Raw genomic sequence first — 57,671 nt, 5'->3', positions numbered from 1 at the left:
GGATTTGGAGCTAATGCAGTAAACCCCTATATGATTTTTGCAATTTTAGAGCAGCAGGTAAGAACAGGTCAAATAAACCTGGATATTGATACAGCCAAGAAAAATTATATAAAATCAGTAAATAAAGGACTACTAAAGGTTTTGTCAAAGATGGGTAACTCTACACTTAGAAGTTACCGTGGCGCTCATATTTTTGAAGCCCTTGGCATATCCTCTTCAGTTTTAAACAGATACTTTAAAAGTGTCTCTTCTAAGATTGAGGGTATAGATATTGATGATATTGTAAATGAAGTTCTGCAGCCATTTAGTGAGGCATATAATGATGATAACTCAATGCCATTCAGTCTTAAGAATGAAGGCAGATATGCATATCGTGTTGATGGTGAATTTCATGCATGGAATCCTGAAACCATTGCAGGCCTACAAATAGCTACTAAAACAGAGAACTACACTCTATTTAAAGAGTATTGCGAGAAAGTCAATAATAAACCAAAACCTGTGTTTATAAGGGATCTGATAGATTACAAAAATGCCCCTATTGATATTAGTGAAGTGGAGCCTGTTGAGAGTATAATGAAAAGGTTCTGTACAGGAGCAATGTCATATGGCTCTATAAGCAAAGAGGCTCACGAAGCTCTGGCTATGGCAATGAATATTATTGGTGGCAGAAGTAATACCGGTGAAGGTGGAGAAGATCCTTCAAGATATAGGGTTTCAGATAATGGATTATCAAAAAGAAGTTCAATCAAACAGGTTGCTTCAGGACGATTTGGTGTTACAACCGAATACCTTGTTAATGCGGATGAATTGCAAATAAAAATTGCGCAGGGAGCAAAACCTGGTGAAGGAGGGCAACTACCAGGTTATAAGGTAGATGAAATAATTGCTAAAACAAGGCACTCAATCCCTGGGATATCTCTAATTTCACCACCCCCTCATCATGATATTTACTCAATAGAGGATCTTGCGCAACTTATTTTTGATCTCAAAAATGTGAATCCAAGAGCCACAGTAAGCGTTAAGCTGGTCTCTGAAACAGGTGTAGGCACAATCGCAGCCGGAGTTGCAAAAGCAAAAGCTGATCTGATTGTCATAAGTGGATCTGAAGGAGGAACAGGTGCAAGTCCTGCAAGCTCAATAAAACATGCGGGTATGCCACTGGAGATTGGACTGGCCGAAACACATCAAACGCTGGTTATAAACAATCTCAGAGGTAAGGTTAAATTGCAGACAGATGGTCAGCTGAAAACAGGAAGAGACATTGTAATTGCCTCTATGCTTGGAGCAGAGGAATTTGGATTTGCAACCAGCGCACTCATCGTTCTCGGTTGTGTTATGATGCGAAAATGTCACTTAAATACCTGCCCTGTTGGTATTGCTACACAAAATGCCGATTTGAGGAAACAGTTCAAAGGTCATCATGAACAATTGGTATGTTATTTCAGATTTCTGGCAGAAAATACTCGTGAAGAGTTAGCCAGACTTGGATTTAAATCTCTGGATGATATAATTGGACGCTCTGATTTATTAATCAGGAAACATTATGCAGACTCACCAAAAACTGATAAAGTTGACATTTCAAGAATTATTTATTTCCCTGAAGAGTCTAAAGTATATTCTATCAGAAATAAAGAGAAGCAACTGCATAAGATTGATGAGGTTCTCGATAAGCATTTAATTGCAGAAGCAATGCCTGCAATAGAGCTTAAACATCCTATTGGAATTAAGAAGAAAATAAAGAACACTGACAGGACTACAGGTGCTATGTTATCTGGAGAGATCGCTTTACGTTATGGCAATGATGGACTACCGGAACATACAATATCTGCATATTTTGAAGGTTCAGCAGGTCAGAGTTTTGGAGCATTCTTAGTAAAAGGTGTAACATTTTACCTCCATGGTGATACTAATGACTATATGGGCAAAGGTTTATCAGGTGGAAGAATCATTATTACACCTCCGAGAGGAAGCACATTCAACCCTGAAGAGAACATTATCTGTGGAAATACTACCCTCTATGGTGCTACATCCGGTGAGGTATTTATCAATGGAGTTGCAGGAGAACGATTCGCAGTAAGAAACTCAGGGGCTACAGCTGTAGTTGAGGGTGCAGGAGATCACTGCTGCGAATATATGACCGGTGGTATCGTAGTTGTATTAGGACAGACAGGTAGAAATTTTGCTGCAGGGATGAGTGGTGGCGTTGCCTATGTTTTGGATGAGAGTAATGACTTCGATTATTTCTGTAACATGGAAATGGTTGAATTATCATTAGTGGAAGACAATACTGACATAAACGAACTTAAAACACTTATCTATAAACATCAGCAGTATACAAACAGCAACCTTGCAAAGAAAATTATTTCTAATTGGGAACAGTATGTTTTAAAATTCAAGAAAGTAACTCCTATTGAATATAAGAAGGTACTCCAGGAAAAAAAGATCAGGGAATTAGATCGAAAAATTGCAGTTGTTGAACGAGATTATTAATAAATCTATCCTTATTGGATATAAAAATATATATGATGGGAAACCCTAAAGCGTTTATGACGATTCCACGTAAAGAGGCAGGTTATCGTCTGATAAGTGAGAGAATACATGATCACGGTGAAGTTGAGCAAATTCTAAACAGAGAAGATCGAAAACAGCAGGCTTCTCGTTGTATGGATTGTGGAATTCCTTTCTGCCACTGGGCATGTCCATTGGGAAATAAGATGCCTGAATGGCAAGAATATATTTCACGGGGTGATTGGAAGAGAGGTGTTGAGATTTTGCATGAAACTAATAATTTCCCTGAATTTACCGGTAGGGTTTGTCCCGCTCCATGTGAAAAATCGTGCGTCCTTTCTCTTCATGATGCACCAGTAACAATTCGTGAAAATGAAGCATCAGTTACTGAATTTGCTTTCATGGAAGGTATGATAAAACCACTTCCGCCTAAACGCAGAACAGGCAAAAGGGTTGCTGTAATTGGTTCAGGACCATCGGGACTTGCCGTTGCACAGCAGTTAAATCGTAAAGGTCACTCTGTGACTGTTTTTGAGAAAGACAACAGCGTTGGTGGATTACTTAGATATGGCATTCCTAATTTTAAGCTGAGCAAGCATATTATCGATCGAAGGATCAAGTTGATGATAGAAGAAGAAATTGAATTTATAACCAACACTGAAATTGGAAAAGATATTTCAGGAGAAGAGTTATTGAATAGCTTTGATGCTATATGTCTTGCTATCGGTTCAGGAAAACCGAGGGATATAAATCCGGAAGGACGCGATCTTCAGGGAATTCATTTTGCCATGGATTTTCTTTCACATGAGATTAAGTCGCAATCTGGTGAACTTAAGAGTGGTGAAGAAAAAATTACAGCCAAGGACAAGCATGTACTTGTTATAGGTGGAGGAGACACGGGTTCTGATTGCGTCGGCACATCAGTAAGACAGGGAGCAAAAAGTGTAACACAAATTGAAATTATGCCTAAACCTCCAGTTGGTAAAAATCCATCCACTCCATGGCCCTCACCCTATCCTCAAATTCTGAAGACCTCCTCATCACATGAAGAGGGGTGTACTCGAAGATGGCTACTAAATACAATATCCTTTATGGGTGAAGATGGTAAAGTCAAAGAGGCAATGGCAGAAGAGGTTATTTGGCAAAAAGGTGCTGATAATAAATTCTTAATGGTATCTTCAGGTAACAAAGAGATATTAAAAGCTGATTTGGTATTGCTTGCACTGGGATTTGTGCATCCGGTACATGAAGGGCTGCTAACACAACTTGGCATAAATTATGATATGCGGGGAAACGTTGCAGTAGACAAAAAACATAGTAGTAATGTTGAGAAAGTTTTTGCTACAGGTGATGCAATAATGGGAGCAAGTCTAGTTGTAAAAGCTATTGCTTCAGGCAGAAAAGTTGCAGAAGACATTCACCAATTATTATCTCAGCAATAGACACTACTAATAAACAACCAATTAACAATAAATATTTATGTGTGGAATAGTATGCTCTTTTAATATATATAAAGACGAAGAGATGATGAGATCTCAAATCGTTGAGATGTCTTCTAAACTTCGTCATAGGGGACCCGACTGCTCAGGTGTTTTTTCTTGTAAAAATGTGATAATGGCTCATGAAAGACTGGCTATTGTAGATCCTGAGTCGGGAAAACAACCACTGATTAGCAAGGACAAAAAGCTGGCACTTGCTGTAAATGGTGAAATCTATAATCATCTGGATATTCGAAAAAAATATGAGGGTGTATATGAATTTCAGACTTATTCTGATTGTGAAGTGATAATGGCGCTATATCAGGAGAAGGGTGTAGATTTTATGGAAGATCTGAATGGTATTTATGCATTTGCATTGTATGACACCGAAAAAGATGTTTTTATGATTGGGCGTGATCATATTGGCATTGTACCTCTCTATCAGGGATGGGATGATGAAGGAGTATATTATGTCGCCTCTGAACTAAAAGCCCTGGAAGGTTACTGCAGTAAAATTGAAGAGTTTCCTCCCGGTAGTTATTACTACAGCAAAGATGCGGAGATAACAAAATGGTATTCTCGAGATTGGATGTCCTATGAGAATGTAAAGGATAATATTACTGATATAGAGTTTTTAAAAGTATCTCTGGAAGAAGCTGTTAAAAGACAGCTAATGAGTGATGTGCCTTATGGGGCTCTGCTTTCGGGAGGTCTCGATTCTTCAATTATAACAGCAATTGCTGCTAAATTCTCTACACCTTTACACTCTTTTGCAATTGGCCTGGAGGGCTCTCCTGATCTTGCAGCAGCAAGAAAAGTAGCTAGGCACATTGGAACAGTTCATCACGAATTTCAATATACAATTCAGGAAGGAATTGATGCACTACGAAATGTAATTTATCATATCGAAACATATGATGTAACTACCGTAAGAGCAAGTACCCCAATGTTTATGATAGCTCGTTATATTAAGTCTTTGGGTATAAAAATGGTATTGTCAGGTGAAGGAGCTGATGAGGTGTTTGGTGGCTATCTATACTTTCACAAAGCACCAAATAGTGAAGAGTTTCACAATGAGACTGTTCGCAAACTAAGTAAACTGCATCAGTATGATTGCCTTAGGGCAAATAAATCACTTGCCTCATGGGGAGTTGAGGGTCGTGTACCATTTCTTGATAAGGAGTTTTTAGATATAGCAATGCGTATAAACCCAAAAGACAAGATGGCCGGAAACGGGAAAATTGAGAAATACATACTAAGAAAAGCGTTTGAAGATTATCTGCCAGAAGAGATTGCATGGCGCCAGAAAGAGCAGTTTTCAGATGGTGTTGGATATAGTTGGATTGATTCACTTTCACAATTAGCAGACAGATGCGTAACTGATGAACAGATGAATGAAGTAAATAAATGTTTTCCTATAAATCCTCCACTTTCTAAGGAGGAATATCTGTATCGTACTATTTATTCTGAACATTTTCCATCAGATAGTGCATCATTGTGCGTTCCTTCAGTTCCTTCTATTGCTTGTAGCACTCCTGTTGCATTAGCTTGGGATAAAGCTTTCAGAGAAAATGCCGACCCTTCAGGCAGGGCAGTGGCTACGGTACATCAGAATCCAAAAAGGGAGGGAGTCGATATAAATATACTAGTTTAATCAGCTATTGACGCAAATTGATTATTTTTGCATCGGAAAAATGAACTTCTGATTCCAAAAAACTATTCAATTATGTCAATATTACGTTTTAAAGCTGTTGAAGAGGCGTCTAAAAGAGAACCCGTTGAAGTTATAGGCCCTAAAAAATTACCTTCAGAGTATTTTGGTAAATATGTATTTAACAGAACACAAATGTCTAAATATCTCTCAAAAGAGACTATGAAGACTGTTCTGGAAGCTATCGACCAAGGAAAAACTCTCCATCGTGAAATTGCAGACCATGTGGCAGCCGGTATGAAGATGTGGGCTATGGAGATGGGTGCAACACACTATACTCACTGGTTTCAGCCACTGACTGAAGGGACAGCCGAAAAGCATGATTCATTTATAGATTATATAAATGGTCCAGATAGCGGAATAATTGAACGTTTTTCCGGAAAACTATTAGCTCAACAAGAGCCTGATGCTTCAAGTTTTCCAAGCGGTGGTATCAGAAACACTTTTGAAGCAAGAGGATATACTGCCTGGGATCCCTCTTCACCTGCTTTTATAATAGATGACACACTCTGTATTCCTACAGTGTTTATTTCTTATACAGGTGAAGCATTAGATTACAAGACACCATTACTCAAAGCACTTTCTGCGGTAGATAAAGCATCTGTTGAAGTATGCAAGCTTTTCTATCCTGATGTAAGAAAGGTATACTCATTCCTTGGATGGGAACAGGAGTATTTTCTGGTAGATCAGGCTTTATATGCTGCAAGACCCGATTTAAGTCTGACCGACCGCACACTTATGGGGCATGAAAGTGCAAAAAATCAGCAGCTCGAAGACCATTACTTTGGTGCAATACCTCCAAGGGTTACCTCTTTCATGCAGGAGGTTGAGTTTGAAGCATATAAATATGGAATTCCTCTTAAAACACGTCATAATGAGGTAGCACCAAATCAGTTTGAAATTGCTCCTATTTATGGTGAAACTAATCTTGCAGTAGATCAGAATCTCCTTATTATGTCACTTATGCATAAGATCGCTGCAAAGCATAAGTTTAAACTACTGTTGCATGAGAAACCATTTGCAGGAGTAAACGGATCGGGCAAGCACAATAACTGGTCACTCTGTACAGACACCGGTATAGGCCTATTCACACCAGGCAAGACAGCTAATGAAAACCTGCTGTTTGTCACCTTTCTTGTAAATACACTTTTAGCAGTATATAAGCATAATGGTTTGCTAAAAGCTTCGATTATGTCGGCAAATAATGCACACCGACTTGGCGCAAATGAAGCACCTCCAGCAATCATTTCTGTATTCCTTGGTAAGCAGATCTCAGCAGTTCTCGACAAAATAGAGTTTAGCTCAGAAGATGACGATATTACGGTAGACGAGCTAAAAAAGATGCAACTGGGGATAGCACATATACCTGAGGTATTAGTTGATAATACTGACAGAAACCGCACATCGCCATTTGCTTTCACAGGTAATCGTTTTGAGTTCAGAGCTGTAGGTTCATCAGCAAATTGCTCAGCAGCCATGATTGCCTTGAACTCTGTTGTTGCTGCTCAGTTAATCGATTTTAAAAAGGAGATCGATATAAAGATGCAGAAAGGAATGAAAAAGGAGCAGGCTATCTTTGATACGCTCCGCGCATTCATTAAAGAATCTAAACCTGTACGTTTCGAAGGAAATGGATATAGCGATGAGTGGAAACAGGAAGCAAAAAAACGTGGACTTGACTGCGAAACCAGTACACCTTTAATTTACGATGCATACATTTCAAAGGAGTCTGTTGAAATGTTCGAAAGTATAGGTGTATTAAATGAGAAAGAGCTTCATGCACGCAATGAGGTAAAATGGGAAACGTACACTAAAAAGATTCAGATCGAAGCTCGTGTTCTGGGCGATTTGTGCATGAATCATATAATACCTGTAGCGACTGAATATCAAACAGTTCTTCTTGACAATCTCTATAAAATGAGAATTGTTTTCGATAAAGAAAAAGCTGACAAGCTATCCAGAGAGGACGCTGCTCTTATTGAAGAAATTGCCGATCATGTTTCTGCAATCAAAACCAATGTGGATAATATGGTTGAAGCACGAAAAGCGGCAAATAAACTGGAAGATGCAAGAGAAAAGGCCATTGCCTACCATGACACTGTATTCATCTATTTCGATGTTATCAGATACCATGTAGATAAGCTAGAGCTTATTGTAGACAATCAGATGTGGACCCTGCCCAAATACAGAGAGCTGCTGTTTATCAGTTAAGAATAGACATACTCAAGATTATACATACTCATCACCGTAACGGAATTTTACGTCCGTTACGAAATGTTTTATACGTTGTTCTTCACTTTTCTTGCAAATGAGCAGAACATTGTCTGACTCTGCAACTATATAATCTTCAAGTCCCTGAAGTACAACAAGCTTATCTTCATTCATTGCTACAATATTATCGCTGCTTTCTATAAACAGTGTCTTGCAGTTAAGATTAGCATTGTTATTTTCATCACGTTCAGAAACCTCGTGAAGTGCTCCCCATGTTCCAAGGTCACTCCAACCGAAGTTTGATATGTTTACATATACATTATCAGCCTTTTCCATTATACCATAGTCAATAGACACATTTGCACAGAAAGGAAAACTAGCATCAATAAACTCTTTCTCTGCAGGTGTATTGAACAGCTCTTTACCCTCATTAAACTTCTGAATAATATCCGGTAAATGAATCCTGAAAGCATTCATAATGCTATCTACATTCCACAGAAAGATTCCTGAGTTCCATACAAATTCACCACTCTCCACAAATTTTGTTGCAAGATCTATATTCGGCTTTTCAGTAAAAGCTTTAACCTTGTGAATACCATCTTTCTCTACTTCATTTACCTGTATATAACCATACCCGGTTTCAGGTCTGCTGGGTGTAATCCCTAAAGTAAGCAACACCGGATTTTCATCTACAAACTCTAAGCCCTTTAACATATCAGCCACAAACTGATCCTCTTTCATAATAAGATGATCCGAGGGTGCCACTATTATATTAGCATTAGGATTAATAGCCTGTATTCTGTATGTAGCAAATGCAATTGCCGGTGCAGTGTTTCTTCTCATTGGTTCCAGCAGAAGCTGATTATCTTTAAGTTCCGGCAACTGTTTCTTTGTCATTTCAGCATAAGCATCATTAGTAACAATATAAATATTCTCAGCTGGAACAACCTTTTTAAAACGATCATAGGTCGATTGTAAAAGTGACCGTCCTGTTCCAAAGAAATCAAGAAATTGTTTAGGCTTATTTTCCTTGCTAAAAGGCCAGAAACGGCTGCCTACACCACCACTCATTATCACACAGTAGTTATTATTATTGTTCCCCATTACTAAGATTATATATGTTTATTAAATTGTATATTCATTCGGGTTATAAATCAACCATTTAACAAAACAGAGTTTACACAAATAACATTTTTAGTATCTTTTTGTTTTGTATAGATGACATTTCATCCTTAAAGATACAAAACAAAAATGAAAAATTAGCGCCTCAAATGTATTAATTAATGAAAATATTACTACTTTTGCATTCGCATTTGCCCAGATGGCGGAATTGGTAGACGCGTTGGTCTCAAACACCAATGGATGCAAGTCCTTGTCGGTTCGATCCCGACTCTGGGTACTAAAAACCCTGATTGTCTTTTGATAATCAGGGTTTATTCTTTTTAGACTATTACAAACCAATAATTTATATAATCATTTCCTTTCTATTTCCCGCAAACTATCCATCTTCTTTTTTGCAAGGAAACCATAAATATCCTCAAGGTGTTCAGTCACTTTTTGATTGCCAAATTCGTAAACTTTTTTAACCAGACCATTTAGAAAATCACGATCATGAGAAACCACAATAAGAGTTCCGTCAAAATCGATCAGTGCCTGTTTAAGAATATCTTTTGTCTTCAGGTCAAGATGATTGGTAGGTTCATCAAGAATTAGCAGATTCACCGGCTCCAATAATAACTTTATCATAGCAAGTCGTGTACGTTCACCACCTGATAAAACTCTCACTTTCTTGTCGATATCTTCCCGACCAAACATAAAAGCACCTAAAATGTCACGTATCTTGGTTCGAATATCACCCACTGCAATATCGTCAATAGTTTGAAATACAGTCAGCTCCTCATCCAAAAGCGATGCCTGATTTTGTGCAAAATATCCTATTTTCACATTATGCCCCAACTGTAAACTACCACCGAATCCAATTTCACCCATTATACATTTTACGAGTGTAGATTTTCCTTCTCCGTTACGACCTACGAAAGCTACTTTCTCACCTCTCTCGATTGTTAAATTTACTCCACTGAAAATCAGCTTTTCGTCGTAAGATTTACTTACATCTTCAGCTATTACAGGATAGCTGCCCGAACGTGGTGATGGTGGAAATCTCAGTTTAAGTGCCGAATTATCTATCTCGTCTACCTCTATTAGCTCTAGTTTTTCTAGCATTTTAACGCGTGACTGAACCTGCAAGGTTTTGGAGTATGTCCCTTTAAACCTCTCAATAAACTCTTTAGTTTCAGCAATCATTTTCTGCTGGTCGTCATACTGTTTTTGCTGCTGCTCACGTCGCTCTTTACGCAATTCAAGATATTGGGAATAAGAAGCTTTATAGTCGTATATGCGACCCATAGTCACTTCTATTGTTCGGTTAGTAATGTTATCCACGAATGCTCTGTCATGGGAAATTACCACCACCGCTTTAGCGCTATTTATAAGAAAGTTTTCGAACCACTCAACTGAGTCGATATCAAGATGATTGGTAGGTTCATCAAGAAGTATGAGATCCGGATCCTGAAGGAGAAGTTTTGCCAGCTCTATACGCATACGCCACCCACCACTGAATTCAGATGTCATTCGGTTAAAATCACTTCGGGAAAACCCCAAACCAATAAGCATCTTTTCCACTGCAGCATCATAATTGATCTCTTCTACACCATAAAACTTTTCACTTAAAGATGAGACACGCTCAATGAGCTGCATATACTCTTCTGAGTCATAATCAGTGCGAACGGTTAGCTCATGATTAATACGCTCAATCTCTTTCTCTAAATTCTGAACATGTGAGAAAGCACGTGAAGTCTCCTCAAACACGGTGCAGTCATCTTCTGTCATAAGGTGCTGAGGAAGATAGGCAATAGAAAAATCCTTAGGCATTGACACTCTACCTCTTGTCGGTTCTCTCACACCTGCCAGTATTTTTAGCAGTGTAGACTTTCCGGCTCCATTTTTACCCATTAAGGCAACCCTATCCTTTGGATTTATAGCAAAAGAAACATCTGAGAACAGGGTGGTTCCCCCGAACTCAACAGCTAACCCGTCAACCAATACCATATTTTATTTTTTAAGGCTACAAAGATACATTTTGAAAATGGTTTGTGAAAATAACAGTATAAACAAGGCTACTATTGCATTAAAAATAAATGAGTTGTACCTTTACTGAAAATTTATTTTAATCAGTAAAATAAAATTGACTAATTCAATTTTTTTCGTAACTTTGACCTTTTCAAACAAATTATTTATTATAGATGCCGATTAGTGATAGTGTGCTATTTTAAACAGACTACAATAAAAAGTTATCAAACAAAATATCATGGTTAAGAATCTATTCTTCAGAAGCGACAAAAGTCCTAAAAATGTACAGATTAAAAAAGACATTCTGACACACTTCATGTCTAATGGAAATGATACAATATCTGAGGTATCAAAAGTGCTGGATTTAAGTGTACCCACAATAACTAAATTCATTACAGAGTTAATGGACCAGGATTTGATAAAAGAGTTTGGCAAGGCACACACTCCTGGTGGAAGACATCCGATCGTATATGGTTTGAGTCCCGAGTCAGCCTACTTTGTGGGTGTGGATATAACACGTCACCACTTGAATATGGGATTAATGGATTTCACAGGAAATATGGTAGATATTCAAATGGGTATACCTTTCACTTACGACAATTCTATTGAGTCACTTGATCAACTTGGTAATCACATTCAAGATTTCATTGACAAAACTGGGGAGCGTAAACAGAAAATTTTTAATGTCAACGTAAATATCTCCGGTAGAGTAAATCCTGAATCAGGCTATAGTTACAGCAGTTTTTATTTTAATGAACGACCATTAAGCGAACTTCTTACCAAAAGATTAAATTTCAAAGTCGGTATTGATAACGACACCAGGGCAATGGCCTACGGTGAATATATGAATGGCATTGTTGAGGGAGAGCAGAATATTATTTTCATAAATATTTCCTGGGGACTTGGAATTGGTATCATAATTGATGGAAAACCATATTACGGGAAATCAGGTTTTTCAGGAGAGTTCGGACACTTCCCCACATTCGATAACGAGATTTTGTGCCACTGTGGCAAAAAAGGATGTCTGGAGACAGAAGCTTCGGGACTGGCTATGCACAGAATCATTCTTGAAAGAATTTCAAAGGGCGAAAGCACAATTTTAACCGATCAGGTAAAAGATATAAACAAACTCACTTTAACTGATATAATGAGAGCTACTGCTCTTGAAGATCCTCTATGTATAGAAATTATTGAGGATGTTGGTTACAAATTGGGAAAATATATTGCCGGATTAATAAATATTTTTAACCCCGATCTTGTAGTAATTGGCGGCCAGGTAGCTGAAGCAGAAGGATTTATAATGCTGCCAATAAAAAGCTCAATTAAAAAGCACTCTCTAAGTTTGGTAAATAAAGATTCAGAAATTGTAGCATCTAAACTAAAAAGTAAAGCCGGAGTTATTGGGGCATGTATGATAGCAAGAAGCAGATTATTCCTTGAGTAACTGTTAATTTATCACTTATTATCCTCAAATCATTACATATTATTGTTTTTTATCCTATTTTTGCTAGATATTAATTTAGTAAAATATGGAAAAAAGACATTTTGAAACATTGCAAATTCATGCAGGACAGGAACTTGATCCAGTGACTGGCGCGAGAGCAGTTCCTATCTATCAAACCACAGCTTATACTTTTAAAAGCGCTGAACATGGCGCTAATTTATTTGGATTAAAAGAGTTTGGAAACATCTATACAAGGTTGCAAAACCCCACAACAGATGTTTTCGAAAAAAGAATGGCAGCACTGGAAGGTGGTGTTGCTGCAGTGGCCACTTCATCAGGAATGTCGGCGCAGCTTCTGGCTATTCATAATCTGGCTTCAGTAGGAGACAACATTGTTTCTACTTCTTTTCTTTACGGTGGAACCTATAATCAGTTTAAGGTAGCTTTTGCCAGAATGGGTATTGAAGTTCGTTTTGCAGATGGTGATAATGCTGATAGCATAGCTTCACTTATAAACGAGAAAACTAAAGCGATCTACCTTGAAACAATCGGTAACCCCGAATATAATATTCCTGACTTCGAAGCAATTGCCGAAATTGCACGTAAAAATGATATCCCACTGATTGTTGATAATACTTTCGGTCAAGGGGGATACCTCTTCAACCCTATTGAATGGGGTGCAAGTGTTGTACTTCATTCAGCCACAAAATGGATAGGAGGACATGGTTCTTCAATGGGTGGAGTGATTATCGATGGTGGTAACTTTAACTGGGGCAACGGAAAATTCCCAATGTTTAGTGAACCTTCAGAAGGTTATCATGGATTGAATTTCTGGGATACATTCGGAAGTGATTCTCCATTTGGAAATATAGCATATGCAATCAGATGCAGAGTTGAAGGGTTAAGAGATCTGGGACCGGTAAACAGTCCTTTCAACACATTCCTGTTGCTTCAGGGACTTGAGACTCTCTCTCTACGTGCTGAACGTACTAATCAAAATGCTTTAGAACTTGCACAGTGGCTGGAGAAACATCCTAAAGTTGAGAAAGTAACTTATCCCGGTCTTGAGAGCAATAAATACAACTCTCTGGCTAAGAAATACTTGAAGAACAACGGTTTTGGGGGTGTATTATCATTTTATGTTAAAGGTAATGTTGATCAAACTGCTAAGGTGATTGATAATCTTGAGTTACTGAGCCACGTTGCAAATGTTGGTGATGCAAGAACATTGATTATTCATCCTGCAACTACTACTCACCAGCAACTATCAGAAGAGGCACAGATTGCAGCAGGAGTTTATCCTAATGCACTTCGCATCTCTTTGGGTCTGGAGCATATTGATGATATTAAAGCTGATATCGACGGTGCTTTAAAACATATTTAAAATGAGCTGATATCAGATATATTTAAGGTTAGTGATTAACGGGGGTGATTTCAACATTTTCTGAAACACCCTCGTTTTATTTTCACTCAATCCAGTACCTGTTTTATCAACTCTTCATCATCAAGAAGTGATTTAAGCTCCTGACGAAGATCTACATTACTTACTTCAAGATCTTCAATAAGCACACGTTGCCAAATCTCTTCTACCCATCTGTTTTGTTCAACACCAAACTCATCAATGGGTTGAAACCATCTTAAATACATGAAGTTGTCATGCGACAATTTGATTTGCAATGGATTGTCCTTACCTTCCTGACTTTTATTAAATGAATTGATAATTGACTCTGTGTATACATCCCCTTCAATTTTATAAGAACCATCTACAGTAATAATTGCACCGTTTTCGGTTGACATAAAATTTATAAATCTTCCATCAGACTGAACAATTTTAAACATACCGTGAGGAGTAATCTTGTAACCGGATTCATTACTATTATGAATAGCTTTTACCTCCCACAATCCAATTATACTTTCAGCATTTTTGTTAATTGCACTTCTCGAAGCACTACATCCAGTTGTTAAAACCAACAGACAAACACAAAAAACAGACCACACCGTTTTCATAATATTATATTTTAGAAGCACCGTTAAAAACTATATTTCACTCAAATACAAATGACAACCACTTGACTACAGCTAATTTTCCAAAATAAAAAAAAGAAAAGAACCCTTCAATGATATAACAAAAAGTATCTTTTTTTGTTGATTAATTTTATAGAATAATTAACCGTTTTAATCATTCAATTTGATGATAAACTTTGATTGTTTATTAATACATAACAGGTTGGATTTATTAAATTAACGAAAAAGTATCCTTAATCATTGGCTTTTAGTATGAAAACCTATATTTTTGTCCTCCGTTGGAATAGAATTTACTAGAAATGAAGATAGACTTTAAAGAACGTACTCCTCAACTTATTGCACTTATTGGTGTACTGTTAATTGTAACTGTTGTACTTATTGGTTTTCTTGTAACGCGAAACTCGCAAATGAAAGAGATGCAGGAACAGTTTGTTATCGATAAACAGGAACTGGAAGATGAATATGAGGCAATTTCTTTACAATATGAAGGCTTCAAATTTAGTGTACAAAATGACTCATTGCTATATCGACTACAAAATGAACAGGCTAAAGTACTGCGTTTACAGGAAGAGCTTAGAATGACAAAAGCCACTGACAGGGCTGAGATAAAAAGATTAACCGATGAACTCTCAACCTTACGCAGAATATTACGTTCTTATATCCAACAAATTGATTCACTTAACACTCTCAATAACGAGCTAAGGGCAGAAAATGAGCAGATAACTGATCGATACAACAGAACAAGCAGAACGCTCCAGCAGGTATCTCAGGAAAAAGAGCAGTTATCGGAAAAGGTATCTCTTGCCGCACAGTTAGTTGCAACAAATATTAATGCTAAAGCAGTAAACGACCGCGGAAGAGAACAATCCAGATTAAGTCGCAGCACTCAATTTGTAGTAAATTTTACTATTGCAAGAAATATAACCACAGAACCGGGTGAACGTACTGTATATGTAAGGATACTTACACCTGATGGTACTGTATTGTCTAAAAGTCCAAACGACAAATTCCCATATGAAAACAGTGAAATCCTTTACTCTATGAAACGAATTGTGGAGTATGGAGGAGAAGAGATTCCTGTAACCATGTACTGGGATATTGAAGAATTCCTAATGCCGGGAACATTTAAAGCAGATATTTTTGCTGACGGACACCACATAGGTTCACATAGCTTCTTAATGGAAGATTAAATTTTTTACTTAATGGACACAAACATTATTATTGTTTTTGCAATAATTATTGTTGCAATATTTTTCTTTATTTGGGGAAAGATACGCTCGGATATTGTAGCTTTATCCGTAGTAGTTATGCTTATAACAACAGGAATTCTGACTCCTGCAGAGGGTTTGTCGGGATTTTCCAATTCTGTTGTTATAATGATGATTGCGCTGTTTATTGTTGGAGGAGGGATATTTCAGACCGGTCTGGCAAAAATGATAAGTACCCGTATCCTTAAATTAGCAGGGGAAAGTGAATTAAGGCTGTTTATACTGGTAATGCTTGTGACCGGATCTATTGGTGGACTAATTAGCAATACAGGTACTGTCGCCGTGATGCTCCCCATAGTTATGAGTATGGCTTCTGAAGCAAAAACCAGTGCACGCAGATATCTCATGCCAATGGCATTTGCCAGCAGCCTGGGACTCTTAACACTGATCAGCACACCACCCAACTTAATTATTAATGATGCTTTAATGAGCGGTGGGTTCGAAAGTTTGTCTTTCTTTTCGTTCCTGCCTATCGGTCTCATTACACTCTCACTGGGTATTATGATCCTATGGCCATTGAGCAAGCTTTTAGTTTCGGGAAAAGACAGAGAAAAAGCATCATCATCAAAAGGTAAGTCACTTAATCAGTTAGTTTCTGAATATCAATTGGCCGACAACCTATACAGAGTCTCAATTGGTGAAAACTCCCCGTTTATTGGCAAATCGCTTCAGGAACTGAATATTACAAGTAAATATAATGTAAGCATACTCGAAATCAGAAGAGTTCAATCCAGGAAACGTTTTCATAAACCTGTAGATATGAAACTGGCCGGACCTGCAAGTACTTTTCAGGAGAATGATCTGCTATATGTATTTGGAAATATTAATGATATAATGACTTTTGTTGAAGATAACAATTTGACATTAGTAGATACACAGGAAACGGAAATGGGTAGAAATGCACTATCTGTTTCCAAGGCAGGAGGCATGGAATTTAGTAAAATAGGTATTGCAGAGGTTGTGTTGATGTCGAGCTCAAAACTTATTAATAAACGTGTAAAAGAATCTAATTTCCGTCAACTATACAATGTGAATATACTGGGACTTAGGCGAAAGAATGATTATATCATTCAGGATGTGAAAGATGTAAAATTGCATTCAGGTGACCTCCTACTGGTGCAGGGTAAATGGAAAGATATTGAGAAACTTACAGAAGAGACCTCTGATTGGGTGGTTGCCGGTCAGCCCATGGAGAATGCAATGAAAGTTCCCAGAAACCATAAAGCTCCAGTAGCTGCACTAATTATGGTGCTGATGGTTGTAGCAATGGTTCTTAATATCTTCCCCACTGTTGTATGTGCTTTGATGGCTGCTATTCTGATGATACTCCTTGGCTGCTTCAGAAATGTTGAAGCAGCATATAAATCAATAAACTGGGAAAGTACATTCTTGTTTGCAGGTATGTTCTCTTTAGGTGTTGCTATGGAAAAAACCGGTGCATCTTCATATATGGCTGACGGAATTGTGTCAGGTTTAAAAGAATTTGGTCCCACAGCTGTTTTAGCGGGTATTTATATAGCAACATCCATACTTACTTTTTTTATAAGCAATACAGCTACGGCTGTACTTTTTGCACCGATAGCATTTCAGGCGGCGATATCGATAGAAGCAAATCCCTACCCTTTCCTATTCTCTGTTGCTATTGCAGCAAGCATGTGCTTTGCAAGTCCTTTTTCCACTCCACCAAATGCTTTGGTGATGTCATCAGGTAGATATAGGTTTATTGATTATATTAAAGTAGGATTGCCATTACAGGTAATAATTGGTATTGTAATGATATTTATACTGCCAGTACTTTTTCCTTTTTAACACATAGTGAGCGTAGGGGAAACTGACTATCTCTACTCTATCAATTTTAGAAAATCCTCTTCATTGATGATTTTCACTCCCTGCTTTTGTGCTTTCTCAAGCTTTGCCGGACCCATATTATCGCCCGCAAGGATGTAGTCGGTATTTTTAGAAACAGAGCCACTATTCTTACCACCGTTCTGCAGAATCATAGCTTTATACTCATCCCTTGAATGAAGCTTGAAGGTACCGCTAATTACGATTGTCAGGCCCTTCAGTTTCTCCGTTTTGGCAGCCAGAACATCTTCACTTAATTCAAACTGTAGTCCATGCTCTTTAAGTCGCATTACAAACTGCATAAACTCAGGCTTAGAAAAATAATCGATCAAACTCTGTGCAATTCGGTTACCAATCTCCTCAACAGAAGTAAGCTCCTCAATAGTTGCTTTAATCAGCTTATCTATATTGGGAAATGCGCTGGCCAATTTCTGGGCAACTGTTTCACCAACATATCTAATTCCAAGAGCAAAAAGCACTCTCTCATATGGAACCGATTTTGATTTCTCTATGCTCTCTATTAGATTTCTGGCACTTGTTTCACCCCATCTTTCCAGGTTAACAAGATCTTCAAATTTCAGATTATAAAGATCAGAAGCATCTCTGATCAATCCTTTATCATAAAGCAGAGTTATAGTTTCTGGACCAATAGTGATATTCATTGCTCTACGAGTAACAAAATGCTCTATACGTCCCTTTATCTGTGTAGGACAACCCTCTGAGTTTGGACAATAATGTGCAGCCTCATCCTCATTTCTGACAAGTGTTGTACCACAGTCCGGACATTTTGTTGCAAAACGAACTTTGTCTCCTATCATGAAATTTTCCTTGCGAGCTTCCAAGTCTACTGCTGTTATTTTAGGGATTATCTCTCCTCCCTTTTCGACATACACCATGTCGCCGATGTGCAGATCGAGAGCTTTTATGGCATCTTCATTATAGAGCGATGCGCGTTTTACGGTTGTACCGGAAAGCAGTACTGGTTCAAGGTTTGCAACAGGTGTAACAGCACCAGTTCTGCCAACCTGATAAGTAACAGATTCTAGTCTGGATATCGCTTGCTCAGCATTAAATTTGTATGCAATTGCCCACCTGGGGAATTTGGATGTTGAACCCAGATTGCGCTGTTGAATTAATGAGTCAACTTTTATTACAATACCATCGGTAGTCACAGGCAGGTTCTTACGTTCCACATTCCAGTAATTGATAAAATCGAATATCTCATCAGGAGATTTGCATTTCCTCATAGTGTCTGAAACGTTCAGCCCCCAATTGCGGGCTAGTTTAAGATTCTCGAAATGACTGTCAGTCGGCAAATCTTCTCCTGTAATATTGTAAATGTATGACTCCAGTCTGCGAGAAGCAACCACCCTTGAATCTAGTAACTTGAGTGTTCCTGATGCAGCATTTCGTGGATTGGCAAAAAGTGGCTCCTCCTGCTCTTCACGCTCTTTGTTTATCTGTTCGAACGAACTCCAGGGCAATAAAATCTCACCACGAGCCTCCAGATAGTCTGGCAAATTATCTCCCTTTAGAATTAATGGTATATTTCTAATTGTTCTTACGTTATCTGTAACATCATCACCCATTCGCCCATCACCACGTGTGACAGCGCGTACGAGGCGACCTTTTTCGTATATCAGAGAGATTGAAGTTCCATCAAACTTTAATTCACAAACAATTTCAAACGGCTCATTCAATCCCTTTTTAACGCGGTTAAAAAAATCGGTCACCTCTCCCTCAGAATATGTATTCTGAAGAGAAAGCATAGGGTAACGGTGATTTACTTGTGGAAAATTGTTATTTATATCACTGCCAACTCTCACAGATGGTGAGTTTGGATCATGCAACTCGGGATGTTCAGCTTCAAGATCAATCAGCTCTTTCATCAGTTTATCAAATTCAAAGTCTGAAATAACCGGTTGTGACAGCACGTAATAATTGTAGTTATGCTCGTGCAGTTGTTTTCGAAGCAATTCAATTCTCTCTTTAACCTTTTCCATATATCTTTTATTGAAATATCTTTTACCTAAATATCCTCATCCATGGATAAACAGTTGCCTTACCGCTATTGTTTCTGAAATTGTCAATAGATGCCGACAGTGTAAGGCTTTGCTGAAAAAGTATGTTCCCCTCTGTTATATGCAGATTCCCATTCAGGCGAACTTTAACTCTTCCTGTTTCCATAAACCTGATGTAAAATTTACTCTGTAGATATGAGTCTCCCTGAAGAAACGGTGTACCCCAGTATAAATCTCCTCCATACCTGTCATAGAACCTCATCCTGTGATCTCCCAAATATAATGTATTTTCAGTTCCAATACCCCAAAACTCAAGGTTCGCTCTTGAAATAAAGCCAATAGGTTTATGAATTATATCTGTTTTTCTATCACGTTCTACTCCGGCAAAAACACCTGCTGACAACAGTCCCTTAAAGCTATTATCAGACTCATATTCTAAGCCTATTGATGCCATTCCCTGCATCTGTTCACTTACTCCATACTCAGGGTTTCGAGGATTGGTTCCCGCATAATGAAAAAGATAGGATTGGAAATCTCCGAAAAAAACACCTTTTGAAGCTTTACCTGAAAAGCCAATAAAAAAATTCTCTCTGTTTACTGGGGTAGCATATCCTGTCCAGTCCATCCACGCATTAAAATAACTCCTACCATTACCAATCTGCCAGAACAAACCCTGCATTAGTGGAGTAAAATAGCTTACAGAATCGCTGAAAAAGAAATCAGAATAGTTTGACAACACTTCTCTTCGGGGGAAAGAGCCGGCTCGAAAAGTAATTTTTGGTGTCTGATACTGATAGTAAAGTGTTAAATCCACTTTATCAATTGCCTTATGCATTCCCGGTATTTTCAATATATCTACTCCTGCAACAACTGTATGAGCAGAATCCCAAGTGATTCCAGCTGCAGGGGTTACCCAAATTCCGTTTAATGTCTGTGGATCGGTATAAGAAGATTTCTCATACTCTCTGTTATCAAAGAAATAATCCAATCCTAACTTCCAGATGTAGTTCTGGGCATGGAGAGAAACGACTGAACAAAGTGTTAACAATAAAAAAATATATCTCATATAACAGTCACTGTTTTAATTGCCTTTCATATCATCTTTTGAAATAGATGTAAAAATACAATTTTTCGATATACCTTAGGCTAGTTATTACATTATTACTCATAAATAGGTTGTATCGTCCTGATTTTTGTTTACAGTTAGTGTAAACCTATTTCAGGACTTGACAGTCGTACCAAACATGAACTTTATCCATACCATGTCCGTATCCTCTTCATATCCTCCTCATACTTTCTTCATATCCTCCTCATATTTTATTGAGGAGGGGCTGGATGATGTACCTTTAATGTAGGGCTGTTATATCTCTTTTTCTTTCCATTTCCCACTTCTGATATAAAAAAATGAGAGTGTCATGAGCATGAACCAATATACATGTTCGGTTGTCCACGCAGCAGCTACCGAGGCTCTTATATAAACAATTATGAACCACATATAGGCTACATAAAACAGAAGAGTTATCATTTCAAATTTAAGTGCTGTGCGAGTATTTCCGGTCCCGGATACCGAACTAAACAGGACAGTGCCTAAACTATAAATAGGCAGTGATGATATCATAACGTAAAGAGGTACAACTGTATCTGCGATCAAGGAAGGATTATCGGTGTAGATTTTTATCATTAATTTTGGGAAAGCAACAAGAATTGAAATGAAGATTATCATTACTCCCAGACTAATCATTGATAGCCGTTTAATAAGGTTTGGAACTTCATGATGTCTGCCGGCTCCAATTGTATTGCTTACCATAGTACTTGTACTTGAGCCTATAGCGTGCGATGGTATAGTGAAAATTGTATAGAAACTACGAACAATGTTTGTAACTGCAAGTGATCTCTCTCCCATATAATTTTCAATAAGCATGAAGAAAACAAACCAGGTGGAGATTGAGAAAAGATATTGTACCATCATGAAAATGGAAATATCCAATGTTTTTTTTATTACTGACCATTGCAATCTTATCTTAACAAATCCATATTTAACCAGATCTATTGTCTTCGTTGTATATATAATAAAAAACAGGGTTGATGCAAGTTCTGCTATTACTGAAGCTATTGCTGCCCCGGCAATGCCCATTTCGGGCATTCCTAAATTTCCAAAGATAAGACCATAATCAAATATGATGTTAACAACTGCCATCACAGCAGCATTTATTGTTAGTATTTTGGTACGTGCAATTCCAATATAAAATGCACGAAACATCAGATTGACAAACGCAAATATTAGTCCAAACAGACGCCATTCAAGATATTCTGTTACTGCACCGGAGACATCTGCTGACTGAAATAATTGGGGAATCCAGTTAACAGCACCATATCTTAAAATAGGAATCAGTACTATTGCCGGGATTAAAAGGAAAATAGAACCCTGTATAACTATATCACCAATTTTATTGTAGTTTTTCTCTCCGTTTCGCCTTCCAATAAGGATCTGACTACCCATGCTGAATCCAAAACCGAGAGTGTAAATTGCTATATAGATTACTCCGGCTAAAGCAGAAGCACCAAGCTCAACCTCTCCTACTCTTCCCAGAAAGGCAGTATCTACTACCTGAATCAGGTTCTGAGTCAAAAGACTGAGAAATATAGGAGCACTGATTTTAAAAATGTGTTTGTTGGTATACACGTTTATCAATTAAAAACCGCCAGTTACATCTGTAGCTGACGGTTGATATTATGCTTAAATTTATTTTTTAATCTGATTCGTTTTTCCGTCAAGATTTATTACGGTAGGAGTGAAACTCTTTGCCTCCTCAAATGGTATAGTGGCATAACTCATTATTATAATTATATCTCCCTTTTGAACTTTGCGTGCTGCCGCACCATTAAGACATACGATTCCTGATCCACGCTCTCCGCGAATAATATAGGTCTCAAATCGTTCACCGTTATTATTGTTAACTATTGCCACCTTCTCATGAATAAACATATTGGCTGCATCAATTAAGTCTTCGTCAATCGTTATGCTACCTTCATAATTCAGGTTGGCGTCTGTTACTGTTGCTCTATGTATTTTTGATTTTAAAATTTCTACCTGCATATTATTTATTTGTATCTGATATTATCTATTAATCTTACCTCTCCGCAAAACAGGGCAATACAGCCCACAATGTAATCGGAGTCACTCCATGATGTTACCGGCTGAAGATTATCTCCATCAACTATCTGAAAGTATTCTACCTTTAAACCGGAGACTTTGTTTATACTTTCTGAAACATAATTAATCAGTTCATAAGGTATAAACTTATCAATCATAAGCTTACTTTCATTTAACACTTTGTAAACCTCTGAGGCATTCTTCTTCTGTTCTTCTGAAAGACGTTGATTGCGGCTACTCATTGCTAATCCGCTGCTTTCACGCACAATAGGCATACCGATTATATTTACCGGCATCTGCAACTGCCTTACCATATCTTTTACGATTGCAAGTTGCTGGAAGTCTTTTTCTCCAAAATAAGCATTGTCCGGCTTTACAATGTCAAACAACTTGCTTACAATTTGGGCCACACCATTAAAATGGCCGGGTCTGAATTCTCCCTCCATTACTTTATCAAGCTGACCAAAATCAAATACTCGTTGATCTTCTTCAGGATACATCTCTTCAACAGAAGGTGAAAAAACATAATCAACCCCCAATCTTTCCAGTAATTCGTGGTCCTTTTCAGGGGTTCTGGGATAATGTTTCAAATCCTCTTTATTATTAAACTGTGTGGGATTCACAAACAAACTTACAATACTTATTTTATTGTCTGCTACACATCTCTCTACTAATGAGGCATGACCTTGATGCAAGGCACCCATAGTAGGTACTAAACCAATTGTTTCTCCCTTATGTCGATAACCCTGTAGTTGATTCTCTAGTTCGGATATTGTATCTATAATTTTCATCACCCGCAATTTAGAGTGCAAAGCAACAAAATAATTGGCACATATAGAAAATAATTTGCATTATTTCACTCTAAAGAATAGACGTAAATTCGGTTATTCGTCTCATTATGTGCATCTTACAACTTTTGCCCATTTTTATTTTGTATTTATGTGGATTTTTTTTATTATCTTTGTACTCAAATTAAGATAATTAGCTTCATGTCTCAGAAAAAAATTTTATACATTTCACAGGAAATCTACCCTTATGTAGATGAAACACCAATCTCGAATACTTCACGATTTTTACCCCAGGCCATTCAGGAGAAAGGCATGGAGATTCGTGCATTTATGCCTAAATATGGCAATATAAATGAACGCAGGAATCAACTTCATGAAGTTATACGACTTTCAGGAATGAACCTCATTATTGACGATTCAGACAACTCTTTGATTATCAAGGTTGCATCTATTCAGTCTGCACGTATGCAGGTCTATTTTATTGACAACGAGGATTATTTTCAGAATAGAGAAACACTGGTTGACAAGAATGGAGAGGAGTATGACGACAATGAGGAGAGAAGTATCTTCTTTGTGCGTGGAGTAATGGAAACTATCAAAAAGTTACGCTGGGTTCCGGATATTATTCATTGTCACGGATGGTTTAGCGGATTAGCACCTCTATATGTCAAGAAAGGGTATAAAGATGACCCATGCTTCAAAGATACAAAGATAGTATACTCTATTTATGATGAAACCTTTAAAAAGCCTTTCAGTAAGGAAGTAGCCCACAAGCTCCGGTTTGAAGGAATTGGCGATGCCGAAATTGAAAAGATAAAAAGCAGAGGAGTGATGGATTATCAAAATCTTATCAAGCTGGCCGTTGATTATTCAGATGGCGTTGTTCTTGGAAGTAAAGATATTGATCCGGAAATTACTAAGTATCTTGAAACTGAGAAGGTCGATTTTCTACCTTATCAGCCCGATTTTGAGAAGAGTGTTGATGAGATTGAGGCCTTCTATAACAAGATTGCTGATTGAGAATCCAACTCTTAACTAAAACTTATTTAGTTTCCCCTATACACAATTATATTTAAAAATTGAAAGAAAGCTATTTTCCGTTTTTAAATCACATTATTTTTTTGGATATTTGCGGCGTTGAAATAATATTTTGAAACTAATGAAGCTCAAAACAATATATAAGTTATTTACAATAACCTTTGTCGCAATACTCGCTTTCTCTTGTAACGACAATTTAGATCAAATAGGATTCTCCATTCAGCCTGATAAAGACAGACTGACTGTAGGTATTGACACTTTACAGTTGCAGGCACGTACTGTTCAGGTTGACTCAGTTTTTGGTAAAACTAATTACCCTGTACTTGGAGAATATGCGGATCCGGTATTCGGTTCTATTAAGTCTGAATATATAGCTGAGTTTTATCTTCCAAAAGGATTGGAATTCAAAGATGGGGCTGTGATAGACTCCGTGAGTGTGGAAATATCTTACACTTCTTTGATTGGAGACTCTATTGCTCCTATGTCGTTGTCTGTATATGAGGTTACGAAATCTCTGAAAGGAACCAATGACTTTACTCATATTGATCCGGAACAGTTTGCTGATATGACTGCTCCTCTTGGAGTGCAAAGCTTCACAGGAAAAAACTCTACATACAGGACTAAATCATATACAGCAGATGATTTCACTACTGTCACATATACAGAATATTTCATAAATGTTGATTTACCAAAGACTATAGGGGAAAGTTTTCTGGAAGAATATAATAAAGCTGGTCATGGTAAATTGTCAGACACTGATACTTTCAGGGAGTATTTCCCGGGACTATATTTTACCACCAGCTTTGGTAACAGTACTATTATAAGCGCTGATCTTACGTCACTGCTTGTACATTACCACTATCTGGATGAAAAAGGTTCTTCAACAAATCAGGATACTATCCGAACAGATGTATTCAAATTGAACAATACTCCTGAGGTTAGACAGATTAACCACATTAAGAGCAATAATGAAGAGCTGCTGGCTGATAACTCAGATGTCACCTATATAAAAAGCCCTGCAGGAGTAAACACCGAGATTGTATTCCCAATATCTCAGGTTCATGATAATCTGCAGTCGATGGCTCTAAATCTCGTAAACTTCACAGTTTATGCTTTACCAGATGAATCAGAAAAGGGTATGGTGAAATTGAGTCCGCCTGATTATCTTCTATTGATTAACAAAGACTCTTTAAATGGATTTTTTGAAAACAGGAAATTAAGAGATAATGTCACAAGCTTTCTTTCTGAAAAGTTTGATCCCTCTACCTACTCATACAAGTTTAACAATATATCGTCGATGATAAATTATTATAACCAGGAGTTTGATGGTGAACCTTATGATCTGACTTATTATCTTATTCCGGTTGATGCTACATATACCAATGTACAACAGGGCTATTCAACTCAGCAAGTGCTTACCAAGATTCAAAACCTGATGTGGCCTACTGCTACTATTTTGGATAAGAGAGCAGGAAGTCTGCAGTTGGAATTAATATTCAGTAAGCTTTAAATAAATTATTGGATATCTATAAATTAGCAATCAGATAGCTAAAGATCAAGAATCAGAAAGCTTCAATCAGAATTGCAAAGTATTAGTTTTCGGTAGTTAGTTTCCGTCTATCAGTATTACATTAATTAATTGTCAGAAAAGTAACCCCTGTTCATTGCCGGCTCTTTTTCTACCCAAGTGCTGGTAAGCAAGTTCAGTAACTTCTCTTCCACGCGGTGTACGTTTTATAAAACCCTCTTTAATCAGATAGGGTTCATACACCTCCTCTATGGTACCGGGATCATCACCAACAGCTGTTGCTATTGTAGTAATACCAACAGGACCTCCTTTAAATTTATCAATGATTGTAAGAAGTATCTTATTATCTATCTCATCCAGACCATACTTATCAATATTAAGAGCCTCTAAAGCATAAGTTGAAATAGATTTGTCTATAGACCCGTTACCTTTTACCTGTGCAAAGTCACGTACTCGTCGTAATAAAGCATTGGCAATTCGTGGTGTACCTCTACTTCTTGATGCAATTTCTTCAGCAGCATTTATCTCACATTTGATCTTGAGAATATCTGCAGACCTGAGTACAATACCGGTGAGTGTAGCAGAATCATAATATTCAAGGTGCATATTGATACCGAATCTAGCTCTTAAAGGACTTGTAAGCAAACCGCTTCTTGTAGTGGCACCCACCAATGTAAATGGGTTGAGATCAATTTGTATTGAGCGTGCACTTGGTCCTTTATCTATTAATATATCAATTCGGTAATCCTCCATTGCACTATACAGATACTCTTCAACAACAGGTGATAAGCGATGTATTTCATCAATAAAAAGTACATCGTTCTCTTCAAGAGAGGTTAATATCCCGGCAAGATCACCGGGTTTATCAAGCACAGGCCCTGATGAAATCTTAAAGCCAACACCCAACTCGTTAGCAATTATATTTGCAAGTGTAGTTTTTCCAAGTCCGGGAGGTCCATGAAGCAATACATGATCAAGAGACTCACCGCGCATGCGTGCGGCACTAACAAATATTTCCAGATTTTCAACAATCTTATTCTGCCCTTTGAATCCTGTGAAGGTCAAAGGACGTAAGGTCATTTCAAAGTCACTATCTGTCTCCTGAAAATTACTTCTGCTATGTATATCGAAATTATCTCCCATTCTATTTATTAATACAAAAATAGTTATTTATTACGGTTTTTGGAAATAGCATTAACGTTTCGTTTTAATCCTGCAAACTTCGTCCTTTTTACAGCTGAACCTCTAAAAAGATGTTGATACTCTTTCTCATTCATACCTATCAGTTTAGTTAAATCAAGTTCCATAAACTCTTCCGATGGCATAAACTCATCTGTGTTGTGAGGAGTTGACATTCTGTTCCATGGACACACTTTCTGACAAATATCACAACCAAAGACATAGTTTTTCAGTTTGGGAGCAACTTCCGCAGATATTTCACCTCTGTTCTCGATAGTTTGATATGAAATACACTTATTGGCATTTACCAGAAAAGGTTTTTCTATAGCTCCTGTAGGACATGCATCAATACAACGAGTACAACTTCCACAATTTTCAGGAATAGGTGAATCATAATCCAGTTCAATATCAATAATCAGCTCACCCAGAAAGAAAAAAGAACCTTTCCCGGGGATTATCAACAAAGTATTCTTACCTACAAATCCTATACCTGCCTGTGCAGCCCAAAATCTTTCCAAAACAGGAGCTGAGTCTGAAAAATATCTACCTGTAACATCAGTATATGTCTGTTTTATAAACTCAAATAGTAGCTTGAGCTTATCCTTTACAACATCATGATAATCTTTCCCATAGGCATAATAGGCAAATTGAGGAGCATAAGTGGGCTGTTTTTGGTGAGGGTAATAATTTAGTGCAACAGAAATAATAGATTTTGCACCATCTACAAGCAACCTTGGATCAAGCCTCTTTTCTATATTCCGCTCCATATAACTCATGGTTGCATGATGATTTCCAGCTAACCATTTCATATATCGTTCTTCTTCACCGGTATCAGTAGCACGGCAAATACCGCATGCATCAAATCCCAGTCTCAAAGCCTCTTTTTTTATCTCTTCTGAAAAAGTCATAGTTTATTAAATATATTCCGGGCCAATTGGTCTTCTAAAATTAACTCCATGACACCTATATCAAAAATACAAAGATATGTTTGATTTGACACTGTATAAAATGCATTTAATTGAATTCCCAATTACTTTCAACATACCAGTTCTGGAAAAATTGACTACTTTTGCATGAGTAATTTGCAATATATAACCTCTCATGACGGAATCTTCACTTAAGAGTAAAACTATTCTGTCCCTTTTCTGGAGTTTTATTGATAAGTTTGGACAGCAGCTCCTAAATTTTGTGAGTATGCTGATCCTGATGAATATTATCAGTGCAAGAGAATATGGGATGATTGGTTCACTTGCAATATTTATAGCTTTTTCCTCAATACTTATAGATAGTGGTTTCGGGAGGGCTTTGCTTAACAGGCACAACCTCACAGATACTGATTACTCAACAGTTTTTATTTTTAATATAACACTGGGTATTTTATTGTATCTGATATTATTTATCACTGCACCATTTCTGGGAAATCTTTTCAATACTCCTGAAATAACAGTTGTAGCAAGAGTACTATTTATCTCAATAATATTAAATGCTTTAGGACTAATTCACCAAACTTTGCTAACAAAAAAAGCAGATTTCAAAGGACTGTCCAAAATTAATCTGTTTGCATTGCTCATTGCTGATATTGTTGCGGTAATTATGGCTATTTACAACTATGGAGTTTGGGCTTTGGTAGCGCAGACACTAATATATACACTTCTACGTACTATCTTCCTTTGGTTATACTCAAGCTGGCGTCCAAAAACAAGTTTTAGCAAGAAAAGTCTAACAGCATTCTTCTCCTTCAGTAGTAAACTACTTGCATCGAACTCGATCTCCACACTTGCTAATAATATTTACCCCAGCTTAATTGCAATGTTTTATCCAATGAATCACGTAGCATATTTTAATCAGGCAAAAAAATATCAGGATATCCCCTTTCTTACCATGTCAAATACTTTTCGCTCTGTAGCAATGCTTATACTATCCGAGGTAAACAGAGACAGTGAGAGGATGAAAAGAGTAATGAGCAAAATGATGAAATCCATCTCTTTTATCACATTTCCGGTAGGAATGATAATGATTATTACAGCAGAGTCACTGTTTTTCCTGTTCTTTAAAGAGAAGTGGCTCGAAGCAGTTCCTTATTTCAGAGTACTAACGCTGGCTGGAATGCTTTCACCATTTGTGTTTATTTTCAACGAATTGTTTATTGCTAAGGAGAAATCAGCTTATTTCCTTGGAGTAGAAATCATTAAGACTTTTATTTTAATTATTCTGATAATATTGCTACTCCCTCATGGATTAATGGCTCTGGCAAGTAGCTGGGTGATCTATATTATTATTACATTACTTATTTCGGCTACTTTATCCGGGAGACTTATAAGCTATAGTTCTATACAATTTTTAAAAGATATGCTTCCATACATGGTAGTTGCATTAATCTGCTCAGGAATATCCTATCTGGTTACAAATGGTATACAAAGCAGTGTACTTTACATTATCACAAATGCCATAATTACAGGGGGGTTATATATACTTTTATGTAGAATAATAAAGCTCGAAATGTCAGAGGAGGTTGAAAACTGGTTCTCTAACCTAAAAAAGAAAAGAAAATGAAGGACTCATTACTATTCATACGCTTTGCTGCTCAATTTGCGATCGAAAACAGAACATTATCTCATATCAAACAGTACAGGAGATGGCATAGAGATAAGAAATCGGGTGAAAGCACTTTAAGTCTGGGTTTACCATGGATTACCTATGATGCTATAAAGTTCCTTGAAAAGATATGCAATAAAAGTATGAGAGTTTTTGAATGGGGTTCAGGAGGATCAACAATATTTTTTGCTATCAGATGCAAAGAGGTGATATCAGTTGAGCACGATATATACTGGTTGAATTCACTTCAAAAGAAGATTAAGGAGCTCAAGCTTAATAATGCTTCACTAATAGGAATTGAGGGTAAACCGGTTGATTATTTCAATAAGTTAGATCCGGAAAATCCTGATGATTTTGCTTCAAAAGAAAAAAATTCATCAGGACTTTCATATGAGGATTATGTCAGGTCAATAGATAGTTACGAAAAAGGATATTTCGATATAATTGTTGTTGATGGGCGAGCAAGAAATTCATGCATAAAAAGAGCCATTCCCCACATTAAAGCAGGAGGTTATCTGATAGTTGACAACAGCGACCGTAAATATTACCTGTCACCATTTCCCAACCTCAATAACCCTGCTGAGTGGGAAAAGAAAGAGTTCACCGGACCAGTATTTTTCCAACACGCTTTTGGAAAGACCACTATTTTTAAAAAACTGATCAATTCGCAAAGATAAAGTCCAGTTGCCTGCGTTCTAGATTTGCTTTTGCAACTTTGATTGTAACAGGTTGCCCGAGTCTGTATTCTCTTCTGGTACGACGCCCTACCAGCCTGTAATTCTTTTCATCCAGTTCATAGAAATCATCGTCCAGCTCCCTGATCGGAATCATTCCCTCACATTTATTTTCGTTGATCTCAACATATATCCCCCACTCCGTAACTCCTGATACTACTCCATCATAAACCTTACCGAGCTTGTCGGACATAAACTCTACCTGCTTATATTTTATTGAATCACGTTCAGCATTTGCTGCAACCTGTTCCATATCAGAACAATGTTTACTTTGAGCCTCAAGTGTATTCTGATCTGCACTCTTACCACCATTTAGGTATCTCTCAAGTAATCTATGAACAAGCATATCAGGATACCTTCGTATAGGAGAAGTGAAATGTGTGTAATAGTCAAATGCCAGACCATAATGTCCTACATTCTTTGTAGAGTAGATAGCCTTTGACATTGTTCGAATTGCAATAGTTTCCACAAGATTCTCTTCAGGGCGTCCCTGCACTTTATCAAGTACGGAGTTCAGACTTTTTGCAACTTCTGTTTTTGTTCCTGATGTTTTCATCTTATGACCAAAGCGTAGAATAAAAGCATTAAACGTATCCAGCTTCTCAGGGTCAGGAACATCATGTACCCTGTAAACAAATGCCTTGGCTTTTTTATCTTTAGGTACCTTGCCTATAACTTCTGCAACAGTTTTGTTTGCAAGAAGCATCAGCTCCTCAATCAGGTGATTTGCCTCTTTAGACTCCTTGAAGAATACTCCAAGAGGTTTACCCTTTTCATCAAGATTAAATTTAACCTCATATCTCTCGAAATTTATTGCCCCATTGGCAAATCTTCTATCACGCAACTGCTTTGCGAGATCATTAAGCTTGAGTATTTCTGTTGCAAAAGCACCTTTACCTGTTTCAATAACTGTTTGTGCTTCCTCATATGTAAGTCGGCTATCTGATTTTATTACAGTTCTTGCTATTCTTGACTTTTTAACCTCAGCCTTATCGTTCATATTGAATATGACAGAGAAACATAATTTCTCCTCATTTGGTCTGAGAGAACACAAACCGTTGCTTAACCTCTCTGGCAGCATTGGAATTGTACGATCAACAAGATAGACTGAGGTTGCTCTTTTCTCAGCTTCTACATCAACAAGATCGCCCGGTTTTACATAATGAGTTACATCAGCAATATGCACCCCAACCTCCCAGAGATTTGGAGCCAACTGCCTGAAGGAGATAGCATCATCAAAATCCTTTGCATCTTTAGGGTCGATAGTTATAGTAAACACATCCCTGAAGTCTTCTCTTCTGGATATCTCATTCCTATCAATTTTATCCGAAATTGTGTCAGCATATTTTTCAATATTTTCAGGATACTTATATGGAAGATCATATTGAGCTAAAATAGCATGCATCTCTGTATCATTCTGCCCAGGTACACCCAAAATATCTATGACCTTACCAACAGGATTATTAGCTTTCTCCGGCCATTCAACAATTTCTACTACCACCTTATCCCCATTCTTTGCACCTCTGAGCTCTTCTTTAGGGATAAATATATCGTTAGAGAGATACTTGCTATCCATTACAAGAAAAGCAAAATGTCTCTGCACCTCCAGAACACCTACAAATCTGCTCTGAGCACGTTCAAGAATCTCAATCACTGCACCTTCGGTATCGGCACGTTTTCTTTTTGCAAGAAGCTGTATACGAACCCGGTCACCATTCATCGCATGCTTGCTGTTTCGCTCAGGGATATATATAATATTACCATCGTCGTCCGGAACAAAGAAATTCTTTCCGTTGCTTCTCCTTTCAAACCGTCCATCAAGGATCAATCCTCTGTTATTTATTCTATACCTGCCTCTTGATGATTCAAGAATAATATCATCATCACGCAGTTTATCAAGCACCTTAATAAGTACTCTCCTACCATCCTCTCCTTTAACATTTAAAGCTGCAGCAATTTGCTTATAGTTAAATTGTTTATCTTTATTCTCTGTCAGGAAGTCAGTAATTAATACGGTTAAATCTTTTTTTCTCGGTTTTGATAAAGGTTCCTGCGAGGCTGCTTTTTTACTCATAATTCTTTTTGATTTAGATTCCAATTGATACTAAAACAATCCAAACACTGTTTTAGTTATGCAAAGTAATAAAAAATTCGCAATAACACTACTTTTAAATCATTAGGTAATTGCTATTTTTGCAATAGTTAAGATGAAACAGATGATCAAAAAAAAGGTACTTATAACCGGAGCCAGCGGTTTTATCGGAAGCACGGCAGTTGACAAAGCAATTGAACTGGGATATGATACCTGGGCAGGCATTAGAAGCAGCAGTAGTCGAAAGTATTTGACAGACAGTCGCATTCAGTTTGCCTTCCTTGATTGCTCAAATAAAAACAGTCTCAAGAATCAGTTAACAGATCTGGCTGAAAAGCATGGAAAGTTCGATTATATTATTCACATTGCAGGTTTAACAAAAGCTATCCGTAAATCAGATTTCGATAATGTCAACTACATACAGACACGCAATTTAGCAGAATCCCTGATAGAAATTGATGCTGTTCCGGAGGCCTTTGTATTGATGAGTTCTTTGAGTGTAATGGGTTCAGGAGATGAGTTTGGCTACACCCCTTTAAAAAACGATCATATACCAAACCCTACCACAGCATATGGAAAAAGTAAACTGAAAGCAGAAAACTTTCTAAAGGGACTCAAAGACTTTCCCTATCTGATTATCAGGCCAACAGGTGTATACGGACCTAGAGACAAAGACTATTATATTCTTATGAAGGCTGTTAAAAGCGGTCTGGATATTGGTGCTGGATTTAAAAAACAGATACTAACATTTATCTACAGTGAAGACTTGGTTGATGTGATCTTCAAACTATTGGAAAAAGGTATTGTCAGAAAAGAATATATTGTAGCTGATGGCGATATATATACTGATACAGAGTTTAATAAAATTGTGCAGGATGCTCTGAATAAGAAGTATGTTATACGATTTAAAATCCCTCTTTTTCTTGTAAAACCGGCTGCAGTGATAAGTGAAAAAGCAGCTTCACTTTTAGGAAAGGCATCCACTTTCAACAGTGACAAATATCGTATAATGAAGCAACGCAACTGGGCATGTGACATAACCCCTCTGAAAGAGGATATCAATTTCAAACCCAAATACAGGTTGAAACAGGGTGTTGAAAAAACCGTGCAATGGTATAAAGAGCAAGGTTGGCTCTAATTTTCTTCAATTTTATACATTAATAGTGTAAGTCGGCCAATTTTTGTATTTTTGCTACTCAAAAGTATTGAAACAAATGAAAATAGCACTTATAGGATATGGTAAGATGGGGCGTGAAATTGAGAAAATAGCCCTGCAAAGAGGACATGAGATAGTTTGTACAATAGATATAAATGAAGAGGATAAATTTCAAACCGATTCATTCAGGAGTGCTGATGTTGCAATTGAATTTACTTCACCAAAAAGTGCACTTAGCAACTATAGAAATGCATTTGCAGCAGATGTTCCGGTAGTTTCAGGAACAACAGGCTGGCTTGAGCATTTAGATGAGATAATAAAAGAGTGTGAGGTAAACGGAAAAACCTTTTTCTACGCTTCAAATTTTAGTCTCGGTGTAAACCTCTTTTTTGCGCTTAACAACTACCTGGCTAAGCTGATGAACAGGTTTACCGACTATGATGTAAGCATGGAAGAGACACATCATATACATAAACTGGATGCTCCCAGTGGGACTGCAATAACTCTTGCTGAAGACATTATTTCAAATATTGACAGGAAAAGCGGTTGGATATTAGATGATAACAACACAACTGACTCCACCGGCCACGACCTGAAAATCAAATCATTCCGCGAAGGTGAGGTGCCTGGTATTCACACCGTGATCTATGAATCAGAAGCAGATATCATTAAAATAACACATGATGCTAAAAGTCGCAAGGGATTTGCCCTTGGGGCAGTTCTTGCCGCTGAATTCACAAAAGGTAAGAAAGGTTTTCTTGGCATGAAAGACATGCTTGGTAATCTTTAATCATAAGACAAATAATATAGAATATGACTCTAAAAGAACGTTTTGGACAAGCCTCGGGCAGACAATGGCTATGGTTTGTAGTATGGACAATACTCACCATTTTATTCTCATTCTGGTCGCAATCACCATGGGTATTACTGTTCATACTGCTTTTTCTTGATATATATATTTCCAAATTCATTCCCTGGGGATTCTGGAAGAATTCAAAAAATGATCTTTTCCGTAAAACTATGGAATGGGTTGACGCAATTGTATTTGCATTAATAGCTGTATATTTTATCAATACATTCTTTTTCCAGAATTATCAAATACCGACATCCTCTCTTGAGAAGTCACTCTTGGTTGGGGACTTTCTGGCTGTAAGCAAACTGAGTTACGGTCCCCGTGCCCCAATTACACCTCTTTCATTTCCGCTTGCACAGCACACAATGCCTGTAACCGGCGGTAAGTCATACATCGAGAAGCCACAGTGGAAATACAACAGACTTAAAGGATTTGGTAAAGTTAAAAGAAATGACATAGTTGTATTCAATTTCCCCGTGGGAGATACAGTTGCATTGAATCAGCAGGGAATTGATTTCTACCTGTTATCAAAACTCCATCCAAATGGCAGTGAAGGTGTTCGTGCAGATAAACGTACTTATGGAGATATAGTCTATCGTCCTGTCGACAGAAGAGAAAACTATGTAAAAAGATGTATTGGGCTACCGGGTGAAACAATAGAATTAAAAAATGACTCTGTCTTCATCGATGGCAATTACATTCCAAACCCCAGACTGTCACAGCATAACTATATGATACATACAGATGGAACTATAATATCTTCTGATGTATTTAGTAAACTGGGAATAAATATTGCCGACTACAACACTCAAAACAGTTACGGACAGATTGTATCCCGTTCTCAAGACCTTGCTGATGTTGACAGCCTTAGTATGTCAATATTCAATCTGAAACCTCGAAATGGTAACAATGGCAGAGTCTATTTCGGTATACCACTAACAAACGATATGATAGAGGAGTTAGAGTCGAAGCCTTTTGTATGGGAAATAATAAAAGAGAGGGAACTGCCGGGAACAAGCTACTATTTCCCACTCGACTATAATACACAGTGGACAAGAGATAATTACGGTCCTCTCTGGATACCCAAAAAAGGTGAAACAATCACTTTCGACAGTAATTTGGATTATAAGGTTGCAACATACGAAAGATGTATAAAGAATTATGAGGGCAACGACTTTGCTTATCGTGATGGTAAGGTTTTCATCAATGGTGAGGAGTCAGACTCCTATACTTTTAAATATGACTACTATTTCATGATGGGTGACAACAGACATAATTCTGCCGACTCACGCTCATGGGGATTTGTACCAGAGGATCATATTGTAGGTCAGCCCCAGCTAATCTGGCTGTCTCTTGAAAAAGACAGAGCATGGTTTAAAGGTAAAATACGCTGGAACAGGCTGTTCCGCAGTGCTAAAGTTTCAGCATGACATCTTCGGATTCCTCTTCTGTAACCCTGTTATCGTCTCTCTATCTTGCGCCAATAGAGTATTACTATGCTCTTAACAGGTGCAACAAGGCTATTATTGAGATTAACGACAACTATCAGAAACAGTCATATCGCAACAGATGTATTATTGCAGGGGCAAATGGTCCACTTCCTCTTAGTATTCCAATAGAGAAGCCCAAGAGCACCAAATCATTGATGAAGGATATTCGAATTGCCGAGCATGGCAACTGGCGTCACCTCCATTGGAATGCCATTACTTCGGCTTACAACTCGACTCCTTTTTTTCAATATTATGAGGATGACTTTAGACCGTTTTATGAAAAAAAGATTACTTTTCTTCATGACTTTAACGAACAGCTGCGAACATTGATCTGCAGGCTGACAGGGATAGAGACAGAGATAACCTACACAGAAACCTATATAACTGAAATATCAGAAAGTTTAGTTGATCTGCGTGAGACTATTCACCCTAAACGCCCTTCTGAATTTATAACCAGGCCATATTACCAGGTCTTCTCAGACAAGCTTGGATTTCAGAACAATTTGAGCATATTAGATCTTCTTTTCAACATGGGAAATGAGTCCACATTCTATCTGTGACAATATTTTGATATTGAGAATTTATCTATTTTGCATATCTTTGCACATTCAACGACATCCATAATAATGAATCAAAAAGTAAGAGTAAGGTTTGCACCCAGTCCAACAGGACCGCTGCATATTGGTGGTGTTCGCACTGCATTATATAATTATCTTTATACAAAACAAAAAGGTGGTGATTTTATTCTTCGTATCGAGGATACCGACTCAGCAAGGTTTGTACCCGGTGCAGAAGAGTATATACAGGAGACTTTCGACTGGCTGGGACTGACTTTTGATGAGAGTCCTTCCAAAGGCGGCGAATATGGTCCATACAGACAATCTGAACGCAAAGAGATTTATAAGAAATATGTAAATCAGCTTCTTGACAAAGGTGCAGCGTATATTGCATTTGATACTCCGGAGGAGCTGGACTCAAAAAGATCTGAAATATCTAACTTCCAATATGATGCATCTACCAGAAATTTAATGAGAAATTCTCTGACACTTTCTGAAGAAGAAACAGATGCCCTTATATCAGCCGGAACACAGTATGTTGTAAGAATAAAGATTGAACCGGGAATAGATATAACCGTAAATGATATGATAAGAGGAAAAGTTGTTATAAACTCCTCTGTGCTTGATGATAAGGTGATTTATAAATCTGCAGATGAACTTCCTACCTATCACCTTGCTAATGTGGTTGATGATCACCTTATGAAAATCACTCATGTAATAAGGGGTGAAGAGTGGTTACCATCAGCACCTTTGCATGTTTGGCTCTATCAAAGCTTAGAATGGGAAGATACTATGCCCTCTTTTGCTCATCTGCCTCTGCTTCTAAAACCTGACGGCAAAGGAAAACTAAGCAAGAGAGATGGTGACAGATTAGGGTTCCCTGTATTCCCACTTGAGTGGAAAGATCCGCAGACTTCGGAAATCTCATCAGGTTATCGCGAAAAAGGTTATCTACATGAAGCAATCATAAACTTTCTTGCATTCCTTGGTTGGAACCCCGGTACAGAGCAGGAGATATTCTCACTTGAAGAGCTGGTTGAAGCATTTTCTTTTGAGAGATGCAGTAAGAGTGGTGCAAAATTTGATATTGAGAAGGCAAAGTGGTATAATCACCAATATATAGCAAGAATGCCGGATGAAGAGCTGGCCAAACTCTTTGTACCGTTACTGACTGAGAAAGGTATATCCTCTACAACGGAAAAAATATCAAAAGTGGTTTCACTTGTAAAGGACAGAGCAACCTTTGTCAGTGACCTGTGGGAACAATCCTCTTTCTTCTTCCTTGCTCCCGAAACATACGATGAAAAAACCGTTCGTAAACGCTGGAAAAAGGAAACACCCGAACATATGCAGCAGTTGATAGACCTCAACATGCAGATGGTAGACTTCAGTGCACATAATCAGGAAAAAGTCGTTATGGAGTGGATTAAAACCAATGAACTTCACACAGGTAATATTATGAATGCATACCGACTAGCTATCGTAGGTGAAGGAAAAGGTCCACATATGTTCGACATTACCGAATTAATTGGAAAAGAAGAGACAAACAAGAGACTCCTAACTGCTATAAAAAGAATAGAGATTCAGGAAAATGTATAACCTGGGAATTTACTTCATGTCGCTATTTATACGCCTTGTTTCTCCGTTCAAGAGGAAAGCAAGGCTGATGATAGATGGACATAAGAGTGTATTTAATCTGCTTGAGAAAGAGATTGACAAAAAAGCAAAATATATATGGTTTCATGTTGCTTCACTAGGCGAGTTCGAACAGGCCCGCCCTCTTATTGAAGAGATAAAAAACAGCAAACCGGAATATAAAATACTACTTACATTTTTCTCTCCTTCGGGATATGAAGTAAGGTATAACTACCCTCTTGCCGACATAGTAACATATCTCCCATTTGATACAAAAAAGAATGCCAGAAGGTTTCTTGAGCTTACAAATCCTCATATGGTAATCTTCATAAAATATGAGTTCTGGTACAACTATATTAATGAAATTTATCAAAGGAGAATCCCTGTATATCTGGTATCCGCTATTTTTCGAAAAAATCAATCCTTTTTCAAAAAATTGCGATCACCATACAGAAATATGCTCTCTTTATACACGCACTTTTTTGTACAGGATGATGAATCACACAAATTACTCCAAAAACATGGGATAAAAAATGTAACTGTAGCGGGCGATACAAGGATAGACAGGGTAATTGAGATTCAGAAACAGACAGTAAACCTGCCTATAGTAGAGAAATTTATTGATAAAGGCTCAATTATTTTTATAGCAGGAAGCTCATGGCCTGCTGATGAAGATATTTTTATAAATTACTTTAACAGTCACCCAAACCTAAAACTCATCATTGCACCACACGAAATAGATGAGTCACATCTTACTGAAATAGAAAAGAAGCTTAGTCGCCCCTCACAAAGATACTCCGGTTTAACTGACACTGATACAGTGAATGCCGATTGTATGATCATTGACTGCTTTGGCCTGCTTGCTTCAGTATACCGTTACGCAGATATAGGATACATAGGCGGAGGATTTGGTGATGGCATACACAATCTTCCTGAAGCTGCTGTTTATGGTATTCCTGTAATTTTCGGGCCCAATTTTATAAAATTCAGAGAAGCTCACGACCTGATCGCAACCGGAGGTGGATTTACAATAAAAAACAGAGATGAATTTAATAAATTGATGGAGTCGTTTATCAACGAGCCCGAATTGAGAGAAAAAGCCGGTAAAGAGGCTAAAAATTATATCTTTAGCAATTCAGGTGCAACAAATACTATTTTAAATCATATCTTTTGATATATTTGTTATTTTTATATTCTATACCGATCAATTATAATTAAGTTGTGGAATTGCATAAGATGTATAACTGCTTATAAACAGTTATTATAAGCAAAATAAATAATAAAACAATTTCATTATAAAGTTGTTCTATTAACAAATCAGGAGGTTAACATAGTGAATATGAACTCTACACCCCAGAAGACATCTAAAAAGAAAGTCAGAATAAAAACCAGAGTATTCGTACCATTGGTTTTTGTAATTGCTATACTCATAATAACATATATATTCCCTCGTCAGGGAAGCTTCAACTATACATTTACTGAGGGCAGGCCATGGCAGTATGGCTTACTGACTGCACCTTTCGATTTTCCGATATATAAACCAGCTGATCAGTTAAAGATTGAGCAAGACAGCATACTGCAATTTTACGAACCCTATTTTGTAATCAACGAGAGCGTAAAAGTTAATGCACTTGCCAATTTTGATGCTGACGTGAATTTAGACAAACGCCTTTCAGAGCTTCCTCCCGAATATAAAATATATATTCGCAAAAGACTGAACGAGATCTACGATAATGGAATTATGCGCTCTGAGGATTACGACCGTATTACAGCATCCAGAACTGGAGCCCTGAGATTAAAAAAAGGAAATGTAGCTGAGTCGAGGAGCGCCAGTACTTTTTTCACAATACGCTCTGCCTATGAGAGTGTGCTTAATGAAACACCCGAGGGTATTTATGACAACATACTGAAAGCGGCCAATATAAATGAATATATTCAGGAGAATATAATCTACGATGCAGAAACATCCGAAAAAGCCAGAGAGGAGTTTGTTCAGCAGGTTGACATCAGCAGAGGTATGGTACAGCAGGGACAGAGGATTATTGATCAGGGGGAAATTGTAGACTCACGTACATTTAATATTCTCTCTTCATTAAGGCAGGTTTCAGAAGAAAGAAGCGGAGGTGCCGCCAAGGGCACATGGAGAGTAATAGGTCAGTTTATTCTTGTACTTTTCATGTTTCTATCTTTCTATATGTATCTGCTCTACTTCAGACCATCTGAGTACAGAAACAGGAAACATGTTGTTTTTATGCTATTGCTGATATTTATATTTGTAGCACTAACAGCATTGACTGTACGATTTGATCTTTTCAGTGTATATATTATACCATATACAATATTAACTATACTTATACGCACATTCATTGATTCCCGAACTGCACTTTTTGCAAGTTTAGTTACTATCATACTTAGTGCATTGATGGTACCCTACTCTTTTGAATTTGTTGTTCTTGAGATATCGGCTACAATGGTTTCTATATTTATGCTGAAGGAGCTGTCTGAGCGTTCTCAGCTAATAAGAAGCTCATTCTTCATACTATTTACGTACAGTGCTGTATATGTAGGACTAATCATGTACAACGAGGGTAATGTTACCGATCTGGAATGGGTTATGTTTATCTATTTCCTGATTAATTTCATATTTATAATGTTCTCCTATTCGTTGGTTTACCTGGTAGAAAAATCCTTCGGTTTTATTTCAGGAGTAACTCTCGTGGAGCTCTCAAATATAAACAAACCACTACTCAAAGAGCTTTCAGAAAAAGCACCCGGAACTTTCCAGCACTCGTTGCAGGTTTCAAACCTTGGTATGGCTGCAGCTGCAAAACTGGGTGCCAATGCATCTTTAATCAGAACAGGAGCATTGTATCATGATATTGGAAAGATGGTCAATCCTGCTTTCTTCACAGAAAACCAGACACCAGGTATGAATCCGCATGCAGGATTACCATTTGAAGAAAGTGCACGTATTATCATTAATCATGTAAAAGATGGTGTGAAGATTGCACAGAAATATAATATGCCTCAGCAGATTATTGATTTTATCGAGACGCACCATGGTACCAGCATGCCAAAATATTTTTACATATCCTGGAAAAATGCAAACCCGGGCAAAGAGGTTAATGAAGCATCATTCCGCTATCCCGGTCCAAATCCATTTACAAAAGAAACAGCTATTATGATGATGGCTGATGCAGTTGAAGCCTCATCAAGAAGTCTGCCTGAATATACCGAAAAGACTTTACGCGAGCTGGTAGATAAAATTATAGACTCACAGGTAAATGAGGGATATCTCAAGTTAGCTCCTATCACTTTCAGAGATATTCAGACAGTTAAGAATGTGTTTGTTGACAAGTTAATGACTATCTATCACTCAAGGATTGCATACCCTGAGCTTAAAGTTCCTGAGAACTAATCAACTTACTCCCATTCTATTGTTGCAGGTGGTTTTGAAGAGATATCAAAAACTACTCTGTTAACCCCTTGCACCTTATTAATTATTTCATTGGATACTTTTGCAAGAAACTCGTAAGGCAGTCGTGACCAGTCGGCAGTCATAGCATCAGTAGAAGTAACCGAACGCAGAGCAATAGTATTCTCATAAGTGCGCTCGTCACCCATAACGCCTACTGACTGCACCGGCAGTAAAATAGCACCTGCCTGCCACACTTTATCGTATAACCCATATTCACGAAGTCCGGAGATAAAGATATCATCAGCCTCCTGAGCAATTCTAACCTTTTCTGGTGTAATTGCACCAAGTATTCTGATACCCAATCCAGGTCCCGGGAACGGGTGACGATGAATAAGTCCTGGTCGCATACCCAACTCCAAACCAATCTTACGTACCTCATCCTTAAACAGCAACTTAAGTGGTTCACAAAGTTTCAGATTCATCTTTTCCGGGAGACCACCAACGTTATGGTGACTTTTAATTGTAACCCCTGTTATTGAAAGAGATTCGATAATATCAGGATAAATTGTTCCCTGTGCAAGCCATTTTATATCTTTAAGCTTATGTGCTTCCCTTTCGAAAACATCAATAAACCCTTTCCCTATGATCTTCCTCTTCTCTTCCGGATCAGTAACACCTTCCAGCTCTTTATAGAAATGCTGTTTAGCATCAACACCAATAACGTTTAATCCAAGATGCTCATAATCATCAAGAACAGTCTCAAATTCATTTTTGCGTAAAAGCCCATGGTCAACAAAAACACAGGTAAGGTTTTTACCAATAGCTCTGTTCAATAATACTGCAGTGACAGAAGAGTCAACACCACCAGAAAGTGCAAGTATTACCTTATCGTCACCAAGCTCCTCTTTCAGCTCCCTTACAGTTGATTCAATAAAAGAAGCCGGAGTCCAGTCCCTCTTCATACCGCAAATATCAAGGAAATTACTTAGTAAAGCAGTTCCCTGTTCAGTATGATACACTTCAGGATGAAACTGCACACCCCATGTTTTTTCTCCGTTAATCTTGTAAGCTGCCCACTTTACATCTTCAGTTGATGCAGTAAGAGTGAAGTTTTCAGGAGCATTTACGATTGTATCACCGTGAGACATCCATACTTCACTGTTTTGTGATAGGTTCGCGAATAGAGGATCATTACTTTCGAAAATATTCAGGTGTGCACGACCATATTCACGACTATCGGGCTGAGAAACCTCACCTCCTGATTCACTAACCATTAACTGCGCTCCGTAGCAGATTCCCAGTACTGGATATTTGCCTCTGATATCTTTAAGATCTATCTTAAAAGCATCGTGATCATTAACTGAGAATGGACTGCCGGAAAGGATTACACCCTTTACGGTTTCATCTTCAAAAGGGAATTTATTATATGGTACAATCTCGCAATATGTACTTAAATCTCTCACTCTTCTTCCAATAAGCTGTGTAGTCTGTGATCCGAAATCAAGGATTATTATTTTCTCGTGCATAATTATAGTTTGGAGGTTTGAAAGTGCAAAGATACGAAAAGTATGAAACTGATTGATTTGAAATAAAAAGAATCTGCTTTATAAGATAATTAATTGCCCTTAAAGCAGTCTCACATTGCATTATAATTCTTCATATCATTATATTACAAGTTCCTTTTGTAAAAGAAGATCATAAGAGGGAAGTAAGAGCAATATAAGAGCAATAAAAGAATTAACCCACTCTGTGATACTCTAACATATGAAATGCAGAATCATTATAAACAGTAATTTTATTATTGCTTAGAGTTTTTTCTTATCTTTGAATTCATATAATGAGCAACATGAAATTGAAATATACAGTTTTTACAATCTTATTGGTCATTTTGTTCCAATCACTGCATTCTCAAACAATTGATGATGCCAAAAGCTGGTATCTCGATGGCCGTTATGCAGATGCACTGCCTCTGTTAAGATCCGAGTATAATGAAAATCCAAAGGACGCTCCACTAAATCAGTGGCTGGGTGTCAGTCTGTATAAAACCGGTCGCCTTGTTGAAGCTGAACAATACCTTAAATATGCATCAGAAAAAAAGATACCCGAAGCATATCTGGCACTTGGTGAATTGTATTCAAAATTGTATCGCTTTGATGAAGCAGAAAAGGAGTTCGACAAATATCAGCGTGCAAACCGCAGAAATAACGAAGCGCTTAAAAAACTTGAGCAGGCTCGTGAAGATGCCGACAGGCTTAAGAGGTATGTAAGCCGCACTGAAGATGTACAGATAATTGACAGTATAGTTGTTCCCAAGGCTGAGTTTTTATCTGCTTACAATCTAAGCAGCTCATCGGGATCTTTGCTGATGGCCGACGATTTCTTCGAAGGACAGCAAAATGGAGGAAAGACACTCTACATGAATGAGAGAAAGGAAAAGATTTACTACTCAAAAGGAGGAAATGGATCTAATTCCAATCTTTATACAATGGAGAAACTACTTGATTCATTTGGCAATGAAAAGTCGTTGCCGGAGTCGATTAATGATTCAGGCAATCAGGATTATCCTTTTGTGATGAGTGATGGACTTACGATTTATTTTGCTTCTACAGGTCATAACTCTTATGGTGGTTATGATATCTATGCTACAAGATATAATCTCAACACAGACACATACCTGACGCCTAATCAGCTCAATATGCCTTTTAACTCTCCTTTCAATGATTACCTGCTGGTAATTGATGAAGAGAAGGGTGTGGGATGGTTTGCTTCGGACAGATATCAGTCAGAAGACTCTGTATGTATATATACCTATATTCCAAATGAGAGGGTTACTCTTTTGGAAAACGATGATATCTCTTATATGGCAAAACGTGCAATAATTTCATCAATAGCCGACAGCTGGAGAGAAGGAATAGATTACAGCTCTGTAATTGCACTGGCAAAAGAGGTTTCTGTATCAGATGAGGGAGTGAAGGGGGACTTTGAATTTGTAATTAATGACAGGATTACATATTATACTCTCTCTGATTTTAAAAGCAGTAATGCCCGATCTATATTTTCCCAGGCACTTGGATTAAGTAAACAGCTTGAAGAATTAAAAGCTGATTTGAGCAGTAAACGCGATCAGTTTGCCAACAGCAGCTCTACAGATAGTAACCTGAGAGCAGCAATATTAAATCTTGAAAAGCAGGCTGATGATCTCTATAAAGAGATAGAGAGACTAAAAATTCAGGCAAGGAACGATGAAATACGTAATAATTTTAACTAAATAAACCTGACATGACACTTCACATCATTGTTGTTATCTCTGTGATTGTACTGGGGATACTTTTCATGCTAATTGAAATATTCCTTCTGCCTGGCATAAGTATTGCCGGAATTGCAGGTGTTATTTTTATTATAGGAGGCATATTTTACTCTTATATGTTTATAGGAAGTACTGCCGGTAATATTTCACTTGCCAGTTCTGCTATTGCTCTTGGAGCTTCTTTTGCATGGCTGTTAAAATCCAAATCACTTCGTAGGATATCTCTGGAAACCAATATTGAAGATACTGTTGACAACAGTAACCTGCTTAAAATTTCGGTAGGAGACACCGGTGCTGCAATTTCCAGATTAAATCCAATCGGAAAGGTTTTGGTTAACGATGTTGAGATTGAAGGAAAATCTTTCGACGGTGAGTATATCGAAGAAGATACAGAAATAGAGGTTGTAAAAGTAGAGACTTACAACGTTCTGGTAAAAAGGAAACAATAATATTCACTCCAAAATTTATATCATTATGGAATTTTCTATACCAATAATCATTACCATAGCGGTAATTATCATCTTTTTGATGATATTCTTTCACTATGTGCCTTTCTTCCTATGGATAAACGCACTTTCTGCAGGAGTACGCATATCTCTTGTACAATTGTTCCTGATGCGTCTTCGCCGGGTTCCGCCTCATACGATAGTATATGCGATGATTGAGGCTCATAAGGCAGGATTAAAAAGTGTCACTCGTGACAATTTAGAAGCTCACTACCTTGCCGGGGGGCATGTCGAGAAAGTTGTGCATGCATTAGTTTCAGCATCCAAGGCAAATATCGATCTTACATTTCAGATGGCCACAGCCATAGACCTTGCAGGGCGTGATGTACTAGAAGCGGTAAGGATGTCTGTAAATCCAAAAGTTATTGATACACCTCCAGTATCGGCTGTTGCTATTGACGGTATTCAGCTGATAGCCAAAGCACGTGTTACTGTTCGCGCCAATATTAAACAGCTTGTTGGTGGTGCTGGTGAGGAGACTATTCTTGCCCGTGTTGGTGAAGGTATCGTTTCATCAATCGGTTCAGCAGTTTCACATAAATCGGTATTAGAGAACCCCGACTCAATATCCAAGCTGGTTCTGAAGAAAGGTCTCGATGCCGGTACAGCTTTTGAAATTCTTTCAATTGATATTGCTGATATTGATATAGGCAAAAATATAGGTGCTGTTCTGCAAATGGATCAGGCCCAGGCTGACAAAAATATTGCACAGGCACGTGCTGAAGAACGTCGTGCAATGGCAATAGCTCTTGAACAGGAGATGAAAGCAAAAGCACAGGAGGCACGTGCAAAAGTTATTGAAGCAGAAGCAGAGGTTCCTATTGCAATGGCTGAGGCATTCCGAAATGGTAATCTTGGCATTATGGATTATTACCGGATGGAAAACATTCAGGCAGATACAGAGATGAGGGATTCTATTGCGAAGCCTCAAAGTGGAAGTGGAAATAAAAAATAATAGAGATATGAGAATAATACCTGAATCGGAGTTAATTATAAACTCCGATGGAAGTGCTTTTCACCTGCACATTACACCAGATCAGCTATCTGACAAGATCGTAATGATGGGAGACCCTGATCGTGTTACTATGACAGCATCATTTTTTGACACGATTGAATGCGACGTGCAGAGTCGCGAATTTCACACTGTTACCGGTACTTATAAAGGAAAGCGTATTACTGCTCTTTCACATGGTATTGGAACAGATAACATTGATATAGTGGTTACCGAACTGGATGCTCTTGCAAATATTGATTTCAAGACAAGAACAGTTAAGGATGAGTTCAAACAACTTACCATGGTTCGTATTGGAACTTCCGGAGGCATGCAGCCACATTGCCCGGTAGGCTCTTACGTTGTTTCAGAAAAATCAATCGGGTTTGATGGGTTAATTCACTTCTATGATAACTCTAAAAATATAAGGGAACAGGAGTTTGAAGAGGCTTTCCAGAAACATGTAAAATGGTCGCCTTTCCATTGCCTCCCCTATGTTGTGAGTGCTGATGAAGAGCTGGTTGACAGAATAGGATTTGATATGATCCGCGGTGTTACAATCTCTGCCACAGGGTTTTATGGCCCTCAGGGAAGATATGTAAGGCTGCCATTAGCAGATCCTGATTTAAATTCAAAAATTGAATCATTCCGTTTTAATGATTACTCAATAACCAACTATGAGATGGAAAGTTCGGCAATAGCAGGACTCTCCAAACTAATGGGTCATAAAGCTATGACTGTTTGCACAATTATCGCTAATCGTGTAGCTCTGGACTCTAATACTGACTATAAAGGTTCAATGGAGGATCTTATACGTACGGTCTTGGATAGGATTTAAATTACAATAAAAAATAGTACCGATAAAAATTTATAAAATCGAAGTATGAAAAAATTTTTAACACTGTTGCTTTTAGTTACCTCAATGGTCACTTTAGCACAACAAAACCCCACTCTGCCTGTAGATCCAAACGTACGTACAGGTAAGCTGGAAAACGGATTGACCTATTATGTCCGTCACAACGGACAGCCTGAGAACAGAGCAGACTTCTATATTGCTCAGAAAGTAGGATCTATGCAGGAGGAAGATAATCAGGCAGGATTAGCTCATTTTCTTGAGCATATGGCATTTAACGGAACTGAAAACTTTCCCGGCAAATCGATGCTTAACTACCTGCAGGACAATGGAATCAAATTTGGCACCAATATCAATGCATACACCTCATTTGATGAGACGGTCTACTTTTTAACTGACATACCAACCACAAACAGGAATCTTATGGATTCTGCATTACTGGTATTGCATGACTGGGCAAATGCCATCGCACTTGAGGAGGAAGAGCTGGAAAGTGAGCGTGGTGTAATTCGTGAAGAGTGGCGTACACGTGGCGGTGCGCAGCAGCGTTTATGGGATCAGCTGCTTCCTGAAATGTTCCCGGGCAGTAAGTATGCTAAAAGAATGCCTATAGGCAGTATTGATGTTATTAATAATTTTAAGCCTGAAGAGATCAGAGCTTACTATCACAAATGGTACAGACCAGACCTTCAGGGTATAATTGTTGTAGGTGACTTCGATGTTGATGAGATGGAAAAGAAGATAATTGATCTGTTCTCACCTATAAAACTTGATGAAGAGGTTGCTGAAAGAGAATATTATCCTGTTCCTGATAATAAGGAACCAATTTTTGCACTGGCTACAGACAATGAGGCTCGCAATACAAGTATCATGATGTTCTATAAGCATGATCCGATGCCGGATGAACTAAAAAATACCCAGGCAGGATATCTTACTCAGTACATTATGAATGCTGCTGCATCTATGATGAATCAGCGTTTCTCTGAGATCTTACAAAAACCGGATGCACCATTTACTTCTGCTTATGCATATGATGGAGATTTCTTTGTAGCAAAAACAAAAGATGCATGGACTGTTGTTGCTGGCAGCTCGGAAGACAAGATAAAAGAGGCATTAGCTGCAATGATTCGTGAAACAGAAAGAGCAAGGCAGCATGGATTTACAGCTGCTGAGTATGACATTGCAAGAACTAACATACTTAAAAGCGTTGAGGATTCTTACAATAACAGGGACAAACAAAGAAATTCAAGATACTCGGAAGAATATGTAATGGCTTTTGTTGACGGAGAACCAATACCTGGTATTGAGTTTGAATACCAGTTTTTACAGGCAGTAGCTCCAAATATTCCTGTTGAAGCTATCAACATGACAATAAAGCAGCTTATTAGTGATGATAATATTGTAGTTGCAATTACAGGACCAAAGAAAGAGGGACTAGTATATCCAACCAAGGAGGAACTTAACAGTGTATTGACTTCAGTTAAGGCTGAGACAATAGAAGCATATGTTGGAGATGTTATTGATGAACCTCTTGTATCAAATATTCCTGAGCCAGGCAAAATAGTCTCAACTGAAAAAGATGAAGAGCTGGGTGCAACTGTTTGGACACTGGAAAATGGTATAAAGGTTATCCTGAAAAATACAGATTTCAAGAACGACGAAATACTGCTAACTGGAACCAGTGCTGGTGGATATTCTCACTTTGCCGAAAAAGATCCTGTAAATAGTAAAGTACTGAGTGCCGTTTCAACACTTGGAGGCGTGGGCAATTTTAGTGCTACCGACTTGCCAAAAGTTCTTGCCGGTAAAACAGCTTCTGCACGTCCATCTGTTAGTCTAACCACTCAGGATTTCAACGGATCTTCTTCTATTAAGGATTTTGAGACTATGATCCAGTTGGTATATCTATATTTTACCAGTCCACGCAAAGATCAGGATGCATATCAGTCATACATCCAGCGCATGGAAACACAGCTGAGAAATCAGGAAGCGGAACCAATGGTTGCATTCAGTGACTCAATTAACGCTGCTATATATGGTAATAACCCACTTGTACAAAGAATTAAGACAGAGGATCTTCAGAAACTGGACTATGATCGTATGATGGAAATGTACAAACAGTTGTTCAGTAATCCGGGTAGTTTTACATTTACACTTGTTGGAAATATTAATGAGGATGAGGTAAGACCTGTTATTGAACGTTATCTGGCCTCATTACCTGCCAAATCAGAAAAAGCTGATTTTGTTAAAGTACCTATGAATTTCGTAGAGGGTAATTCTGAGAATATTTTCCGTCGTGAAATGCTTAACCCGAAAGCTTCTGTTTTTAATAGTATTACAGGTAACTTAAAAAGAGACATGCAGAATCAGATCCTGATGAGTATGTTTGATCAGATCCTGGATATTGTATATACTGAGAAAATCAGAGAAGAAGAGGGTGGCACATATGGTGTTTATTCTGGAGGCTCTATATCAAGATATCCTGAAGGCCAATCAATGCTCCAAATCACATTTGACACAGACCCTGATACTGATAGAATGAGACATCTGAATAAGATAGTTCTGGATGAACTGGAGAATATTGCAACAAACGGTCCACGTGAATCAGATTTCTCAAAGGTTAAAGAGTATATGAACAAGAGTTACAACGAAAACCTGAAGGAAAACAGATACTGGCTGAATATTCTAGACAACAAATATTTCTACGGAGAAGATATGCATACCAAGTATCTGGATACACTTAACAGTATTACCAGAACTGATATTCAGAACTTTGTAGCTAATTTCCTTAAACAGGGGAATGTAAAGACAATAGTAATGCTGCCTAACTCAGATCTGTAATTCTGAGTATAGTAACATAAAACAAAAAACCGGGATGTAATCAATTGATTGCACTCCGGTTTTTTATTCTAACAATAATAAAGAATAGATATCTTTAATTTTCTGTGGAAGCAGGTTTATGTTTATATTTAAATAGAATACCAAATAGTATTGTTACAACAAGAGCATATAATGCAAAGATTAACCATACACTTTGCCAGTTGCCTATCATCAATGATTTTGTTTGTCCGTTTACCACTACATCCTGCCATGAAGTAAACTGATTTACCACCCACTGAGCACCCAATGTTCCTATTGTGGCACCTATACCATTTGTCATAAGCATAAACATACCTTGAGCACTTGCACGAATATTGTGAGGTGTCTCCTTATCTACAAATAGTGAACCTGATACATTAAAGAAGTCAAATGCCACACCATATACCAGCATAGATAGAATCAGCAGCCACAATCCACTACCAGGGTTTCCTAAGCCAAACAGACCAAAGCGAAGCACCCAGGCAAACATAGCAATAAGGATAACTTTCTTTATTCCGAATCTGCTTAGAAAGAAGGGTATCAGCAGAATGCATATTGCTTCAGATATTTGTGACAGTGAAATAAGAATATTTGAGTGCTGAACACCAAATGTATCGGAATAGATCGGGTTAGCCTCAAAACTGGCTATAAAAGGATTTGCAAACCCATTTGTAATCTGAAGTGAGACTCCAAGCAGCATCGAGAAAATAAAGAAGAGTGCCATTCTTCTCTGTTTAAACAGCTTGAAAGCATCCAGTCCCAGTCGCTGAGCCAATGTTTTATCCTGAGTATCGGTAGTAACAGGACAGTTAGGAAGAGTGAAGGCGTAGAGACCTAAAACGATTCCTAGTACTGCACTTACAATAAATTGCATCGATGATGTCTGATACCCTAATATATCCACTAACCACATACTGCAGATAAAACCTACAGTCCCGAATACTCTTATTGGTGGAAATGCTTTTACAGTATCAAAACCGGCTCTTTCCAGGATAGTATAGGCAACTGAATTGGATAAAGCTAAGGTTGGCATATAAAATGCCACACTAAGTGTGTAGAGAGTAAAGAAGTAGCCAAATTCCACACCGGTTCCGCTGTTTAAACCATAAAGACCTGCAGAAATCATGAAGATAGCAGCCAGGATATGACAAATACCCAGTAATTTCTGAGCAGGAACCCACCTGTCGGCAATTATACCAATAAGTGCAGGCATAAATATAGATACTATCCCCTGAACCGAATAAAATATTCCAATGTGAGACCCCATTCCCGCCGGGCCCAGATAACGAGACATAGAAGTCAGATACGCTCCCCAGACAGCAAACTGGAGAAAATTCATTACAATTAGTCGTGTTTTCAGTGACATACAATAAATTTAATGATTAAAGAAATAGCTAACCCCTGTTTAGCCAGGGTGCAGGGTTTATTTTAGTTGTTTTTTGCCATAATTGGAAATGCATTCTTGATACACCGGTATCAGGATCTGTAAAAATTCGTCCTAATGATTGTCCGGCTTTCACTTTATCACCTTGTTTCACATAAAGATCATATATGTTAGCATAAAAAGTATAATAATCACCATGACGCACAATCACACATGTGTTTGAACCTGGGAAAGAGAACACCTTTGATACCTCTCCATCAAAAACAGCTCTAATATCAGCACCTCTCTCAGCCTGAATGTCAACACCATTACTATTTGTTGTGACATTCCATTCACTATGACGTTTTGTGCCAAAATTACCTACAATTGTAGATGCTCCGGTAACCGGCATAGGTAGTTTACCCTTATTTGCAGCGAAATCTTTTGAAAGGTTGAAAGTCTCAGCTGACACTCTGCTTGCATTGGGATCGATTCGAGGAGAGGTGCCTGTTCCGGGAGATGCAGTTTCAGTTTTGGCAGATGACTCAGAACTTTTAGGAGTTTTTGTATCTGCTGCAGGCTTGGCTGCCTGTTTTTTTGCTTCTGCTAATCGCCTTGCCTCCTCTTCACGCTCCTGACGGGCTACTTCTTCAGCTATCAATTTCTCAATTTGAGAGTTCAACTGATCAGCTTGTCGCTGTTTTTGCTGAAGTGCTTGTCTCAACTCTCTCTCCTTTCCTCTGGCTTGAGTAATTTCTGACTGTCTAATTTTCTCCTCACTCTCCAGTTTCTTACTCTCTTCCTGCAATGCAAGCAGCGATTTCTCCTTTTCTGCTTTTGCTTTTATCAATGCATCCTTTTTTTGTGCAATCTGAGCATTTTGTTTCTTAATCTCTTCTGCTTGTGATCTTTGCCATTTGGAGTATTCTCTTAGATATTGTAATCTTCTTAATGATTCCCCAATTGACTTACCTGAAAGTACAAAAAGTAGTTTATTTTGTTTGTGCTTATGATTAAGCATTCCTTTTATAGCAGTGGCATAATCCTCCTGTTTCTTTTTCAGTTCTCTGTTTAGTCTCTCTATTTCAGATTCGAGACGTTGTTCTTCCTTTTGTAAAGCCTCTATCTCACTTCTTTGTACATTTATCAGCTCTCTGCGAGATGCAATCTGTTTATTTATAAGATTAATACGATCCAGTATGGTTGTAGTTTGCTTCTTAACATCCAGATATAGTTTATTGGTGTTTTTAATTTCCTCCTGGATAGCCTTCTGCTGTCTTTGAAGGTTTTCTATCTGTTGTGTCTGAGAAAACAGTAATAGTGTAAACGAATAAAATAGTGAAATTAGTAGTAACTTTTTCATTATTCCGACGCTATGATTTTAAGAATTTCATCCAAAGAGGTTTTGCTGTAACTTTCAGGTACCTGAGATGTAATTTGAACCGGTACATTTGTCACAATCTCAGAAAAAAGAAATTCAGCATCAATCTTCCTTGATTTAGAGGTAATAACTGCATTCATCTTGTGTGGAAATGAATTATTCCCCAATATAGCAAAATTATCGTATGCCCACTGCAGAGATTGCTGTTTTTTATATTGCATTAGATGTGTAAATGTTATTCTGTCATTCCCATTTACTGTAAAGGAATATTCAATATCAGATTCAGGATCTTTAGAGGTTAAATAATAGTTTAGATCTGAAGTTTGAGTTATGTTAAACTTACGATAATCTGAATCCTCAACACTGCTTTTACCTGAAACAAATGGTGAGTTGGTAAGTATTGACTGCAATGTATAGAAATCAAAGCCTACTGGATATTTTTCTTTTAATGAGATGAGAGACTCTTTAACATAACGTTTGTTCATCCTGTCAAGGATAAGAATATTATTGGGATCGATATACAAACGCACTACCTCAACACCGAATAATGGTTGAACTGATATCAGTATTGCACTATCTTTAATCATCCTGAGATTAGCCCTGGAGCTTACAGATCTTGTGCCACTGGTTAAGCTCATATTCAATCTTGAAGAAAAGGTGTTGAAGTCGAATGTATTAGTATTTATATCACTAAATAACTGGTTATTCTCTTTATCCTCAACCGGCTTAGTTGAATATATAATTCTCTGTTTTGGCTTACAGGCTGTTACAGCAATCATTACCAGAAAAGAGAAAATAATTATATTTTTATAATTGACCCATATCATTGTTCTACAAATTAAAAAAGAAATTTACAATTTTCCTCTTCTTATTTTTCTTTTTAGTGTTTTTGAATCACCTCCAAGTTCTCTTGCTTTTTTCCATTGAACTACAGCCTTTTCTTGTTCACCGTTCATAAACAAGACATCGCCGTAATGCTCATAAACTTCGGCAGATGGCTCATCGCTATATTCAATAGCTTTTTCGATATATATCTTCGCCATTATGTATGAGCCCTGTTCAAATAATATCCAGCCATATGTATCAAGATAAGTTGGATTGAGTGGTTCTAACTTGACAGTAATACCGCTCATCTGCTCTGCCTTATCGAGATCTCTCTTTTCCAGAGACAAATAATAACTGTAATTGTTTAATACCGGAAGATTCTGTGGATTCAGTTTTAAGGCTTTTTCATAACTGTCAAAAGCAACCTGTTTATTTTTCAGGAAGTAGTTAAGATCTCCTATCTGTCCATAAAAGTCGGACTCAAGCACAGGGTTATTAAAGTTGGCACTATCTAAACCTGTCTCAAATACTCTTAACGCTTCTTTGTAATTTCCTTGTTGAAAGTTTACAGCACCCAGATAGTAATAGAACTGAGGTTCACCCGGCAGATATTTTAAAGCTTTTGTTGTCACCTCTTTTACTTTATCGAAATCCTCCTCTGGTAGTGCTGCACGTATAACCTGCTCATATCCTGCAGGGTTTTCAGGGTTTTGATTTATAAAGATCTCGAATTGCTCAATTGCACTTTTTTTATCACCCTGCAGATATAAAACATTCCCATAAATCAAGTTTATCTGAGTATTATTGGGATGTTGTTCAAAAAGGGATTCAAATAGAGGATTTGCCTCTTTTATATCCTGTTTGTTCTGTTGTAGTATGCTTAAATATCTTGTTAGAAGCTGGATTTTTGTATCCGCCTCCATAGATGAACTTGTTATAGCCTTTTGTATCTCAGATTGTGCAGCATCTCTGTCGTTTGTCTTTTCATAATAATTTACGAAGGATAATATCAAAGCCGGGTAATCAGGATCTATTAATTTTGCCTGATCATAATAATTCAAAGCATTGTCTACCTGGTTATCATCCATGTACAGATCTCCCATCAATATAAGATATCTTATATCATCAGGATTTTTGTTTATTATCTGCTCTATCTCCTGAAAAGCCTTTTCCTTGTTATCCAGCATTGAATAAAGGCGAAATTTGTTTAGTGCCAGAGACTCTGAAACACCTACACTTTTCTCCAGTTCATCCAACTGACTTATTGCTTTTTCGAGTTCTCCATTATCTGCATATGCATTGGCCATTTCGAAAAGAAGTTCAGGTTTATCAGGATACAGTTTAATAAGACCTTCATAGATATCTACAACCTCCTGTTTAAGTCCAAGTTCCTTGCTCAGACCGGCAAGCATCATGTTATAATAGTAGTTTGTCTTATCATAACTTACTGCTTTTTTATAGAATTCGAGGGCTTTATCTTTCTCTTGAAGTACATTGTAAAATGTGCCTAACTCAATTAAAACATTTGCGTTGGTAGAATCTAGAGAATAACAGTGATGAAAAAGGTCTATTGCCTCATCATACTTACCCTGAGCTTTTGAATTCAATGCTTCGTAGAAATAATAATCAAACTTTCTCTTATCATCATTGAATGGTAAATCATCATTACTTTGCTGAGCAAGGGAATCAAGAGAAAATAGCAGTGCCCCTATGAAGTTTATTGAGAAGAAGAGATATAATTTAATTTGAGAATTTATATAAGTCATACTTAGTTATTTATTTTTTCCCCGTATGTCCAAAACCTCCGTCACCTCTCTCGGTCTCATCAAGCTCATCAACTTCAACCCACTCAACTCGTTCATGTTTGGCAACTATCATTTGGCATATCCTCTCGCCATCGTTTATTGTAAAATCCTCATTTGAAAGATTAGCCAAAATGACTTTAATCTCTCCTCGGTAATCTGCATCTATTGTGCCCGGGGCATTTACAATGCTTATACCATGCTTAATTGCAAGTCCACTTCGTGGCCGTATCTGTGCTTCATATCCATTTGGCAGCTGAATATAAATACCTGTTGGTATAAGTGATCTTTCTAAAGGTTTCAATACAACAGGATTTTCCAGGTTTGCTCTCAAATCCATACCGGCAGAGTGAATTGTTGCATAATCGGGTAAAGAGTGTCGAGACCTGTTTACTATTTTAATTTCCATTTTGTTATTTCTATTGTTCATGTATTATTGCGTGACTACTGTTATGCACGTTTTAAAAGTGAAGTCGATATATTATTAACCTGCGAATTTATAAAATTCTGAGGAATTAGCTTGCAAATTGATAAACTTTAAGCCATTGCTATTCAAAAGAAATGATAAATAATATATCTTTGTACCTATGAGTAGACATGATGATCTTTTGGCTAGATTACGCCAAACGCTGGACGAACAGGGAATTGATTCGTTTCATATATTAGAGGATCTTGTGCCTATTGAGGAACAGATGGAGTATTTCCGCTACTTTGATAAGCTGCGGAGAGAAAATAATACATTTAACAGAGATGAAGAGGTCTCTATTCTTTTCTCTCCAGACGAGAGTATAGAACGTAAAAAAAAGAGTCTTACACTTCTTGCATCGATTCCTGATGTTGGTGCATACCGTTCAATTGAAACATATCACAGCAGTCCGTTAGACCCTGACTTATCTCACTGGTCATCCATGGCTTTAGTCAGCAGCAGAATTATTTTAAGTTCGGATCTATCCGGACAACAGCAAGTTTACATCTCATCGGGACTTGGAGGACAGGATAAGCGACTACGATTCTTCTCTCTTTTCACCACCCACAACAGAGAAAATTTAACTGACTTGCAGAAAGAGATCGTTGAAAGAGAGTTCACTTTTCAATTAAAAAAGGCAGAAGTTGAGATCGAAAAATTAGAGATTAAGGAAAATTACTTTACCATTCTTATACTTTTTCCATTTGACAAAGATGTGAAATCAATTCTTAATTCTGCAGTAGAAGAATGTAATCAATATGGAGATTTTCTTGATACAAAGTTTCTTTTCACTAATGTTAAAATATTGAGTGAGACAGAAATAGACGGTTTGTTGAAGAAAAAATAATGTATTAATATAATTATAATGATAGTTGCTTATAAAAAATTTATTTCAACTATTCAGTTTGTTCTTTTATTGTCATTTTCTCCCCTGTATACTCAGAATATACCATTTACTCCACCAGTATATAACTATACAACTAACAACTACAGGGCAGGGAACCAGAATTGGTCAGTAGCGCAAGACAAACAAGGTGTTGTTTATTTTGGGAACAATAATGGTTTGTTAAGTTTTGATGGTACAAACTGGTTTCTCCATTCACTACCTAATAACCTTTCTGTTAAATCAATATTTATAGATAGCGTCAAATCACCTGAAAGAATTTATGTAGGCTCATTTGAAGAATTTGGGTATTTCGAAAAAGATGAAACAGAAACTCTGATTTATCACTCATTAAAAGAGAAAGTAAAAGACTATAACTTTCATAATGATGAGATTTGGTCTATCCACCTTTTAGATAACTCTGTATATTTCCAGTCTTTCTCTAAAATATTTGTATACAATGGTAATGATATTGAAGTATTAGATCCATATCCCGCTGTATTATATTTCTTTCCAATCGATAATATTACATATGCTCAGTTAATTAATTCAGGACTTGCTGTATTTAATGGAAACAA

42 protein-coding genes, 1 tRNA gene and 1 pseudogene (1 of these 44 running past the window's edge) are annotated in these 57,671 nt (G+C 37.5%); 27 read left to right on the top strand and 17 right to left on the bottom strand.

Features of this window, described 5'->3' with window-relative positions:
* From gltB to PHO43_RS02100, 4 genes are all read left to right on the top strand, one after another.
* Positions 1 to 2,490, top strand: partial view of a glutamate synthase large subunit gene (gene gltB, locus PHO43_RS02115; RefSeq protein WP_288009837.1) — the 3' portion only. The gene continues 2,043 nt to the left of window position 1, outside the view; only the last 2,490 of its 4,533 coding nucleotides appear in the window; the start codon falls outside the window, past its left edge; the stop codon is at positions 2,488 to 2,490.
* Between the two features lie 35 nt (positions 2,491 to 2,525).
* Positions 2,526 to 3,950 (top strand): glutamate synthase subunit beta, encoded by a 1,425-nt coding sequence (locus PHO43_RS02110; protein ID WP_288011168.1) that lies wholly within the window; start codon positions 2,526 to 2,528, stop codon positions 3,948 to 3,950.
* Between the two features lie 37 nt (positions 3,951 to 3,987).
* Positions 3,988 to 5,640 carry an asparagine synthase B gene (asnB, locus tag PHO43_RS02105; RefSeq protein ID WP_288011124.1) on the top strand — a complete coding sequence of 551 codons (1,653 nt, stop codon included), beginning with the start codon at positions 3,988 to 3,990 and terminating at the stop codon, positions 5,638 to 5,640.
* Between the two features lie 72 nt (positions 5,641 to 5,712).
* Positions 5,713 to 7,908: a glutamine synthetase III family protein gene (locus PHO43_RS02100; RefSeq protein ID WP_045090265.1), complete on the top strand. Its 2,196-nt coding sequence runs from the start codon at positions 5,713 to 5,715 to the stop codon at positions 7,906 to 7,908.
* Between the two features lie 18 nt (positions 7,909 to 7,926).
* Here PHO43_RS02100 and PHO43_RS02095 read toward each other — a convergent pair whose 3' ends face one another.
* Positions 7,927 to 9,012 (bottom strand): mannose-1-phosphate guanylyltransferase, encoded by a 1,086-nt coding sequence (locus PHO43_RS02095; RefSeq protein WP_288011122.1) that lies wholly within the window; start codon positions 9,010 to 9,012, stop codon positions 7,927 to 7,929.
* A gap of 211 nt (positions 9,013 to 9,223) precedes the next feature.
* Between PHO43_RS02095 and PHO43_RS02090 the strand changes: the two genes are divergently transcribed.
* Positions 9,224 to 9,307, top strand: a tRNA-Leu gene (locus PHO43_RS02090).
* 74 nt (positions 9,308 to 9,381) lie between these two features.
* Here the strand turns inward: PHO43_RS02090 and PHO43_RS02085 are convergent.
* Complete coding sequence (locus PHO43_RS02085; protein ID WP_288010223.1) at positions 9,382 to 11,016, bottom strand: ABC-F family ATP-binding cassette domain-containing protein; 1,635 nt, start codon at positions 11,014 to 11,016, stop codon at positions 9,382 to 9,384.
* A gap of 259 nt (positions 11,017 to 11,275) precedes the next feature.
* On the opposite strand from PHO43_RS02085, the gene PHO43_RS02080 reads away from it, so the two are divergent.
* Together PHO43_RS02080 and PHO43_RS02075 are read left to right on the top strand one after the other, a co-directional pair.
* The gene (locus PHO43_RS02080; protein ID WP_053825897.1) at positions 11,276 to 12,481 is read left to right on the top strand and encodes an ROK family transcriptional regulator; all 1,206 of its coding nucleotides are present in this window, start codon (positions 11,276 to 11,278) and stop codon (positions 12,479 to 12,481) included.
* A gap of 85 nt (positions 12,482 to 12,566) precedes the next feature.
* Entirely contained in the window at positions 12,567 to 13,865 is a 1,299-nt protein-coding gene (locus tag PHO43_RS02075) for an O-acetylhomoserine aminocarboxypropyltransferase/cysteine synthase family protein (RefSeq protein WP_045090269.1), read from the top strand.
* 86 nt (positions 13,866 to 13,951) lie between these two features.
* On the opposite strand, the gene PHO43_RS02070 is transcribed toward PHO43_RS02075, so the two are convergent.
* Positions 13,952 to 14,488, bottom strand: coding sequence for a DUF4488 domain-containing protein (locus PHO43_RS02070; RefSeq protein ID WP_053825895.1), 537 nt, complete (start codon positions 14,486 to 14,488; stop codon positions 13,952 to 13,954).
* A 317-nt stretch (positions 14,489 to 14,805) separates the two neighbouring features.
* Between PHO43_RS02070 and PHO43_RS02065 the strand changes: the two genes are divergently transcribed.
* On the top strand, positions 14,806 to 15,696 hold the full coding sequence (locus PHO43_RS02065; RefSeq protein WP_045090271.1) for a DUF8429 coiled-coil domain-containing protein: 891 nt from the start codon (positions 14,806 to 14,808) through the stop codon (positions 15,694 to 15,696).
* 24 nt (positions 15,697 to 15,720) lie between these two features.
* The gene (locus PHO43_RS02060) at positions 15,721 to 17,583 is read left to right on the top strand and encodes an SLC13 family permease (RefSeq protein ID WP_502867167.1); all 1,863 of its coding nucleotides are present in this window, start codon (positions 15,721 to 15,723) and stop codon (positions 17,581 to 17,583) included.
* Between the two features lie 32 nt (positions 17,584 to 17,615).
* Here the strand turns inward: PHO43_RS02060 and ligA are convergent, their stop codons facing one another.
* The 5 genes from ligA to panC form a co-directional block, all read right to left on the bottom strand.
* The gene (ligA, locus tag PHO43_RS02055; RefSeq protein WP_045090273.1) at positions 17,616 to 19,622 is read right to left on the bottom strand and encodes an NAD-dependent DNA ligase LigA; all 2,007 of its coding nucleotides are present in this window, start codon (positions 19,620 to 19,622) and stop codon (positions 17,616 to 17,618) included.
* 22 nt (positions 19,623 to 19,644) lie between these two features.
* Positions 19,645 to 20,706 (bottom strand): lipid A deacylase, encoded by a 1,062-nt coding sequence (locus PHO43_RS02050; protein WP_288011118.1) that lies wholly within the window; start codon positions 20,704 to 20,706, stop codon positions 19,645 to 19,647.
* A gap of 294 nt (positions 20,707 to 21,000) precedes the next feature.
* The gene (locus PHO43_RS02045) at positions 21,001 to 22,323 is read right to left on the bottom strand and encodes an MATE family efflux transporter (RefSeq protein ID WP_074010689.1); all 1,323 of its coding nucleotides are present in this window, start codon (positions 22,321 to 22,323) and stop codon (positions 21,001 to 21,003) included.
* Between the two features lie 60 nt (positions 22,324 to 22,383).
* Positions 22,384 to 22,737, bottom strand: coding sequence for an aspartate 1-decarboxylase (panD, locus tag PHO43_RS02040; protein WP_045090275.1), 354 nt, complete (start codon positions 22,735 to 22,737; stop codon positions 22,384 to 22,386).
* A 5-nt stretch (positions 22,738 to 22,742) separates the two neighbouring features.
* Positions 22,743 to 23,585, bottom strand: coding sequence for a pantoate--beta-alanine ligase (gene panC / locus PHO43_RS02035; RefSeq protein ID WP_288011116.1), 843 nt, complete (start codon positions 23,583 to 23,585; stop codon positions 22,743 to 22,745).
* Between the two features lie 198 nt (positions 23,586 to 23,783).
* Here panC and PHO43_RS02030 point away from each other — a divergent pair, with 198 nt between their 5' ends.
* Together PHO43_RS02030 and PHO43_RS02025 are read left to right on the top strand one after the other, a co-directional pair.
* On the top strand, positions 23,784 to 24,602 hold the full coding sequence (locus PHO43_RS02030; RefSeq protein ID WP_045090277.1) for a glycogen/starch synthase: 819 nt from the start codon (positions 23,784 to 23,786) through the stop codon (positions 24,600 to 24,602).
* A gap of 139 nt (positions 24,603 to 24,741) precedes the next feature.
* Positions 24,742 to 26,130, top strand: a complete 1,389-nt coding sequence (locus tag PHO43_RS02025; protein ID WP_045090278.1) for a DUF4270 domain-containing protein — start codon at positions 24,742 to 24,744, stop codon at positions 26,128 to 26,130.
* A 132-nt stretch (positions 26,131 to 26,262) separates the two neighbouring features.
* Here PHO43_RS02025 and ruvB read toward each other — a convergent pair whose 3' ends face one another.
* Both ruvB and queG read right to left on the bottom strand, forming a co-directional pair.
* Positions 26,263 to 27,291 carry a Holliday junction branch migration DNA helicase RuvB gene (gene ruvB / locus PHO43_RS02020; RefSeq protein WP_288009404.1) on the bottom strand — a complete coding sequence of 343 codons (1,029 nt, stop codon included), beginning with the start codon at positions 27,289 to 27,291 and terminating at the stop codon, positions 26,263 to 26,265.
* Between the two features lie 23 nt (positions 27,292 to 27,314).
* Positions 27,315 to 28,235, bottom strand: a complete 921-nt coding sequence (gene queG / locus PHO43_RS02015) for a tRNA epoxyqueuosine(34) reductase QueG (protein ID WP_288011114.1) — start codon at positions 28,233 to 28,235, stop codon at positions 27,315 to 27,317.
* A gap of 193 nt (positions 28,236 to 28,428) precedes the next feature.
* Between queG and PHO43_RS02010 the strand changes: the two genes are divergently transcribed.
* Together PHO43_RS02010 and PHO43_RS02005 are read left to right on the top strand one after the other, a co-directional pair.
* Positions 28,429 to 29,880: a lipopolysaccharide biosynthesis protein gene (locus PHO43_RS02010; RefSeq protein ID WP_045090281.1), complete on the top strand. Its 1,452-nt coding sequence runs from the start codon at positions 28,429 to 28,431 to the stop codon at positions 29,878 to 29,880.
* Positions 29,877 to 30,599 carry an O-methyltransferase gene (locus PHO43_RS02005; RefSeq protein WP_052673209.1) on the top strand — a complete coding sequence of 241 codons (723 nt, stop codon included), beginning with the start codon at positions 29,877 to 29,879 and terminating at the stop codon, positions 30,597 to 30,599. The genes PHO43_RS02010 and PHO43_RS02005 overlap by 4 nt, the downstream gene beginning before the upstream one ends.
* On the opposite strand, the gene rnr is transcribed toward PHO43_RS02005, so the two are convergent.
* On the bottom strand, positions 30,583 to 32,730 hold the full coding sequence (gene rnr, locus PHO43_RS02000; RefSeq protein WP_045090282.1) for a ribonuclease R: 2,148 nt from the start codon (positions 32,728 to 32,730) through the stop codon (positions 30,583 to 30,585). The genes PHO43_RS02005 and rnr overlap by 17 nt on opposite strands.
* A 142-nt stretch (positions 32,731 to 32,872) precedes the next feature.
* Between rnr and PHO43_RS01995 the strand changes: the two genes are divergently transcribed.
* From PHO43_RS01995 to PHO43_RS01965, 7 genes are all read left to right on the top strand, one after another.
* Positions 32,873 to 33,886, top strand: a complete 1,014-nt coding sequence (locus PHO43_RS01995) for an NAD-dependent epimerase/dehydratase family protein (RefSeq protein WP_288009398.1) — start codon at positions 32,873 to 32,875, stop codon at positions 33,884 to 33,886.
* Between the two features lie 76 nt (positions 33,887 to 33,962).
* Positions 33,963 to 34,694 carry a 4-hydroxy-tetrahydrodipicolinate reductase gene (dapB, locus tag PHO43_RS01990; protein ID WP_045090283.1) on the top strand — a complete coding sequence of 244 codons (732 nt, stop codon included), beginning with the start codon at positions 33,963 to 33,965 and terminating at the stop codon, positions 34,692 to 34,694.
* A gap of 23 nt (positions 34,695 to 34,717) precedes the next feature.
* Positions 34,718 to 36,187: a signal peptidase I gene (gene lepB, locus PHO43_RS01985; protein WP_288011111.1), complete on the top strand. Its 1,470-nt coding sequence runs from the start codon at positions 34,718 to 34,720 to the stop codon at positions 36,185 to 36,187.
* On the top strand, positions 36,184 to 36,807 hold the full coding sequence (locus PHO43_RS01980) for a WbqC family protein (protein WP_045090285.1): 624 nt from the start codon (positions 36,184 to 36,186) through the stop codon (positions 36,805 to 36,807). The genes lepB and PHO43_RS01980 overlap by 4 nt, the downstream gene beginning before the upstream one ends.
* Positions 36,808 to 36,873: 66 nt before the next feature.
* Positions 36,874 to 38,403: a glutamate--tRNA ligase gene (gene gltX / locus PHO43_RS01975; RefSeq protein ID WP_045090286.1), complete on the top strand. Its 1,530-nt coding sequence runs from the start codon at positions 36,874 to 36,876 to the stop codon at positions 38,401 to 38,403.
* Complete coding sequence (locus PHO43_RS01970) at positions 38,396 to 39,613, top strand: 3-deoxy-D-manno-octulosonic acid transferase (RefSeq protein WP_045090287.1); 1,218 nt, start codon at positions 38,396 to 38,398, stop codon at positions 39,611 to 39,613. Before gltX ends, PHO43_RS01970 begins: the two co-directional genes overlap by 8 nt.
* 165 nt (positions 39,614 to 39,778) lie before the next feature.
* Entirely contained in the window at positions 39,779 to 41,857 is a 2,079-nt protein-coding gene (locus PHO43_RS01965) for an HD family phosphohydrolase (RefSeq protein WP_045090288.1), read from the top strand.
* A gap of 5 nt (positions 41,858 to 41,862) precedes the next feature.
* Here the strand turns inward: PHO43_RS01965 and guaA are convergent, their stop codons facing one another.
* Positions 41,863 to 43,383 (bottom strand): glutamine-hydrolyzing GMP synthase, encoded by a 1,521-nt coding sequence (gene guaA, locus PHO43_RS01960; protein WP_288009396.1) that lies wholly within the window; start codon positions 43,381 to 43,383, stop codon positions 41,863 to 41,865.
* Positions 43,384 to 43,703: 320 nt separating this feature from the next.
* Between guaA and PHO43_RS01955 the strand changes: the two genes are divergently transcribed.
* From PHO43_RS01955 to PHO43_RS01935, 5 genes are read left to right on the top strand one after another with little or no spacing between them, the layout of a single operon-like run.
* Positions 43,704 to 45,125, top strand: coding sequence for a tetratricopeptide repeat protein (locus tag PHO43_RS01955; protein ID WP_053825886.1), 1,422 nt, complete (start codon positions 43,704 to 43,706; stop codon positions 45,123 to 45,125).
* A gap of 11 nt (positions 45,126 to 45,136) precedes the next feature.
* The gene (locus tag PHO43_RS01950) at positions 45,137 to 45,613 is read left to right on the top strand and encodes an NfeD family protein (RefSeq protein WP_288011108.1); all 477 of its coding nucleotides are present in this window, start codon (positions 45,137 to 45,139) and stop codon (positions 45,611 to 45,613) included.
* A gap of 25 nt (positions 45,614 to 45,638) precedes the next feature.
* Complete coding sequence (gene floA / locus PHO43_RS01945) at positions 45,639 to 46,625, top strand: flotillin-like protein FloA (protein ID WP_045090292.1); 987 nt, start codon at positions 45,639 to 45,641, stop codon at positions 46,623 to 46,625.
* A 7-nt stretch (positions 46,626 to 46,632) separates the two neighbouring features.
* Positions 46,633 to 47,499 carry a nucleoside phosphorylase gene (locus tag PHO43_RS01940; RefSeq protein WP_045090293.1) on the top strand — a complete coding sequence of 289 codons (867 nt, stop codon included), beginning with the start codon at positions 46,633 to 46,635 and terminating at the stop codon, positions 47,497 to 47,499.
* 45 nt (positions 47,500 to 47,544) lie between these two features.
* A complete protein-coding gene (locus tag PHO43_RS01935) occupies positions 47,545 to 50,355 on the top strand; it encodes a M16 family metallopeptidase (RefSeq protein ID WP_045090294.1) in 2,811 nt (936 codons plus the stop codon).
* A gap of 94 nt (positions 50,356 to 50,449) precedes the next feature.
* On the opposite strand, the gene PHO43_RS01930 is transcribed toward PHO43_RS01935, so the two are convergent.
* From PHO43_RS01930 to dut, 5 genes are read right to left on the bottom strand one after another with little or no spacing between them, the layout of a single operon-like run.
* On the bottom strand, positions 50,450 to 51,739 hold the full coding sequence (locus tag PHO43_RS01930; RefSeq protein WP_045090295.1) for a nucleoside permease: 1,290 nt from the start codon (positions 51,737 to 51,739) through the stop codon (positions 50,450 to 50,452).
* A gap of 28 nt (positions 51,740 to 51,767) precedes the next feature.
* Positions 51,768 to 53,099, bottom strand: coding sequence for a murein hydrolase activator EnvC family protein (locus PHO43_RS01925; protein WP_288011105.1), 1,332 nt, complete (start codon positions 53,097 to 53,099; stop codon positions 51,768 to 51,770).
* On the bottom strand, positions 53,099 to 53,944 hold the full coding sequence (lolB1, locus tag PHO43_RS01920) for a lipoprotein insertase outer membrane protein LolB1 (protein ID WP_288011103.1): 846 nt from the start codon (positions 53,942 to 53,944) through the stop codon (positions 53,099 to 53,101). The genes PHO43_RS01925 and lolB1 overlap by 1 nt, the downstream gene beginning before the upstream one ends.
* A 24-nt stretch (positions 53,945 to 53,968) precedes the next feature.
* Positions 53,969 to 55,708 (bottom strand): tetratricopeptide repeat protein, encoded by a 1,740-nt coding sequence (locus PHO43_RS01915; protein ID WP_288011101.1) that lies wholly within the window; start codon positions 55,706 to 55,708, stop codon positions 53,969 to 53,971.
* A gap of 10 nt (positions 55,709 to 55,718) precedes the next feature.
* Positions 55,719 to 56,153 (bottom strand): dUTP diphosphatase, encoded by a 435-nt coding sequence (dut, locus tag PHO43_RS01910; protein WP_045090982.1) that lies wholly within the window; start codon positions 56,151 to 56,153, stop codon positions 55,719 to 55,721.
* Positions 56,154 to 56,331: 178 nt separating this feature from the next.
* Here dut and PHO43_RS01905 point away from each other — a divergent pair, with 178 nt between their 5' ends.
* Positions 56,332 to 57,057 (top strand): hypothetical protein, encoded by a 726-nt coding sequence (locus tag PHO43_RS01905; RefSeq protein ID WP_288009504.1) that lies wholly within the window; start codon positions 56,332 to 56,334, stop codon positions 57,055 to 57,057.
* An 18-nt stretch (positions 57,058 to 57,075) separates the two neighbouring features.
* Positions 57,076 to 57,671, top strand: a pseudogene (locus PHO43_RS01900) (triple tyrosine motif-containing protein); the annotation flags it as partial.

This window comes from Lascolabacillus sp. (genome assembly GCF_028696275.1).
GTDB classification, from domain to species: Bacteria; Bacteroidota; Bacteroidia; order Bacteroidales; family Dysgonomonadaceae; genus Proteiniphilum; species Proteiniphilum massiliensis.
The sequence above is the reverse complement of the archived record's forward strand: the minus strand, read 5'-3'. Positions and strand labels throughout refer to the sequence as shown.

Coding starts and splice junctions, on each gene's coding strand:
- PHO43_RS02110 (WP_288011168.1), top strand. CDS start 2,526: ATGGGAAACCCTAAAGCGTTTATGACGATTCCACGTAAAGAGGCAGGT.
- asnB (WP_288011124.1), top strand. CDS start 3,988: ATGTGTGGAATAGTATGCTCTTTTAATATATATAAAGACGAAGAGATG.
- PHO43_RS02100 (WP_045090265.1), top strand. CDS start 5,713: ATGTCAATATTACGTTTTAAAGCTGTTGAAGAGGCGTCTAAAAGAGAA.
- PHO43_RS02095 (WP_288011122.1), bottom strand. CDS start 9,012: ATGGGGAACAATAATAATAACTACTGTGTGATAATGAGTGGTGGTGTA.
- PHO43_RS02085 (WP_288010223.1), bottom strand. CDS start 11,016: ATGGTATTGGTTGACGGGTTAGCTGTTGAGTTCGGGGGAACCACCCTG.
- PHO43_RS02080 (WP_053825897.1), top strand. CDS start 11,276: ATGGTTAAGAATCTATTCTTCAGAAGCGACAAAAGTCCTAAAAATGTA.
- PHO43_RS02075 (WP_045090269.1), top strand. CDS start 12,567: ATGGAAAAAAGACATTTTGAAACATTGCAAATTCATGCAGGACAGGAA.
- PHO43_RS02070 (WP_053825895.1), bottom strand. CDS start 14,488: ATGAAAACGGTGTGGTCTGTTTTTTGTGTTTGTCTGTTGGTTTTAACA.
- PHO43_RS02065 (WP_045090271.1), top strand. CDS start 14,806: ATGAAGATAGACTTTAAAGAACGTACTCCTCAACTTATTGCACTTATT.
- ligA (WP_045090273.1), bottom strand. CDS start 19,622: ATGGAAAAGGTTAAAGAGAGAATTGAATTGCTTCGAAAACAACTGCAC.
- PHO43_RS02050 (WP_288011118.1), bottom strand. CDS start 20,706: ATGAGATATATTTTTTTATTGTTAACACTTTGTTCAGTCGTTTCTCTC.
- panD (WP_045090275.1), bottom strand. CDS start 22,737: ATGCAGGTAGAAATTTTAAAATCAAAAATACATAGAGCAACAGTAACA.
- panC (WP_288011116.1), bottom strand. CDS start 23,585: ATGAAAATTATAGATACAATATCCGAACTAGAGAATCAACTACAGGGT.
- PHO43_RS02030 (WP_045090277.1), top strand. CDS start 23,784: ATGTCTCAGAAAAAAATTTTATACATTTCACAGGAAATCTACCCTTAT.
- PHO43_RS02025 (WP_045090278.1), top strand. CDS start 24,742: ATGAAGCTCAAAACAATATATAAGTTATTTACAATAACCTTTGTCGCA.
- ruvB (WP_288009404.1), bottom strand. CDS start 27,291: ATGGGAGATAATTTCGATATACATAGCAGAAGTAATTTTCAGGAGACA.
- queG (WP_288011114.1), bottom strand. CDS start 28,235: ATGACTTTTTCAGAAGAGATAAAAAAAGAGGCTTTGAGACTGGGATTT.
- PHO43_RS02010 (WP_045090281.1), top strand. CDS start 28,429: ATGACGGAATCTTCACTTAAGAGTAAAACTATTCTGTCCCTTTTCTGG.
- PHO43_RS02005 (WP_052673209.1), top strand. CDS start 29,877: ATGAAGGACTCATTACTATTCATACGCTTTGCTGCTCAATTTGCGATC.
- rnr (WP_045090282.1), bottom strand. CDS start 32,730: ATGAGTAAAAAAGCAGCCTCGCAGGAACCTTTATCAAAACCGAGAAAA.
- PHO43_RS01995 (WP_288009398.1), top strand. CDS start 32,873: ATGATCAAAAAAAAGGTACTTATAACCGGAGCCAGCGGTTTTATCGGA.
- dapB (WP_045090283.1), top strand. CDS start 33,963: ATGAAAATAGCACTTATAGGATATGGTAAGATGGGGCGTGAAATTGAG.
- lepB (WP_288011111.1), top strand. CDS start 34,718: ATGACTCTAAAAGAACGTTTTGGACAAGCCTCGGGCAGACAATGGCTA.
- PHO43_RS01980 (WP_045090285.1), top strand. CDS start 36,184: ATGACATCTTCGGATTCCTCTTCTGTAACCCTGTTATCGTCTCTCTAT.
- gltX (WP_045090286.1), top strand. CDS start 36,874: ATGAATCAAAAAGTAAGAGTAAGGTTTGCACCCAGTCCAACAGGACCG.
- PHO43_RS01970 (WP_045090287.1), top strand. CDS start 38,396: ATGTATAACCTGGGAATTTACTTCATGTCGCTATTTATACGCCTTGTT.
- PHO43_RS01965 (WP_045090288.1), top strand. CDS start 39,779: ATGAACTCTACACCCCAGAAGACATCTAAAAAGAAAGTCAGAATAAAA.
- guaA (WP_288009396.1), bottom strand. CDS start 43,383: ATGCACGAGAAAATAATAATCCTTGATTTCGGATCACAGACTACACAG.
- PHO43_RS01955 (WP_053825886.1), top strand. CDS start 43,704: ATGAAATTGAAATATACAGTTTTTACAATCTTATTGGTCATTTTGTTC.
- PHO43_RS01950 (WP_288011108.1), top strand. CDS start 45,137: ATGACACTTCACATCATTGTTGTTATCTCTGTGATTGTACTGGGGATA.
- floA (WP_045090292.1), top strand. CDS start 45,639: ATGGAATTTTCTATACCAATAATCATTACCATAGCGGTAATTATCATC.
- PHO43_RS01940 (WP_045090293.1), top strand. CDS start 46,633: ATGAGAATAATACCTGAATCGGAGTTAATTATAAACTCCGATGGAAGT.
- PHO43_RS01935 (WP_045090294.1), top strand. CDS start 47,545: ATGAAAAAATTTTTAACACTGTTGCTTTTAGTTACCTCAATGGTCACT.
- PHO43_RS01930 (WP_045090295.1), bottom strand. CDS start 51,739: ATGTCACTGAAAACACGACTAATTGTAATGAATTTTCTCCAGTTTGCT.
- PHO43_RS01925 (WP_288011105.1), bottom strand. CDS start 53,099: ATGAAAAAGTTACTACTAATTTCACTATTTTATTCGTTTACACTATTA.
- lolB1 (WP_288011103.1), bottom strand. CDS start 53,944: ATGATATGGGTCAATTATAAAAATATAATTATTTTCTCTTTTCTGGTA.
- PHO43_RS01915 (WP_288011101.1), bottom strand. CDS start 55,708: ATGACTTATATAAATTCTCAAATTAAATTATATCTCTTCTTCTCAATA.
- dut (WP_045090982.1), bottom strand. CDS start 56,153: ATGGAAATTAAAATAGTAAACAGGTCTCGACACTCTTTACCCGATTAT.
- PHO43_RS01905 (WP_288009504.1), top strand. CDS start 56,332: ATGAGTAGACATGATGATCTTTTGGCTAGATTACGCCAAACGCTGGAC.